General features: G+C 38.1%; 56 protein-coding genes and 5 pseudogenes. 14 read left to right on the top strand and 47 right to left on the bottom strand.

Going from position 1 to position 57,671, the window contains the following annotated elements; all coding sequences use genetic code 11:
* Positions 1 to 148: 148 nt before the first annotated feature.
* The 6 genes and pseudogenes from A2U94_RS11165 to A2U94_RS11140 form a co-directional block, all read right to left on the bottom strand.
* A pseudogene (locus tag A2U94_RS11165) lies at positions 149 to 613 on the bottom strand (DinB family protein).
* 190 nt (positions 614 to 803) lie between these two features.
* Positions 804 to 1,118, bottom strand: a complete 315-nt coding sequence (locus tag A2U94_RS11160; protein WP_025907697.1) for a thioredoxin family protein — start codon at positions 1,116 to 1,118, stop codon at positions 804 to 806.
* A gap of 120 nt (positions 1,119 to 1,238) precedes the next feature.
* The gene (locus tag A2U94_RS11155; RefSeq protein WP_025907696.1) at positions 1,239 to 1,955 is read right to left on the bottom strand and encodes an anthrax toxin lethal factor-related metalloendopeptidase; all 717 of its coding nucleotides are present in this window, start codon (positions 1,953 to 1,955) and stop codon (positions 1,239 to 1,241) included.
* A 150-nt stretch (positions 1,956 to 2,105) separates the two neighbouring features.
* Positions 2,106 to 2,708, bottom strand: coding sequence for a YpjP family protein (locus A2U94_RS11150; protein ID WP_025907695.1), 603 nt, complete (start codon positions 2,706 to 2,708; stop codon positions 2,106 to 2,108).
* 192 nt (positions 2,709 to 2,900) lie between these two features.
* The gene (locus A2U94_RS11145; RefSeq protein ID WP_025907694.1) at positions 2,901 to 3,686 is read right to left on the bottom strand and encodes a class I SAM-dependent methyltransferase; all 786 of its coding nucleotides are present in this window, start codon (positions 3,684 to 3,686) and stop codon (positions 2,901 to 2,903) included.
* A 112-nt stretch (positions 3,687 to 3,798) separates the two neighbouring features.
* Entirely contained in the window at positions 3,799 to 4,233 is a 435-nt protein-coding gene (locus A2U94_RS11140; protein WP_025907693.1) for a BrxA/BrxB family bacilliredoxin, read from the bottom strand.
* A gap of 210 nt (positions 4,234 to 4,443) precedes the next feature.
* On the opposite strand from A2U94_RS11140, the gene A2U94_RS11135 reads away from it, so the two are divergent.
* A complete protein-coding gene (locus tag A2U94_RS11135) occupies positions 4,444 to 5,301 on the top strand; it encodes a polysaccharide deacetylase family protein (RefSeq protein ID WP_035319866.1) in 858 nt (285 codons plus the stop codon).
* 330 nt (positions 5,302 to 5,631) lie between these two features.
* Here A2U94_RS11135 and A2U94_RS11130 read toward each other — a convergent pair whose 3' ends face one another.
* The 6 genes from A2U94_RS11130 to A2U94_RS11105 all read right to left on the bottom strand — a co-directional run bounded on the left by A2U94_RS11130 (position 5,632) and on the right by A2U94_RS11105 (position 12,369).
* Positions 5,632 to 6,756: a conserved virulence factor C family protein gene (locus A2U94_RS11130; protein ID WP_025907692.1), complete on the bottom strand. Its 1,125-nt coding sequence runs from the start codon at positions 6,754 to 6,756 to the stop codon at positions 5,632 to 5,634.
* A gap of 74 nt (positions 6,757 to 6,830) precedes the next feature.
* On the bottom strand, positions 6,831 to 8,729 hold the full coding sequence (locus A2U94_RS11125; protein ID WP_025907691.1) for an ABC-F family ATP-binding cassette domain-containing protein: 1,899 nt from the start codon (positions 8,727 to 8,729) through the stop codon (positions 6,831 to 6,833).
* A complete protein-coding gene (locus A2U94_RS11120; protein ID WP_025907690.1) occupies positions 8,710 to 9,366 on the bottom strand; it encodes an HD domain-containing protein in 657 nt (218 codons plus the stop codon). Before A2U94_RS11120 ends, A2U94_RS11125 begins: the two co-directional genes overlap by 20 nt.
* A 107-nt stretch (positions 9,367 to 9,473) precedes the next feature.
* A complete protein-coding gene (locus A2U94_RS11115; protein ID WP_025907689.1) occupies positions 9,474 to 9,950 on the bottom strand; it encodes a glutathione peroxidase in 477 nt (158 codons plus the stop codon).
* A 71-nt stretch (positions 9,951 to 10,021) separates the two neighbouring features.
* Complete coding sequence (locus tag A2U94_RS11110) at positions 10,022 to 10,558, bottom strand: hypothetical protein (protein ID WP_025907688.1); 537 nt, start codon at positions 10,556 to 10,558, stop codon at positions 10,022 to 10,024.
* A gap of 122 nt (positions 10,559 to 10,680) precedes the next feature.
* Complete coding sequence (locus A2U94_RS11105) at positions 10,681 to 12,369, bottom strand: formate--tetrahydrofolate ligase (RefSeq protein WP_025907687.1); 1,689 nt, start codon at positions 12,367 to 12,369, stop codon at positions 10,681 to 10,683.
* Between the two features lie 325 nt (positions 12,370 to 12,694).
* Here A2U94_RS11105 and metA point away from each other — a divergent pair, with 325 nt between their 5' ends.
* Positions 12,695 to 13,603, top strand: coding sequence for a homoserine O-acetyltransferase MetA (metA, locus tag A2U94_RS11100; protein ID WP_025907686.1), 909 nt, complete (start codon positions 12,695 to 12,697; stop codon positions 13,601 to 13,603).
* A gap of 51 nt (positions 13,604 to 13,654) precedes the next feature.
* On the opposite strand, the gene A2U94_RS21155 is transcribed toward metA, so the two are convergent.
* Positions 13,655 to 14,698: an N-acetylmuramoyl-L-alanine amidase gene (locus A2U94_RS21155; RefSeq protein WP_025907685.1), complete on the bottom strand. Its 1,044-nt coding sequence runs from the start codon at positions 14,696 to 14,698 to the stop codon at positions 13,655 to 13,657.
* A 258-nt stretch (positions 14,699 to 14,956) separates the two neighbouring features.
* Between A2U94_RS21155 and A2U94_RS21540 the strand changes: the two genes are divergently transcribed.
* On the top strand, positions 14,957 to 15,118 hold the full coding sequence (locus A2U94_RS21540; protein WP_167556147.1) for a hypothetical protein: 162 nt from the start codon (positions 14,957 to 14,959) through the stop codon (positions 15,116 to 15,118).
* A gap of 92 nt (positions 15,119 to 15,210) precedes the next feature.
* Here the strand turns inward: A2U94_RS21540 and A2U94_RS11090 are convergent, their stop codons facing one another.
* The 3 genes from A2U94_RS11090 to A2U94_RS11080 form a co-directional block, all read right to left on the bottom strand.
* Entirely contained in the window at positions 15,211 to 15,624 is a 414-nt protein-coding gene (locus A2U94_RS11090) for a DUF4183 domain-containing protein (protein WP_025907684.1), read from the bottom strand.
* A gap of 18 nt (positions 15,625 to 15,642) precedes the next feature.
* Positions 15,643 to 15,996 carry a DUF4183 domain-containing protein gene (locus tag A2U94_RS11085; protein ID WP_025907683.1) on the bottom strand — a complete coding sequence of 118 codons (354 nt, stop codon included), beginning with the start codon at positions 15,994 to 15,996 and terminating at the stop codon, positions 15,643 to 15,645.
* A 72-nt stretch (positions 15,997 to 16,068) separates the two neighbouring features.
* On the bottom strand, positions 16,069 to 16,746 hold the full coding sequence (locus A2U94_RS11080) for a class I SAM-dependent methyltransferase (RefSeq protein ID WP_025907682.1): 678 nt from the start codon (positions 16,744 to 16,746) through the stop codon (positions 16,069 to 16,071).
* A gap of 146 nt (positions 16,747 to 16,892) precedes the next feature.
* Between A2U94_RS11080 and A2U94_RS11075 the strand changes: the two genes are divergently transcribed.
* Positions 16,893 to 17,114 (top strand): DUF3892 domain-containing protein, encoded by a 222-nt coding sequence (locus A2U94_RS11075; RefSeq protein WP_035319860.1) that lies wholly within the window; start codon positions 16,893 to 16,895, stop codon positions 17,112 to 17,114.
* Positions 17,115 to 17,130: 16 nt separating this feature from the next.
* Positions 17,131 to 17,277, top strand: a complete 147-nt coding sequence (locus A2U94_RS21535) for a hypothetical protein (protein ID WP_197473397.1) — start codon at positions 17,131 to 17,133, stop codon at positions 17,275 to 17,277.
* 122 nt (positions 17,278 to 17,399) lie between these two features.
* On the opposite strand, the gene A2U94_RS11070 is transcribed toward A2U94_RS21535, so the two are convergent.
* The 3 genes from A2U94_RS11070 to A2U94_RS11060 all read right to left on the bottom strand — a co-directional run bounded on the left by A2U94_RS11070 (position 17,400) and on the right by A2U94_RS11060 (position 19,879).
* A complete protein-coding gene (locus A2U94_RS11070) occupies positions 17,400 to 18,053 on the bottom strand; it encodes an alpha/beta hydrolase-fold protein (protein ID WP_025907680.1) in 654 nt (217 codons plus the stop codon).
* A 73-nt stretch (positions 18,054 to 18,126) separates the two neighbouring features.
* Positions 18,127 to 19,281, bottom strand: coding sequence for an ROK family transcriptional regulator (locus A2U94_RS11065; protein ID WP_025907679.1), 1,155 nt, complete (start codon positions 19,279 to 19,281; stop codon positions 18,127 to 18,129).
* Between the two features lie 46 nt (positions 19,282 to 19,327).
* Positions 19,328 to 19,879, bottom strand: a complete 552-nt coding sequence (locus A2U94_RS11060) for an extracellular solute-binding protein (RefSeq protein ID WP_025907678.1) — start codon at positions 19,877 to 19,879, stop codon at positions 19,328 to 19,330.
* A gap of 233 nt (positions 19,880 to 20,112) precedes the next feature.
* Here A2U94_RS11060 and A2U94_RS11055 point away from each other — a divergent pair, with 233 nt between their 5' ends.
* Positions 20,113 to 21,843: a glycoside hydrolase family 13 protein gene (locus tag A2U94_RS11055; RefSeq protein WP_025907677.1), complete on the top strand. Its 1,731-nt coding sequence runs from the start codon at positions 20,113 to 20,115 to the stop codon at positions 21,841 to 21,843.
* A gap of 483 nt (positions 21,844 to 22,326) precedes the next feature.
* Here A2U94_RS11055 and A2U94_RS11050 read toward each other — a convergent pair whose 3' ends face one another.
* The 8 genes and pseudogenes from A2U94_RS11050 to A2U94_RS11015 form a co-directional block, all read right to left on the bottom strand.
* A complete protein-coding gene (locus tag A2U94_RS11050) occupies positions 22,327 to 23,202 on the bottom strand; it encodes a helix-turn-helix domain-containing protein (RefSeq protein WP_025907676.1) in 876 nt (291 codons plus the stop codon).
* A gap of 261 nt (positions 23,203 to 23,463) precedes the next feature.
* Positions 23,464 to 24,555, bottom strand: coding sequence for a bifunctional diaminohydroxyphosphoribosylaminopyrimidine deaminase/5-amino-6-(5-phosphoribosylamino)uracil reductase RibD (ribD, locus tag A2U94_RS11045; protein WP_025907675.1), 1,092 nt, complete (start codon positions 24,553 to 24,555; stop codon positions 23,464 to 23,466).
* Complete coding sequence (locus A2U94_RS11040) at positions 24,552 to 25,295, bottom strand: GTP cyclohydrolase II (RefSeq protein ID WP_025907674.1); 744 nt, start codon at positions 25,293 to 25,295, stop codon at positions 24,552 to 24,554. The genes ribD and A2U94_RS11040 overlap by 4 nt, the downstream gene beginning before the upstream one ends.
* A gap of 283 nt (positions 25,296 to 25,578) precedes the next feature.
* Positions 25,579 to 26,787, bottom strand: a complete 1,209-nt coding sequence (locus tag A2U94_RS11035; RefSeq protein WP_025907673.1) for an MFS transporter — start codon at positions 26,785 to 26,787, stop codon at positions 25,579 to 25,581.
* A gap of 200 nt (positions 26,788 to 26,987) precedes the next feature.
* The gene (locus A2U94_RS11030) at positions 26,988 to 27,353 is read right to left on the bottom strand and encodes a DUF3221 domain-containing protein (protein WP_025907672.1); all 366 of its coding nucleotides are present in this window, start codon (positions 27,351 to 27,353) and stop codon (positions 26,988 to 26,990) included.
* 405 nt (positions 27,354 to 27,758) lie between these two features.
* A complete protein-coding gene (locus tag A2U94_RS11025; protein WP_025907671.1) occupies positions 27,759 to 28,550 on the bottom strand; it encodes a SurA N-terminal domain-containing protein in 792 nt (263 codons plus the stop codon).
* 226 nt (positions 28,551 to 28,776) lie between these two features.
* Positions 28,777 to 28,980: pseudogene (locus A2U94_RS11020) on the bottom strand (staphylopine family metallophore export MFS transporter CntE); the annotation flags it as partial.
* 415 nt (positions 28,981 to 29,395) lie between these two features.
* Positions 29,396 to 30,844, bottom strand: coding sequence for a DHA2 family efflux MFS transporter permease subunit (locus A2U94_RS11015; protein ID WP_025907669.1), 1,449 nt, complete (start codon positions 30,842 to 30,844; stop codon positions 29,396 to 29,398).
* A gap of 376 nt (positions 30,845 to 31,220) precedes the next feature.
* Between A2U94_RS11015 and A2U94_RS11010 the strand changes: the two genes are divergently transcribed.
* Complete coding sequence (locus A2U94_RS11010) at positions 31,221 to 32,390, top strand: macrolide family glycosyltransferase (RefSeq protein WP_025907668.1); 1,170 nt, start codon at positions 31,221 to 31,223, stop codon at positions 32,388 to 32,390.
* 234 nt (positions 32,391 to 32,624) lie between these two features.
* Positions 32,625 to 33,008, top strand: a complete 384-nt coding sequence (locus A2U94_RS11005; RefSeq protein WP_025907667.1) for a hypothetical protein — start codon at positions 32,625 to 32,627, stop codon at positions 33,006 to 33,008.
* Between the two features lie 176 nt (positions 33,009 to 33,184).
* Here A2U94_RS11005 and A2U94_RS11000 read toward each other — a convergent pair whose 3' ends face one another.
* The 12 genes and pseudogenes from A2U94_RS11000 to A2U94_RS10945 form a co-directional block, all read right to left on the bottom strand.
* Positions 33,185 to 35,359 (bottom strand): DNA topoisomerase III, encoded by a 2,175-nt coding sequence (locus A2U94_RS11000; protein ID WP_025907666.1) that lies wholly within the window; start codon positions 35,357 to 35,359, stop codon positions 33,185 to 33,187.
* A 159-nt stretch (positions 35,360 to 35,518) separates the two neighbouring features.
* Positions 35,519 to 36,528 (bottom strand): annotated as a pseudogene (locus tag A2U94_RS10995) (aldo/keto reductase).
* Between the two features lie 217 nt (positions 36,529 to 36,745).
* The gene (locus A2U94_RS10990; protein ID WP_025907665.1) at positions 36,746 to 37,168 is read right to left on the bottom strand and encodes a cytidine deaminase; all 423 of its coding nucleotides are present in this window, start codon (positions 37,166 to 37,168) and stop codon (positions 36,746 to 36,748) included.
* Complete coding sequence (locus A2U94_RS10985) at positions 37,165 to 38,019, bottom strand: MBL fold metallo-hydrolase (protein ID WP_025907664.1); 855 nt, start codon at positions 38,017 to 38,019, stop codon at positions 37,165 to 37,167. The genes A2U94_RS10990 and A2U94_RS10985 overlap by 4 nt, the downstream gene beginning before the upstream one ends.
* Before the next feature lie 111 nt (positions 38,020 to 38,130).
* Positions 38,131 to 38,602: pseudogene (locus A2U94_RS10980) on the bottom strand (nucleoside deaminase).
* 85 nt (positions 38,603 to 38,687) lie between these two features.
* Entirely contained in the window at positions 38,688 to 40,004 is a 1,317-nt protein-coding gene (locus A2U94_RS10975; protein WP_025907663.1) for an MATE family efflux transporter, read from the bottom strand.
* Positions 40,005 to 40,060: 56 nt separating this feature from the next.
* Positions 40,061 to 40,891 carry a nickel import ATP-binding protein NikE gene (gene nikE / locus A2U94_RS10970; protein WP_025907662.1) on the bottom strand — a complete coding sequence of 277 codons (831 nt, stop codon included), beginning with the start codon at positions 40,889 to 40,891 and terminating at the stop codon, positions 40,061 to 40,063.
* Positions 40,892 to 40,917: 26 nt separating this feature from the next.
* Entirely contained in the window at positions 40,918 to 41,721 is an 804-nt protein-coding gene (nikD, locus tag A2U94_RS10965) for a nickel import ATP-binding protein NikD (protein WP_035319858.1), read from the bottom strand.
* Positions 41,722 to 41,726: 5 nt separating this feature from the next.
* Entirely contained in the window at positions 41,727 to 42,560 is an 834-nt protein-coding gene (nikC, locus tag A2U94_RS10960) for a nickel ABC transporter permease subunit NikC (RefSeq protein WP_025907661.1), read from the bottom strand.
* 5 nt (positions 42,561 to 42,565) lie between these two features.
* Complete coding sequence (gene nikB / locus A2U94_RS10955) at positions 42,566 to 43,501, bottom strand: nickel ABC transporter permease subunit NikB (RefSeq protein ID WP_025907660.1); 936 nt, start codon at positions 43,499 to 43,501, stop codon at positions 42,566 to 42,568.
* Positions 43,502 to 43,521: 20 nt separating this feature from the next.
* Complete coding sequence (nikA, locus tag A2U94_RS10950) at positions 43,522 to 45,087, bottom strand: nickel ABC transporter substrate-binding protein (protein WP_051567049.1); 1,566 nt, start codon at positions 45,085 to 45,087, stop codon at positions 43,522 to 43,524.
* 204 nt (positions 45,088 to 45,291) lie between these two features.
* Positions 45,292 to 45,786: a GNAT family N-acetyltransferase gene (locus A2U94_RS10945; RefSeq protein WP_025907658.1), complete on the bottom strand. Its 495-nt coding sequence runs from the start codon at positions 45,784 to 45,786 to the stop codon at positions 45,292 to 45,294.
* Positions 45,787 to 45,981: 195 nt separating this feature from the next.
* Here A2U94_RS10945 and A2U94_RS10940 point away from each other — a divergent pair, with 195 nt between their 5' ends.
* The 5 genes from A2U94_RS10940 to A2U94_RS21530 all read left to right on the top strand — a co-directional run bounded on the left by A2U94_RS10940 (position 45,982) and on the right by A2U94_RS21530 (position 50,968).
* The gene (locus A2U94_RS10940; RefSeq protein WP_025907657.1) at positions 45,982 to 46,485 is read left to right on the top strand and encodes a peroxiredoxin family protein; all 504 of its coding nucleotides are present in this window, start codon (positions 45,982 to 45,984) and stop codon (positions 46,483 to 46,485) included.
* Between the two features lie 320 nt (positions 46,486 to 46,805).
* Complete coding sequence (locus A2U94_RS10935) at positions 46,806 to 47,165, top strand: ArsR/SmtB family transcription factor (RefSeq protein WP_025907656.1); 360 nt, start codon at positions 46,806 to 46,808, stop codon at positions 47,163 to 47,165.
* A 31-nt stretch (positions 47,166 to 47,196) separates the two neighbouring features.
* The gene (locus tag A2U94_RS10930) at positions 47,197 to 49,665 is read left to right on the top strand and encodes a heavy metal translocating P-type ATPase (RefSeq protein ID WP_025907655.1); all 2,469 of its coding nucleotides are present in this window, start codon (positions 47,197 to 47,199) and stop codon (positions 49,663 to 49,665) included.
* Between the two features lie 142 nt (positions 49,666 to 49,807).
* Positions 49,808 to 50,785, top strand: a complete 978-nt coding sequence (locus A2U94_RS10925) for an SDR family oxidoreductase (RefSeq protein ID WP_025907654.1) — start codon at positions 49,808 to 49,810, stop codon at positions 50,783 to 50,785.
* 18 nt (positions 50,786 to 50,803) lie between these two features.
* The gene (locus A2U94_RS21530) at positions 50,804 to 50,968 is read left to right on the top strand and encodes a hypothetical protein (RefSeq protein WP_175384198.1); all 165 of its coding nucleotides are present in this window, start codon (positions 50,804 to 50,806) and stop codon (positions 50,966 to 50,968) included.
* A 39-nt stretch (positions 50,969 to 51,007) separates the two neighbouring features.
* Here A2U94_RS21530 and A2U94_RS21525 read toward each other — a convergent pair.
* The 8 genes and pseudogenes from A2U94_RS21525 to A2U94_RS10890 all read right to left on the bottom strand — a co-directional run.
* A pseudogene (locus A2U94_RS21525) lies at positions 51,008 to 51,202 on the bottom strand (aspartate:proton symporter); the annotation flags it as partial.
* A gap of 78 nt (positions 51,203 to 51,280) precedes the next feature.
* Positions 51,281 to 52,162: a Cof-type HAD-IIB family hydrolase gene (locus tag A2U94_RS10920; RefSeq protein WP_025907653.1), complete on the bottom strand. Its 882-nt coding sequence runs from the start codon at positions 52,160 to 52,162 to the stop codon at positions 51,281 to 51,283.
* A gap of 135 nt (positions 52,163 to 52,297) precedes the next feature.
* Positions 52,298 to 52,732 (bottom strand): protein-tyrosine phosphatase family protein, encoded by a 435-nt coding sequence (locus tag A2U94_RS10915; protein WP_025907652.1) that lies wholly within the window; start codon positions 52,730 to 52,732, stop codon positions 52,298 to 52,300.
* Positions 52,733 to 52,856: 124 nt separating this feature from the next.
* Positions 52,857 to 53,276, bottom strand: a complete 420-nt coding sequence (arsC, locus tag A2U94_RS10910; protein ID WP_025907651.1) for an arsenate reductase (thioredoxin) — start codon at positions 53,274 to 53,276, stop codon at positions 52,857 to 52,859.
* 24 nt (positions 53,277 to 53,300) lie between these two features.
* Complete coding sequence (locus A2U94_RS10905; RefSeq protein WP_025907650.1) at positions 53,301 to 54,599, bottom strand: arsenical efflux pump membrane protein ArsB; 1,299 nt, start codon at positions 54,597 to 54,599, stop codon at positions 53,301 to 53,303.
* Positions 54,600 to 54,761: 162 nt separating this feature from the next.
* Entirely contained in the window at positions 54,762 to 55,883 is a 1,122-nt protein-coding gene (locus tag A2U94_RS10900) for an RNA-guided endonuclease InsQ/TnpB family protein (RefSeq protein WP_025907649.1), read from the bottom strand.
* Positions 55,855 to 56,487: an IS607 family transposase gene (locus tag A2U94_RS10895; protein WP_025907648.1), complete on the bottom strand. Its 633-nt coding sequence runs from the start codon at positions 56,485 to 56,487 to the stop codon at positions 55,855 to 55,857. Before A2U94_RS10895 ends, A2U94_RS10900 begins: the two co-directional genes overlap by 29 nt.
* 115 nt (positions 56,488 to 56,602) lie before the next feature.
* The gene (locus A2U94_RS10890) at positions 56,603 to 56,953 is read right to left on the bottom strand and encodes an ArsR/SmtB family transcription factor (protein ID WP_025907647.1); all 351 of its coding nucleotides are present in this window, start codon (positions 56,951 to 56,953) and stop codon (positions 56,603 to 56,605) included.
* Positions 56,954 to 57,209: 256 nt separating this feature from the next.
* Here A2U94_RS10890 and A2U94_RS10885 point away from each other — a divergent pair, with 256 nt between their 5' ends.
* On the top strand, positions 57,210 to 57,407 hold the full coding sequence (locus A2U94_RS10885; RefSeq protein ID WP_025907646.1) for a hypothetical protein: 198 nt from the start codon (positions 57,210 to 57,212) through the stop codon (positions 57,405 to 57,407).
* Positions 57,408 to 57,671 lie beyond the last annotated feature (264 nt).

The raw sequence follows: 57,671 nt of genomic DNA, 5'->3' as shown, positions 1-57,671 counted from the left end.
AACTTTCATACATTTTAGGTCAGAAGTTCTAGCAAAGTAATAGTAAGATATAAACATTTTTGCTATTGTATCATTATGATAGGCTGAAAATTTAGGGGTAAGTCTTTGGAGTCTGTGAAAAGACTCTTTTTTTATAGCCTAATTACTTTTAAACAGGAGGGTTTTCCACGCCTACACCAACCCATCCTTCTTTGGTGGGACCGTATACACCAAAAGGTTCAATTCCAGCTTGACGCATAAGTACCGTAACTTGTCCACGGTGATGAATAATATGTTTGATTAATCCCATTAAAATTTGAGCATTCGTCTCTTGTCGACCAAAGGCTGTTTGAACTTCTTTTAACGCTTCATCTATCCACTGCTGGTTAATAGCTTTCGCTGCTTGTAAGCTAATTCTATTGAAAACTCCAGCAATCTCTTTAGCGGAAGAGGGTACATGTTCAGCATTTGCTAGCTAATCTATCTCCAACCCAAAATGAGCCAAATAGTCTGGAATATTTGTTGTAAAGTGCCACACAATTCTTCCTAGAGTACGACCTTCTGTATAAACTTTTTGAGTTAGCATGGCTTCGCGGTTCCACTCTTTAATAAAATCTTCTCCTGTTATGTACATTCAAAACCCCTCCATATTACCATGTATTCCCACATTTAAATTACAAAACGTACGTTCGTGTTCTACAAGCTTGTTTTTATCTAATAAAGTGTTTAAAGACAAGAAAGACTCTTAAAAAATAAGAGCGGGACGTTTAGCAAAACTCTATACAAAAAAGCTACTTGCTTATGTAAACAAGTAGCTAATCAACTTAGATTGAACTTAAAAACTCACGCACTGCTTCAGGTGTTTTTGCATTTGCACTATGAAGATGTGCAATTTTCTCACCATTTTTATAAACAAGAAGAGACGGAATTCCCATTACATTGTTTGCTGCAGAAAGTTCTTCAAACTCATCTTTATCCACTTCAAACCAAGCTTTATCTTGGTTTTCTTCAATAATTTCACCAATAAACATATCAAGGCGTTTACAGTCTGGACACCATGTTGTTGTGAAGATACCAACGCTTAGCTCTTCTCTTTTGATTTGTTCATGAAACTGCTTTTCCTCTGTAATCTTTTTCATTACTAAATCCTCCAATACCAAACTTCATACAATTATGTTCGTGTTTAACAATCTTTGTCAAATCACTCATTTCTATTATAACGAATTCATTTCGATTTATCATATTACTTGCTTGGCACCTTAAAAGTTCCGTCCACCAATCACTTCTTCTAAGTAACGAGCTGTTTTCGGAGCATTTTCTTTCAAATAAGTACGCGTAAACGAATTTGCATAATACATTGCAAATACTTCAGCAAAGTATTCTTCTGGGTAGTTTAAAAAGTAATGTTGATTTGGAAATAATATTTGTTTCTCTTCGTTCCAAACCGTTAAAAATTTCTCTTTATGACGGAGGTTGTGTAAAATATGACGATCAACCGTGTGAGCAATCTCGTGAAGCTCTAGATTGACCGAACCGTGCCCTTGCCCTTTTTTGCTGTGACCAATTTTTACGTAAACCGTTTTTGAACCTCCCGCCCCAGGGACGTCGTCCCACACTTTACTCGAAAGCTCATAGCCTCTTGGTACTTTTCCTTTTAAAAATAAAAAACCTGGCTCATCGGTTAGCTGGCCATTAAACAACTTTATATTAATTTCTTTTTGAGCCATTTCTTTTAAGAGCGGGGACGGTATGCGACTAATATAGTGCAAGCTAGTCATTACTTCTTGTTCGTTATAGTTGTCTTTTGGGATGTAAACTATTTCATTTAGATAGCGAGAAATGTATGATTGGTTGCTTGTTTCCATTCCAATATCCACATTTTTTAATAGCGTATAATTTCTTTCAAACGAAGAATACGTTATTGCTGGACCCATGCCAAGCAATAACATGCAAACAAATAAGATTCTCTTTTTCACCTGCTGTTCCTCCCCTAGCTTTATGCTATCACATAAAGCTAGGGAGACTCCCAAGCAAATCTTGGCATCTACTCTTCTCATACAACCTATCAGCAGAGATAAATAAAAAAACTAGATTTATCAAAATCTAGTTTTAGTCACTGAACCTGATTACGACATCCATTTTGGAGGCATATTACGGTTCCAATAAATTTTCCCTAACGTATAGTGTTTTTGAAAATTATCTTCTGCTTTATGATAATGGAAGTTAAACCAATACCCATCTTTTGGAGGGTTCTCTCGCCGCACATGAAAGCGAATTAAATCTTGCCCAGACTGCAGATCATAAACGTGAAAAATTTTCTCTCCGTAACCCGAAGCTGGATGCTCACTTATCTCTAGGTTTGTAATATCTTGTTCTCTTTCTGTGCCAATATCAGTAAGGACTTTTTCAATCTCTGGTAGGACAGCCCCTCGAAACTCCTCTTCAATAACAGGGCCAATTTTCGTTCCAAACTTTTCAACGGACTGTTTCTCTGCTTGGTCCATTGCATATGCAACAAATGAATCAACATCTTCAAACTTAAAGTGGATAGAGGGAAGCTCAGCATCTTCAAACGTGGTTGTGGAAGGCACAACATCACGTATATAGCCTGATTTATGCTGCTTGTCGGCTTTCGCGTCATCAACGTATAAATACTCAGGTGGCGTGACAAGCCCAAATGTAAATACCGTAATTAATACAACGAGCATTCTTTTCAACCATCTAGGCATCTTTATCGATCCTTTCAATTCTTCTTTCATTCAACTATTTTTAATATAGTGTGTATTGTATCATATTTCAATTTTTTTCACCTTTTTTTAAAAACTTTTTTCTTACTTAAAAAATATAGTTTAAAAATTTTTTTATACTGCTTTTAGTTTCCCTCTACCTCTTTTATAGTGAATACAAACCATATTTTTATTTTATCTACCTTCCTTTATCTCAATAACACCGTAATGAAAAGCGGCGGTTTTACGCTTATACACATGAAATTGATGCTCATGAAAACGCGTGCTTTTGTAATGATCTTTAAGCACAACACGCTTCCTTGCAACTCGCTTTGCCTGCGTCATAACTTGCTCCGTTAGCGGTGTGTATAAAGCAAGTTGCTTTAACCCTTGAATTCCGTTAGAGTCAGCAAGGTTTGCTTCAAACATGGGATCAAAATAGACAATATCAAATGAATTATCTTCACAGCAATGAAGATATGTTTCGAATGTTTGGTGCACGACAGAGATTCTGTTCATCGCTTCATCTATTTCACGAATACCACTTTTCCACGTTTTTAAGCCTTGCTTTAATAAATACGCCATAAAACGATTTCCTTCTAATCCCTTTACTAGCCCGCTTTCTCCGACGGCAAGGCTGGCAATAATACTATCGGAAGCAAGTCCTAGCGTGCAGTCTAATACGCTCATACCAGTTGTTAATTTTGCGGCTTGAATAAACGGGTCTTGTTCACCTTTTAATAACCGCTTTGCCCGAAACATCGCTGAGTTTGGATGGAAGAAAAATGGTTCTTCTGCTTCTTGGATATGTAGTTCCATTCTCTCTTTTCCAACAACTAAAAGATCTGATTTTTCTTTTTTCTGCAACGTTTTCACAGATGTTTTTGCTCGAGCAACGTATGGAATGTGCAAATCATTTGCTACGCTTTTAGCAAATCTAATCATCTCTTCATCCGTTCTCCCAGCTGTCGTTACAATCATTGATTTTACTCCTTTCCACCTAAGCTACATTATTTACGCAGAAGAAAAAGGATGCCTGAAGACATCCTTTTCGCGTCTTACATTATTCACCTACTTCGTAGCACGCTATAAATTAGCAGTGCTTGTTAAAACCGTCTAAAATATTTTCAAAAATGGCTTCTAATGATTGACCTTCAATTTCGTGACGTGGAATGAAGTGAACAACTTCTTTTCCTTTTAATAGAGCCATTGATGGAGAAGATGGTTCAATATCACCAAAATATTCTCTCATCTTTGCTGTTGCTTCTTTGTCTTGGCCAGCAAATACAGTAACCGCTTGATTCGGTTTATTTTCAGCATGTAAAAATGCTTGTGTTGCCGCAGGGCGAGCTAACCCAGCAGCGCATCCGCATACGGAATTCACAACAACAAACGTTGTACCCTCTGCATTTTCCATAAATTCTGTTACCGCTTCTTCTGTTGTAAGCTCTTTATACCCAGCACGAGTTAACTCTTCACGCATCGGCTTAACAAGCTGACGCATATATTCTTCATATGCCATTGACATCGTAATCTTCCTCCTTACAATAATTCATCCACACATCATACTACAAATGCCAGGAAAAATCTAGCTAGAGCTCGGTTCAGTACCACATAAATTGAGAAGAAACAGCAATTACTAAAATTCGTTCAATTTTTGCCGTATTTTACTATTATTCTTCCATTTTTTATACTATAGTTATAGGTAGAAGTTTATACATAGAAAGGATTTTTTCAATTGAAACCGGCTTTACAGAAATCAAAACAATTTTACATTGGAATTAGCTTAGTACTACTCATTTTTCTTTTATTGGTGGCAATTGGCAAGTATACGAATGCACAAACAATGAGTGCAGCAGCAAAAGAACCCTTGGCTTACACACCAATGCCACAAAAAGAAAACGGTGTAAACTATGCAGGCAAGACGTTAAACACATTACATCACAGCGCGTATTTAGCAAATACGCTAAACGATCGCAACGAACCGCTTACTAAACCAATTTTTATTACGTTTGATGACGGACCTAACAATGATACTCCAAAAATCTTAGATACTCTAAGAGACTACAACGTCAAAGCAACGTTCTTTTTATTAAAGAATCAAATTGACCGATATCCTGACATCGCTAAGCGCATTGTTGCTGAAGGGCATAGCGTCGGATGTCATGGAGTTTCACATGATATTCATCAGATGTACGGGCAAGATGGCGCTGCTTTAAACGAAATGACAACGTGCTTAAAAGCTCTTAAGGACGTGACTGGCGTTGATAGCAAGCTCATCCGCGTACCTTTTGGTAGCGTGCCGTACTTAAAGGAACCGCATAGAACACAGCTGACTTCTCGTTACCAGCTGTGGGACTGGAATATTGACAGTGAGGATTGGGCGCTACGCTCTGCGCCAAAAATCATTCAATCCATTGAGCCACACATTGAACATGTGAATGCAAGCGAACAAACACCGGTTATCTTATTTCACGATAAGCCTTTTACGGCACAGTCTTTGCCAACTATATTAACCTATTTACATTCTAATCATTATCAATCTATGACGATTAATAATACAATGAAACCATTGCAGTTTCCTTTTCACACATAAAAAAAGAGTTTGGGACATAACAAAATGATTGCTTCTAAGAGACGAACAATAGCTGTTCCAATCTTTTTGGTTTGTCTGAACACGTTCGTTCCATTGCGCTACGGCCACTCGCTTTCCGCGGGGAGGAACCTGAGCTTCCTCGCTGCGCTGCGGGATCTCAGTTTTCCCTCTCTTTCCCGCAGGAGTCGAGTGTCCTACGCTCCATTCCACCCTGTTTCCAACATTGTTTTCACAATCAACAAAAAACCTGAACGATTAAAAGTGAGAAACTCTCAATCGTTCAGGTTTATCATTGGTTGAATTACTTATGTCCCAGCCTCTTTTTTTCTCTTACCCTTTACGACTTTCCGTCATTTGTTTCCAAACGGATCCTTTTGCTTCTTCTCCGCCTGCAATTCGTTCAATTGCTAGTTTAATTTGTAAATCAACCTCAAACTCTGGATCGTTTTCCGCTGCTTTTAAGGCTGACAAAGCTGTTTCGTCTCCTACTTCGTATAAAAACATTGCTGCTCTCCAGCGCACAAGCTTACTTTTATCTTGTAGCGCTTCACACATCGCCGCAATCCCTTCTTCAAACCCTAAATCTGACATACAGTCTCCTGCAGTACGACGAACCGTTACAGATTTATCTTTTAAAGCTTTATATAAGAATGGAAGGACTTCTTTCGATTCAATCATTCCAAGATAGACCGTTGCTAAGCGGCGGATGGATGCTTTTTCATCATCAAGCGCTTTGTTCAAAACGGGTAAATCCTCTTCTGTTGGATTCATTTGCTCTAAATGAGCATAACGAACTGTCCAATCTTCCTCATCTAACATTTCTTCTGTTACTTTATATGCTTCGCGTGGCTTTACAACTTGCTCTCCACTTTCCTCTTGCTTTGCAAGTTGGACAAGTCGATTCAAACGCTCCTCAGGATAAGCTGCTGATAATTCCTCTACAACATCTTCTCCAATTGCTTCTAGTTCACCGTAGCGAACTCCTTGCTCTTTCCATTTACGCTCCAATACAACGTTTGATGCAAATTGCTGAACTTCAGCAACCGCTTTTGCAAAACGATCTGGAAGCCCAAATCGCTTCTCTTCTGTTCCATCCGTTAACTTTACTTGCATAGGGACATTTTTAAACAGTTGAACAGCTACGCTCACTTCCCCGTAGTGCTCATTAATCTGCTGGTTTTCAGTCTCATCCTGTATGTCTTCTCCAAAAGCTGCGCGAACCTGAGGTAAAATTTGTTTCCAATCATATTTTGCATTACGCTCAACTGCCAAAAAATCAGCGACGTGATATACGCCTTTTACGCCTTCAACCTTCATGATTTCTTGAATAACCGCTGGGGCTTCATGACTATTATCTTTATGGTAGTTGTTGCTTTTTCCTCCAGGCAACACTTCATTTAAATTGATCTTCATTGTATTCGGACTTGGTGTGGGTTCAATAGATTTAATCTTCATACACTCATACTCCTCAATTTCATTTTTTTACATTGTAACATGCTCAAAAACAGAGGGTCTAATCACCTGCTTTTTTACGCATTTTCAATTTCTTCAATTAGTTCCGAAAGCTCCGTCCAGCGTTCTAGCAGCTCATTTAAATCATCGTTTGCTTGCTCTTGTTCCATCGATAAGGTATGGGCTTTGGAGTAATCACTTCCAGCTCGTTCAATTTCAGCTGTTAAGCGTTCAATCTCCTCTTCTTTGGCTGCAATTTTATCTTCAATTTCATCCCATTCTTTTTGCTCTTTATATGATAAGCGACGCTTTTTCTGCTTTTCTTGTACTCTAGGCTTTTCTTCTTTCACTTTGGTCTCTTGCACTTGTTTTTGCTTTTGACGTCTTGCTTCTTCCAGCTGATCCGTATAAGCACCGTAATAGGTTGAAATGACGCCGTCTCCTTCAAAGACCAACAAGTAGTCAGCGACTTTATCTAAGAAATAGCGATCATGTGAAACAGTAATAACAACGCCTGGAAATTCCTCTAGATAGTCTTCTAGAACCGTTAACGTTTGTGTATCTAAATCATTGGTTGGCTCATCTAACAGCAACACGTTCGGTGAGGTCATTAAAAGCTTCAATAAATAAAGGCGACGACGTTCTCCACCTGAAAGCTTTCGAATAGGCGTTCCGTGTGTATGAGAAGGAAATAAAAAACGTTCAAGCATTTGCGAAGCTGAAATTACTTTTCCATCCGTCGTTTGGACGATTTCAGCTGACTCTTTGATATAATCTAGCATTCGTTTATTTAAGTCCATATCGTCACTTTCTTGCGTATAGTACGCAATTTTAACAGTTTGCCCACGATCAACCTCTCCGCTATCAGGTCCAATACGACCAGCAAGCATGTTTAAAAGCGTTGACTTCCCGCTTCCATTTTTACCGACAATCCCAATCCGATCTCCTTTTTTCACAATGTGAGTGAAATCGTTCAAGAGCATCTTACCTTCAAATGCTTTTGACACTTCTTTTAGTTCAACAACTTTTTTTCCTAAACGACTGCCTGCTAAACTTATATCCAGTCCCTCTTTTTCAGTACTTCCTACTTTTCCTTCAAGTTCTTCAAATCGTTGAATGCGCGCCTTTTGCTTCGTTGTTCGCGCCTTGGCACCACGTCGAATCCAAGCTAATTCATTACGGTATAAATTACTTAACTTGGATTGCGTTGCTTTTTCTTGCTCTTCACGAAGTGCTTTCCCTTCCAAAAACGCTCCATAATTTCCTTTGTAACTGTATAAATTACCACCATCTAATTCAAAGATGCGATTCGTAACGGCGTCTAAGAAGTAACGATCATGCGTTACGAGTAAAACGGCACCTTGATACTTCGCTAAATATTCTTCTAGCCATTTTACCGTTTCATAGTCCAAGTGGTTTGTCGGTTCATCTAAAATTAAAAGATCCGGCGTTTGAATTAAGCTTTGAGCAATGGAAACACGTTTTTTCTGACCACCAGATAATGCCCCAATTTTCTCTTGCATATTGGTAATACCAAGCTTCGTTAGAACGGCTTGGGCACTAGAGTTCGCTTCCCATGCGTTCATTGCATCCATCTTTTGCTGAAGATCATATAAATTCTGCTGCGCTTTTTCACTCGAAGCATCTTGCTGGAGCTCGTACAGCGCAAGCTCATATTGCTTTAATAACTGAAGAAGCGGCGTATCACCGCTGAAGACTTGCTCTAGCACCGTAAGTTCAGGATTAAAATCCGGGTGTTGAGGCATATACGTAATGCGGTAATCCTTCGCGTGCATGACTTCGCCACCATCGGCTATTTCCAGTCCTGCAATAATTTTTAGCAACGTTGACTTTCCTGTACCGTTGACACCAATTAAGCCAATTCGTTCATTTTCAGTAATGGTAAAGGTTAAATGATTAAATAAGTTCTTTTCCCCATACGTTTTTGTTAATTCTTCAATCGTAATCATTTTCATTGTTATAATTCCACTCTTTCTTAAATTGTGCTAAAAAGCCAAGCATATAGTCATGACGTTCCTTTGCAATTGCTTTAGCTGTGTATGTATTCATTCCTTCGTACAACTTCAGTAGCTTTTCATAAAAATGGGCAACAGCCGTTGACTTTCCATTTCGATATTCTTGTTCCGACATCACGTCCCGAATCTCAATTGAAGGATTGTATAAAGGTGTTCCTTTAGCTCCTGCATACATAAATGTTCGCGCGATACCCACTGCTCCAATTGCATCCAAGCGATCCGCATCTTGCACAACTTCTCCTTCTAACGTCGTCATGTCCGGACGGTTTCCACCTTTAAAAGACACTGTTTTTAAAATATGTATAATATGATGACAATCCTTTTCGCTAATCCTGTGAACAATCAGCCACTCTTCTACTTCTTTGTAAGCTTTATTAACATCAACCACTAGTTTATCATCTACAACATCATGAAATAAAGCAGCCAGTTCGACTACCTGTTTATTTCCACCTTCTTTTTCACATAGAATCATAGCTAAATTGCGCACGCGATTAATATGCTGCCAGTCGTGGCCCGTAGTGTCATGTGCGAGCTTCTCTTTCACAAATGCTTCTGCTTCTTTTATCGTTCGCTTCATCTTAGCCTCCTTATGAAACGCATTTATTCAATTCATTTTACCACAAAGAAGCTCAGGGTGTTTGAGTAACAAAAAAGCAGATGAACACTACGCTCACCTGCTTTGCCTTATATTAATTCTTCAATGTCTTTCTTTATATCTTTTGGTGAAGTTTGTGGCGCATAGCGCTTAATTACTTCTCCTTGACGGTTCACAAGAAATTTAGTGAAGTTCCATTTAATTGTTTTAGATCCAAACACACCGGGCGCCTCTTCAGCTAAGTATGTAAATAGAGGGTGTGCATGTTCGCCTTTCACGTCCACTTTATCAAACATCGGAAAAGATACTCCGTAATTAAGTTCACAAAACTGTTCAATATCACCTGCGCTACCCGGCTCTTGACCACCAAACTGGTTACAAGGGAATCCAAGAATCTCTACACCTTGGTCCTTCATCTCTTCATAAAGTGCTTGAAGCTCTTTATATTGCGGAGTAAATCCACACTTACTTGCTGTATTAACAATGACCAAAACTTTATCTTCGTATTGGGAAAGCGACACTTGTTCACCTTTAATCGTTTTTGCAGAATACTTATAAACTGACATACATTCGACCTCCATTTAGTAAAGTATCGTTCATACCTTTATTGTAATGTATGAGATGTCGTTTCAACAATTTATAAGCGCTTATCATGTGCTTGCTGGTCATAATAATTTTTCAACTGGTCCATTGTTTGGAGCATATAGTCAATCATCTCAATTAAATCGGCCACTTGGTCTTCATAAACAAAGCGGTTAAACATCACTTTTACTTCATTTTCATATTCGTCAGTGTCAACTTCATGAATCACTCGTTGTTCAATTACTCGATTCTCTCCCCAAACTCTTTTACACAGCGTGCGAATTTCATTGCAGTCTTCAATCGTATAAGCAACGGCTTGCTTAATATAAAAAGCAATAAATACCGTACAGCCTGGCTTTTCCTGACGAGACGGAGTTAACTCAGCATGGATGCTATCTAAATCCGTTGAAAGAGCCAAGGTTGCCGTACAGCACGAATGCTGCTGAAATGAAATACGATACGTCCTCGTAAACCGAGCTAAGTCCATTAAGTCTTCACGATTTACAACCGATACTTGCCCCGATAAATCTAAATCGTATATTTCCCCTTCCACAACCACTTTTAAATTATCAAATACAATTGGATCAAACATCGTTCCACTACTTTCTTTACAATAAAATAATTTATCCTTTACTTGTTCTAACCATTTCCTATGATAACATACGCTCTTTGGAAAAAATAAGAAAAAGACGATGCACCCATCGCCTTTTCCTATTAAAAGATTCCTACTGCTTGTCCGTTCTCGTCGACGTCCATATTTAGCGCTGCTGGTCTTTTCGGGAGGCCAGGCATCGTCATAATTGAACCTGTTAAAGCAACTAGAAAACCCGCACCGATCGATGGCTTAAACTCACGAATTGTGATGCGGAAGTTTTCAGGTCTTCCTAATAGTTCTTGATCATCACTTAGTGAATACTGTGTTTTCGCCATACAAATCGGTAAGTACGACCATCCGTATTGTTCAAACTGGGCGATTTGCTTGTGGGCTTTTGGAGAGAAATCTACGCCACTCGCTCCGTACACTACTTTTGCAATCGTTTCTACTTTTTCTTCAACTGTCGCTGATAAATCATAAATCGGTGCAAAGTTTGACTCTTCTGTTTTCATGATTTGGAGAAGTTCTTTTGCTAAATCAATACCGCCAGCTCCACCTTTTTCCCACACTTCTGTGAGGGCTACTTTTACGCTGTTTTCTTCACACCAGCTCATAATCGTTTCAATTTCTCCTGTACTATCCGTAACGAAACGATTCACTGCCACGACGCACGGAACTCCAAATGCGCGAATTGTTTCAATATGCTTTTCTAAATTCTTCATGCCTTCTTGTAGCGCTTCAATATTTTCCTTACTTAACTCAGTTTTTGGAACGCCTCCGTGCATTTTCAATGCGCGGACGGTTGCAACAAGCACAACGGCTTCAGGCTTAATATCTGCCATTCGTGCTTTAATATTTAAGAACTTTTCTGCTCCTAAATCAGCTCCAAATCCTGCTTCTGTCACAACATAGTCACCTAATTTAGCCGCCATCTTCGTTGCAATCACGCTGTTGCACCCATGGGCAATATTAGCAAATGGACCGCCATGAATAAGAGCTGGCGTATGCTCTAACGTCTGGACGAGATTAGGCTTAATCGCATCTTTTAACAGAAGGGTCAGTGCTCCTTCCGAGTTTAAATCAGCGACCGTTACTGGCTCATTTTGATATGTATAACCAACTACAATGCGAGCCAATCGTTTTTTCAAATCTTGAACGCTTGTTGCCAAACAAAAAATGGCCATAATTTCTGATGCTACTGTAATATCGAAGCCATCTTCTCTTGGTACACCTTGAACTGGACCACCAAGCCCGACTACTACTTGACGAAGTGCACGATCATTTAAATCAACGACGCGCTTCCATGTTACTTTACGCGTATCAATTCCTAGCTCGTTACCTTGGTGAATATGATTGTCAATAATAGCTGATAGCGCATTGTTTGCTGTTGTAATGGCATGAAGGTCTCCCGTAAAATGAAGGTTGATGTCCTCCATCGGCACAACCTGAGCATAGCCACCTCCAGCTGCTCCTCCTTTAATTCCCATGACTGGACCTAAAGAAGGCTCACGCATGGCGATAATTGCTTTTTCATTCAGCTGTTGAAGGGCTTGTGCCAGTCCTACAGTTACCGTAGACTTCCCTTCACCTGCAGGGGTCGGATTAATGGCCGTCACCAAAATAACCTTGCCATCCTTTTGGTCTTTTAAGCGTTCCATAATGTCCAATGAAAGCTTTCCTTTATAATGGCCGTATGGCTCGAGCTCCTCTTCTAAAACACTTAGCTGAGCTGCAATATCCTTAATCGGTTTCATCTTTGCTTCTTGAGCGATTTGTAAATCACTTTTCACTTGTTTCTTGGTTGTCATGTTATCCTTCTCCTTTTTCATACAAATGAATGCACGCTCTTTTTACCATTAAAAGAACCTTATTTATGTATATTAGTCTTATCTAAGTATTACCTAGCACTTACCGTTGATATTGTATCATTTTTGGCTTAAATTACGAATAAGAAACTCTACTTTTTCGAAAATTCAGTTGATTAATATTCTGTATATTCATATAATAGTGTATTGTATATAGAAATGAAAATCGTCTTTGAAAAAACCATTCAAGAGATAAAAAAATCTGTGTGCTCACTATATATAGTGATTGATTGCACGTTATATTACGAAAAAACAGGAGGAAGTTTTATTGCCTATTAACATCCCGCGTGATCTACCAGCAAAAGAAATTTTAGAAAAAGAACGTATTTTTATCATGGATGATGTACGGGCATTTAATCAAGAAATTCGCCCTTTAAATATTGCGATTTTAAATTTAATGCCTGAAAAAGAAAAAACTGAAACACAGCTGCTTCGTCTGCTGGGTAACTCACCGTTACAGGTACATATTACGCTTCTGCACCCAGCAACCCATGAAGCGAAGACAACGAGTAAAAATCATTTGGATCAGTTTTACAAAACCTTTAAGCAAATTAAACACCAAAAGTTTGATGGCATGATCATCACCGGTGCACCAATTGAACATATTCCATTTGAAGATGTGAATTACTGGTCGGAGCTCACTGAGATTATGGATTGGTGTAAGACAAACGTTACGTCAACGATGCATATCTGTTGGGGAGCTCAAGCTGGGTTATATCATCATTTTAACATTGATAAAAGACCGCTTGACGAAAAATGTACAGGTGTGTTCACACACACTTCTCTTCAAGAGCCTATTAAGCTTCTGCGAGGGTTTGATGATCTCTTTTTCTCCCCTCATTCACGCAATACAGATGTGGACTTAAATGAAGTGAAAACTCACCCCGATCTAACGTTGCTATCACACTCAGAAGAAGCAGGTGTCTACTTAGTCATGTCAAAGGATGAAAAGTTCATTTTCGTAACAGGTCATCCTGAATATGATGTTCAGACGCTACAAGATGAGTTTATGCGGGACAAAACAAAAGGAATGGATGCAAAGTTGCCTGAGCACTATTTTCCAAATGATGATCCAACCCGTGCTCCGCTCAAAACGTGGCGCTCGCACGCAAATCTATTATTCATGAACTGGTTAAACTATTATGTTTACCAAGAAACGCCTTATGAGTGGAAATGAAAGAACCTGGTCACAAACAAAGCGGACTCTCTCTAGAGTCCGCTTATTTCTTTAAAATAATGCACGCCACGTATTTATACCAATGATTCCATCTACGGAAAGGCCTTTGCTACGCTGAAATGCTTTTACTGCACTTAACGTGTTGGTGCCAAAAATGCCATCAATAGTGCCTGGATTATGGCCAGAAATATAAAGAGCGGCTTGTGCAATCCATGTTAAATTTCCACGAGCCCCTTGTACAATATTTACAACGGCATTCCTTGTATTACTCCCATAAATACCATCTACGGCTAAGCGAGCATTAAACTGCGTGTTCAGCTCAGACTGTAGACCTTTAATAAGCGCTGCTTTTGTATTAGGTCCATAAATGCCGTCTACAGCAATGCCTGTTTTATAGCGAGAATTTAACGTTTGTTGAATGGTACGAATAACAGTATCTCCCGAAGTTGAAGCTGGCGGAGCTGAAGGCTTTGGTGGTGTTGGCTGTGGTTTTGCAGGTGCTTTTGGCGGCGTTGAAACTGGTGTTGGCGTAGGTGTAGCCCCTGATTTTGCAGGCAACCTTAAAAAAGTTGCCATTCCTTTTGCATAGGCATAGGCTATATTCTGTAAAAACGATTCGTTTTTAAGCAAAGTCGCATCTGCAGCTCGATCAATAAAAGCAATTTCAGTTAGAACAGCCGGCATATTTGTACGACGAAGCACGGCATAAGAGGCTGTTTTTTTCCCTCGGTTTGGATGGTTGTAACCGCCTATTACTTTCTTTACTTCATCATGTACTGCATTTCGCAACGAAACAGAGCTAACTCTTCGACCCGTATAAATATAATCTTCGTATCCTGTTCCACCTCCAGCGTTCACGTGAATAGACATAAATGCGTCTGCTCCCCATGCGTTTGCCCGACTTGCTCTTTCACTTAGTGACAAAAACACATCCGTTGTACGCGTAGTGCGAATGGTAAACCCCGTATATTGATCATTAAAAAATTGAATCATGTATTGCTGAAGTTTTAATACTAAATTTTTTTCAAGCAGCCCACTTGACACGGCCCCTGAATCGTGACCACCATGTCCTGCATCAAGATAAATTTTTTTCATATCGCTTGTCTCCTCCCTATATTTAAATTATGCTGCATTCGCTTATAGCGACACGTACAGAAACCCACTTCAACTATTTTCTAAAAAAAGGAACGTAACCCGAGGTTTAATTTATGTAAATACAGAGTAAATACTATATAAAGAGACTTTTAACAGAATGATGTTAAATGAATCTGTTAATGATAAGCTGTATAGCTGTTTTATCAGCTCCTCATTCTACCTCAGAAGTCTTTACTGAAACGTTAGGGAGTTTTTAAAATGATTACAAAAAAAGAAGCGTTTCTATTTCATCATGAGTTAAATCGGTTGCTGGCAGATTATCGTAATTGTTCAAATTCAAACATTCGAGATGAGATTTACAAAGATATTCTGTTAATAACGAACGTCATCCACGAGTTTAAAGAAAAAAGCTTGCATTAGATACAGAGATTCCTTTCCTTTTATATAGGTTCACACACGTAGAAAAGGGAGTAACATCGGTTACTCCCTTTTTTTGCATATACGAAGTATGCTTACGTATTAATGATTGTATCAACGTCCAAGTTCGTAGTAGAAGTAGACGTTGAAGTTACATCTGCAAAATCATCAAGCTCTAATACTCCAGGAACACCAACCGGTACATCTGCACTGATTGTTACCTGCGCAGGAGTAATAACGCTTAGCCCGGCTTGTTGGAGTACTCCGTTGATATAAACGTTATACACATTATCTGCTGCCGGTGTAGGCAGTGCTGCAACGGGGTCTCCATTATCGTCTAAAAAGGAAGTAGCGGGAATGGTCGTTGTATCCCCCACTACCATTCCTGCGGTAACAATTGCCACAAATTTTAAAGAATCCGGACTTACCTCTGTGGTAGTCGTCGTATCAACTGTCCCCGTAACGTTGCTAGAAGCTGTAATAAAAAGCTTAATTAATTCAGCTGGCATATGTTCCTCACACCTTTCCTAAGGTTCAATTTTAATAAATTGTAGAATGAGGGGAACATGCTTTGCTGGAACGTCTGCAGATTTTAAAATAAGTACGCCTCTTTTTACTTCATATAAGGTAGCAGGCTGTAAAACTCCATTAACGAATAGATTAATGTATGACACATAACAAGGGTCCAAAATCATAGAGGTTGAGTGATCGATTACCGCATCCTTGTTGTTATATACGCGCTTTTCCCCATCAGATTGTGTACAAAATTGAGTCACGTTCACTTTTTGAGATAATTTAAACCATTTTTCAACTCGCCCTATTTCAGGAAGCATTAAACGAGGTCGACTTTCCTTTGTTATGTCATGTTTTTTTCGCTCCACGTTCATCCCTCTTTAATCTGACAATCTTACTTCATTGGTATGTTGAATTACATTTGTCTTATGTTATCTTTTTTACATTTTCTTCAATATAAATAACCACAAAAAGGTTAAAGACTGCTTCAGTTTAGGGGACAATGATACAATTGTTTCTTGATTAACTCCTTTTTTATATACACCTTCACCACCTATAACCTCCCAACCATTTTCAGAGGCAAGCTGTTCAAACTCCCACGGCATCATGGTGTTACAGATGACGTTCTCTCCGTATAAGCGTCGGTAGCTATTTGTTCTTGGTTGTGCTGTCGGCCCTAAGATACCTACACATGCGTGTCCTTGTGGTTTCACTATTCGTTTAATTTCATTTAATGCTTCTAATGGCTGTTCTGTCCATTCAAGTACATTAATGACGACTACACCATCTGCTAAATCATCATCAAAAGGTAAATCCATCACATCTGCTGCTTCAAACGTAGCAACATCCTGATGTAATTCTTTTGCCTTTTCAATCATCTCTGTTGATAAATCAACTCCAAATGCTTTGTACCCTGCTTCTGCTAACAGCCTCGTTCCGTATCCGTCACCACACCCAATATCTATGACGATACCATCTTTCTTAATGTGCTGTTGAACTAAAGGGATAACTCCTTTTCTACTGCCGCTTTTCCACATATTTTCACTCTTTTGATTCCAAAACGAAACCTTTTCATTCCACTGTGAATGCGCTTCTTTATGCCAGTTAAATGTTGTCATCTATGTACCTCCTACTATAAATATTTCATTGTTATGTTATTCGTGATGAAAGCCTCTTTACCTTTTAAAACGAATAAAAGTCTTTATGTTAGCCATGCTAAAACTGTGTAGGTTTCTTCATAATCATAACTAAGAGGGTGAAAAGCATGGATCGATTTATTGCGGTTCGTAAAAATGATAAGGGAAACTTAACCGAATTTAAAACACAGACTGGTCAAGTATTAAGCTACGATGAAGCAATGAAACGCGTAACAGCAGGTGAAATCGAACACGTTACAACGTTTATTGGAAAAGATGGCGATACATATATTCGCAGCGTTCCAGACCGGGATGAAACAAACAACTTAGATTCATTACCAACTTTTTAAAAGGAGAATGATGATTATGACAAAGAAAAACAATAAGGGTAGTGCAAATCAAAGCAATCCGAAAATTCAGCATCAAATGGTTGAAATGGGCGAAGAAATTACAAGCGGAGATAATTCAAAAGGAAATAAGCGTAACAAAGATCAAAATAGCAAAACAAATTAATAGGACATAAAAAGCAAGGATCCAAACGGACCCTTGCTTTTTACAACCACCTTTTTACCTTGAACTTTTTATGAAGTGGATGTGTAATTATTATACGATGATGAATCGGAGCACCATAATCGTCAACTTTCTCCTTTGCCATCATCTAAGTAAAGACGAAAACCCAATCCAGTATCAATAGGTAGTATAAACCGATTATAGAAATGGTGAGAATCCACCTTCTTAAGAGGTAAATCGGCGTAAACCCTTAATGCATCTAACAATGCATCTTTGCTGTTCACTTGAATGGAAACGGGCACTCTATCAGATAGGTAATCTACGATTTCAATTTCTTTTGAGCTTACTATTCCTTCACTCTGAAACTGAACAACGGTTTTGCCCACAGACTTAGGGATAATCGTTCCATCTTTCGCAATTGAAACGATGCGTTCATTCTCAACTTGATATTCTCCTTTCGGTTGAATGCAAGCAAGAGCTGGAGGGACTTGCACACTATATTCATTCGCTCGCTCTTCTTTCATATTTTCAATTCCAACAATAATAATTTCTTGCATTTTCCCCTGCTCAACAAGTCTATTTACCACATGATGAACGTTCCATAATTGGCCGTTGAAGGCTGGATGAAAAATATTTTGACCATCGTGCATATAGAGAACGGGATACTTGGTGTCTTGTGCTTGTTCATAACTAGGTGGTAAATAAACATACAAATTACGTTCGTTCTGCAAATGAATAGATTTAAAATTTGAAATTTCAACAATTGAATGCTCACTCAAACTAATTCCCTTTTTATATTAATTCATTAAATTAAATAATATATTTAAAAGAAAAGAGCGCTTTTCACACCCTTTATACTTGTTTTTGATACACGCTATACCATAACGCTAAGCTACCGGCACCAATAATCTCGACATATTCTCCAAGTTCGGATGAAATAACTTCCACTTCCTCCTTACGAGCTAAGAAAGATCGCTCATTCACTTCCTGTTTAATAATTGACGTTAGATCAACGCCAGCAAGGGTTAATGGACCAGACACAACAATTTTTTTAAGGTGAACCATATTCACAAACGAAGCCAGAACGACCGCTATTCGCTCAGCTGCTTTTTCAACAACGCGCCTAGCTTTACCCTCTTGATTGGCTACTCGCTGTAGCACTTCTTGGATATCTTGTGCCTGTAGTTCTTCTACAATGGCTTGCTCTGATGCATATTGATTGAGACAGCCGCTGCTTCCGCACCAACATGGCTTTCCATCTGGCAGGTATGTCATATGGCCGAACTCACCTGCTCCTGTTAACCCACTGCGATATAATTCGCTTTTCAACACTAAGCTTGCTCCGATACGATATCCAAGGTACAAACACATAAAATCAGCAACTTGCTTTCCTTGTCCAAACATCTTTTCTGCTAAAGTTAAGGCACTTACGTTATTATCAAAATAAATAGGAAGCTTTAACTTCTGCTTTAGATATTGCACAATGGGCACATCAGGCCAACCAATTATATCGTTTCCTAAAAGCTTACCTTCTTTCAAATCAACTGCTCCCAATGAGCCGATCCCGATGCTCGCTACGTCTACTTCTTGCGCATTAATATACTCACTAATTCTACGTGCCACAAACTCTAAATACTCTTCCAGGTTAAAATCTGCTGGAACAGGAACCACTTGAATATTACGCGTCTCTCCTTTTAGGTTTACCAACCCCACTCGGATTGTCTCCATACTAATGTGAACTCCAACTGCCCAATAAGCATCGCCTTGTAAATCCAACGCGATGGATTTTCGCCCTACTCGCTTTGTTCCTTCTTGAACATCTCCGCGCTCAATGATAAAGCCTTCCTGGATCAATTCAGCTGTAATATAAGTAATTGTTGCTGGTGTTAGCTGTGTAATCTCAGCAATTTTCTGTCTCGACATCGGTCCGTTTTGCAGCAAAACTCTGAGTACCAATGACTGATTTAACTGTTTTGTTCGCGCTGTATTTTGACCTTTTAATACCATATCTCTCTATCTCCTATTACATCTTTGTATTTACTGGTATTTTTTATTATACCATGCACGCATTGAAATAATAGCGCCACTTTCCCTTCTGAAAAAGCGCTTCTAAGGTAGAGCCACCATTTTCACCAATAATAGCTTTTGGAAACAAGTTTTCGTTGTACCATTTTGAGATATAGCTGACCCCATCTATCGCCCCATCACTATGTAGTCCAATATCAGTTGGATCTAGCGATTGCTTCTCTTGTTTAAACACATAGCTTCCCATACCGCTCAATACAGCATTGGCAAAATAAAAATTATCCCATGGAGCCAAGAAACCGTATTGCCCTGCGTTTTGATTAGATTTTGAAATTTCGTAAAGTTCATTCATCGTTTTGGGCGCCTTCTTCATAAGGTCTTTATTATATAGAAAAATAGGCGTTTCAATAGCTTTTGGTAGTCCGTAAAGTTTCCCAGCATAAGATTCTGCTTGGATTGATTGTTCTGTAAATGCCGATACAATTGATGACTCTACTTTCACGGGTGCAATGACACCTTCTAGTGCTAGCTGACCAATTTGATCATGAGGTAAAGCTGCAATGATTTTCTTTATCTTCATAATAAAACCCCCTACTCAACAATTAATTAATTGTTTTAATTAATAAGTTTATGGTTCATCATTATAATTCGGTTTTTTCATTCTCGCAAGCACTTACACCATCTTTTTTTATGATATTTTAAATCGAATACCCTTTCATTTCTATTGACACATCCTAAAATTACTCATAATATAAAGTTGTTATTAATATTAATTAAACAAATTAATAAATTAAATTTGAAAGGATGTTTTTAATGCTTCGTTCTTCTATTTATCATCGTCCGAAAAATAATTTCGCGTACGCATACGATGAAGAAACTCTACATATCCGATTGCAGGCTCAAAAAGGAGATCTCCAAGATGTGACTCTTATTCATGGTGACCCTTACATATGGGAAAACGGTGAATGGATTTATTCAACAAGTTCTATGAAGCTTGTAGGTTCTGATGACTTGTTCGATTATTGGCAGGCTATCATTCGTCCTCCACATGCTCGCTTACGATACGGATTTATTTGCAACGATGGAAAAGAATCTTTAACGTATACGGAAAGAGGATTTTTTGAAGATGTTCCTACCCATTGTCACTACTATTTTGCTTTTCCATTTTTAAATAAAATAGATGTTTTTTCCTCTCCTTCATGGGTAAAAGACACGGTTTGGTATCAAATTTTTCCTGAGCGTTTTGGGAATGGAAATCCAAAGTTAAACCCAACGAACACCTTATCATGGGGAGAAACACCTACTCAAAGCAGCTTTTTTGGTGGCGATTTTGAAGGGGTCATTAATCATCTCGATCACCTTATTGAACTAGGAATTAACGGCATTTATTTCACACCTATTTTTAAAGCAATGACCAACCATAAATACGATACAATTGATTATTTTGAAATTGATCCACATTTTGGAGATAAAGAGACATTTAAGCGACTTGTAGACGAATGTCACAAACGCGATATTAAAATCATGCTTGACGCCGTCTTCAATCATAGCGGCTACTATTTTGAACCGTTTCAAGACGTTATTAAATACGGTGAAAGCTCGAAATACAAGGATTGGTTTCACATTGCCAAATTCCCGCTTAATCCAGGAAACCAGCTATCTTATCGTACGTTTTCCTTTGAGCCAACCATGCCAAAGTTAAATACAGAAAATAAAGATGTGCAAAATTATTTACTAGAAGTAGCAGAGTATTGGATTCGAGAATTTGATATTGACGGATGGAGATTAGATGTAGCGAATGAAGTAGATCACCATTTTTGGCGATTGTTCCGCAACCGAGTAAAAGCAATTAAACCGGACGCATATATCCTAGGTGAAATTTGGCATGATGCAATGCCTTGGCTGCAGGGAGATCAATTTGATGCTGTGATGAATTACCGCTTTACAAACGCAGCGATTGACTTTTTTGCAAAAAAACAAACTACCGTAGAGCAATTCCAAAACGAACTGGTTCACGTGTTGCAATCTTATCCGCAGCACGTAAACGAGGTTGCTTTTAACCTGTTAGGTAGCCACGATACAGCGCGAATTTTAACCGTATGTGAAGAAGATACAAATCGTTTAAAGCTGCTTTATTTGTTCCAACTTTCCTTCACTGGAACACCTTGTATTTATTACGGTGACGAAATTGGCATGACAGGTGGAGATGACCCCTTATGCCGTAAGTGTATGGAATGGGATGAAAACAAACAGGACCTTGAATTATTTCATTTTGTTCAAAAACTTATTTCACTTCGTCAACAAAGCCCAGCTTTCTCCAAGGGAGAATTCTCGTTCCATGCTATAAATGAGTCTCTTGTAAGCTATCGCAAAACGCTTGGTGATGAAGAGCTACTCATTATCATTAATCCAACAAACCGTTCATTAAAGGTTAAATTTCCTACTTCATTTGCTGACAGCATTGATTTATGGACAAATAAGCACGTATCAAACGATTTGATGTTAAACGAAAATGAATTTGTGATTATGCGTAAAATGAAATAACCGAAATGGCCATGATGATAGTCATGGCTTTTCGGTTATTTCATTTTAACTTTTATAGACTTCACCTTAATTAACGAGAACAACAAAAAACAAGCCCAACCAAGAACAGGTTGGGCTTAATTCATACATTTATTTCATAGAGGGGGTCTACTGAAAAAAGCTCTACAGCGGACTTATTATTGTGATATTGAGAAAATCGTTATAATCAATGTTGGTTCGGTAACCCTAAAGTTGTTACTTGACTTTCCTGAGTTACTGCACCAACTGATGCTACACCTGCCACCAATGTAAATGCTAATGTTAATCCTACTAATAATTTTTTCATAGATATTTCCTCCCCTTATTGTGATTAATGTTAGTGTAGCATAAGATTTTTTTTCGTGAATTTGATGATATGGGCGAATATACCTGTTTAAACGGGCTTATTCTTCTAATTCGCCTTATTTTCTCAATAATTATAATAATAGGAATATTTTTGTTTTTTCATACGAAAAGTTCATTAATTTCACTTTTCACTAACTCCGTGAACTTTTCATTCCTTTGTAACTGGAAGATATGGACGGATTTCTCTAAGTATTCTTTCCCTTGCTTAACTCTTCCAAGCTTTATTAAGTTTTCACCAGTTTGGTAGTGAAGTTCACCAAATAAATACATGGACTCATTGGTTATGCAAAGATCGATCCCTCTACTGCTGTAGGTAATCGACTCTTCGTACTGTTTCATATCAGCTAATGTTTTCGATAATCCATATAAAATACGAACCTTCAGCATCTCTTGACGAATTTGTGGAAGTGCCGTTATATGCTTTAGCGCTTGTCTATATAGTTCTTCTGCATTTTCATATTCTTTTTCTTCATGATAAATGATAGCTACGCTGTTTAAAATCTCAATTTCTTTTTCTTTATAAAACGTCTTCGACTGCTTGGTATAGTCAATCGCTTCGTATAAAAGATTGAATGCTTTCTCTTTTTGCTTATGCAAGTAATACGTACAAATTCCTTCATGCCACGTTAAAAACTGCTTATTTAGCGTTGGTTGAAACAATGGACTTTCTTTTTCCTTCTTTATAATATGGTCAATCGCCTCATAGTCTCTTTGGCGAATATATTGACGGATAAGTGATTTTACTGCATCCACATAATCTAATCGGGGAGATTCAACTGTATCAAAAAAATAGTTTACATCTACGCCCAAACGCTTTGATAGCTTATACAGCGTAATGCTAGAAGGATACTCTTCACCATTTTCAATTTTGCTAATCTGCGCTTGGGTACAAATATCTTTTGCTAATTCTTGTTGAGTTAGCTCCGCCATTTTTCGAAGTTCTCTCATGACACGCCCAATTCTGTACTCTCTCATCTCATTCCTCACCCTTATATAAAATTTCAACCAATAGTATGTGTTTCTCTTTTTCTTAAGCAAATTCCTTTATCTAAAGACATAAAATCCGCTTTCCAAGACGTTTATAGGTCCTTGTATCAAAATAAACGATAAAACACAATATAAGTTTCGCAAATTTCACAAAATAAGCTACTGACTGTCGAAACCATATATAAAAAACCTGCATCTTGCTGTTAGAATACGCCTAACAGCTAAGATGCAGGTTATAAGAGCCAGCTTTTATTCATAGATTGGATACGCGCTAAATTTATAATCTCTGCCCAGTTGTGTTACGGTAACATGCTCAAACTCTAGTGCGTCTGACATTTTCTCAGCACCCTTTCCTTCCACAAAAGTAGGAGCATCTTCACCTCCAGCAATCTTTGGTGCCACGTAAAGCTCGAGCTTATTAATTAGCTGTTGTTCAATAAAGGATGCGTTCACTTGTCCTCCACCTTCAATTAAAAGAGAAGAAACCGAATGCTCACCCACTATTTCAAGCATTTGAGATAAGTTCACATGCTTTTCACCGCTTGTGACAAAGACTTTTACACCTTGTTCTTCAAGAGATTTTCTTTTTCTATCATCATAATTACTCGTTGTAAAAATCCACGTTGGCGCTTGTTTATCCGTCACTACTTTTGCGTCCAGCGGCGTTCTTAGCTTTGAATCCAACACGATGCGAATTGGATTGCGACCACCTTCAAGACGAGTTGTTAATGATGGATTATCTTCAATAACTGTTTGAACCCCGACTAGAATTGCACCTGTTTCGTGACGAAGTTGATGAACATCTTTTCTAGCATCTTCTGACGTAATCCATTTGCTGTGAGAAGACGCCGTTGCAATTTTGCCATCTAGCGTAATGGCAGATTTTAAAATAACAAACGGCTTTTTTACCGTAATGAAGTGATTAAACACCTCGTTCATTTGACGAGATGCTTCTTCACATATCCCCACTTCAACTTCAATGCCCGCATTCTTTAAAATACTTACTCCTCGTCCTGCCACAAGTGGGTTTGGGTCAAGCGTAGCAATGACGACTTTTGACACTTCTGCTCGAACAAGCGCTTCTGCGCAAGGACCGGTGCGACCATGGTGGGAACACGGTTCTAACGTAACATATGCCGTGCTTCCCTTTGCTAACTCACCGGCCATATTTAAAGCATGAATTTCAGCATGAGGACCCCCCGCTTTTAAATGCGTACCAATTCCTACAATGCGGTTATCATTTACAATCACGCATCCAACAAGTGGATTAGGGTCCGTTTGCCCTTTTGTAGCCTTTGCATTTTGAATTGCAATGTTCATGTAAAATTCGTGACTAATCAAACCAGTACCTCCTCACCTAAGTGACCGGAGCGCTGCACTTTTGTTTGAAGATATTTTTCATTAAACTCTGATACGTCTCCCCAAAGTGGAATACGGCCAGATAATGAAGCACCGTTCTCTTCTAATGCCGTAAGCTTTTTTGGGTTATTTGTAATTAAAATAACCGGCTTTCTACGAATCTGCTTTAGCACGCTGATTGCTTCTTTATATTGACGAGTATCATCAGCGAACCCTAACTCTTCGTTCGCTTCAACCGTATCAAACCCATTTTCTTGAAGCACGTAAGCCATCGCTTTACTAAATAAGCCAATTCCTCTTCCTTCATGATTTGCTAAATAAAATAAGGCACCCGCTCCGTTTTCTGTAATCATCTTCATGGATTGTTTCAACTGGAATCCGCAGTCGCAACGCTTGCTTCCAAAAATATCACCTGTATGACAAATACTGTGCATGCGAATTAATGCTTGATCCGCTTCTTTAAAGTCTCCATATACAAGTACGCTAGACTGCTGTAAATCAGCTAAATTAGCAGAATTCACCTGTTCAACTAGCTCTTCTAAGCTAAGTTCTCCTTGTTCCACATCATCCGAACGTAACCAAGAATACCATTGAAAGATTTTAGTTTCTCCTTCTAAGTTAACCGGTAAACGAATTGGTCCTACAACGTATATATAATGATCTTGATTATTAATGACATTTACTTTATCTTTTAGTGCATCTATCACTTTTTCATTTAACATATTGGTTCCTCCTGACAATCACATTACATTCTTATTTTAAACTAATTAATGTCATCCTTCCAATTTAGATGCTTTACATTCCATTTAGTTACTTTTTGTAAGTTAATTTAATTATAAAAGTTACATTTATATTTGTAAATCATTTTATCTCAAAGTAAATAATTTGAACACTATTTATTACGCGTCAATGTGCTATATATAATTTTACAAGGGTAAGGAAACGAAAGAAAAGCACAGCGAATAATTTCTTCACTGTGCTTTTTTAAGCTTTTTCACCAATTTTTTATTTATTTACTATCTGTTTTTCCAACGCTACCCTAGAGGTAACTTTCGAATAGCGACCGTGCAGAGCATAATAAACTACAAGTGCCATCACACCAATAATAGCACACACACCGTACATTCCTTGATAACCAATTGAACCAGAGACAACCGCTAATACAGAGGATCCCACTCCCAATCCTGAATCAAATAAAACAAAGAACGTAGCTGTGGCAACTCCACGACGCTGCGGTGGTGATACTTTTATTGCAATAGATTGTAAGCTTGATGTTAACGTTCCAAACCCAATTCCAATCAAGCCACCAGCTAGTAGGAAAGTCGTCCCTGAAGACGCTTGACTGATAAGAAATACACCGATTGTAAACAGTAGAATGGCTGGATAAACAACGAAGTTCTCACCATAGCGGTCAAACCATTTTCCTGTAAATGGACGAGACAATAATAAACAAACCGCATACACAACAAAGAAATAGCTTGCTACGCTTGTGAAGTTCATCTCTTTAGCAAAGACAGACACAAACGAAATAATGCTTGCGTACGCAAATGAAAGCACAAAGCCAGCTAATGCAATTGGAAGTGCTTTGAATTCAAATAGGCTTGCTAGGAAAGATGCCTTCACTTTTGTAGAGCTTTTCACCATTTTTAGCGTTGGAACTTTTAGCACCAAGCTACATAATAACCCTAACACTGATGCTACAATTGCTACTGTAAAAACAGCTGAATGCCCAGATGCTTCGATTAGTGTTAATCCCATAAACGGTCCAATTACCATCGCTAGGTTCATAAATGTAGCAAAGTAGCCCATTCCTTCTCCACGACGATCATCAGGAATAACGTTTGCTACAATTCCCCCAGTAGCTGTTGTTGCCATTCCAAACCCAATTCCGTGCAATACGCGAAGCAGCAGCAAACTTGAAAGTGAATTGATTTGACTATATAAAACCGAACCAATTAAAAAAAGCACCGCTCCAATGACTAGAATTCTCTTTTGACCAAAGGTAATCATCCATTTTCCAGAGAGCGGGCGAAAAATAATAGCTGAAATTAAAAACACTGTAACAATAAGTCCTAAACTCCCTTTATCTGCTTGTAAAATGTCTGTAGCATATAAAGGAAGCGTAACTGTCATCATATAAAAAACAACAAAAATAAAAAAGCTCGTCATCGAGACGGCTACAAAATCTTTCGTCCATAGCTTTGACTTACTCATTTCATTCCTTCCTTTCCTTTAAACAATTATCATGTTAATTTCCATAAAAATAATTAGTGTACAAATTATATGAACTAAAACTATTATAGTGATAATTTCCTTTTATGTCAATTCACTTTTTGGTATCCTCACTTCTGTTTCCAGCTTCTCACAAAACAGCCAGGCAAAGCGGATCACGTGCTTTCCACTTTACCTGGCTGTTAATTACCTTCTTTAATCACTTGAATTTCTTCCGCATTCCCTTTTGCTGGGACTGTGTACTTGACGCTTTCACCTTTCTTTAACCATGCTTTCACTAGTTGACCTTTTTTGTAGGTAACAGATGAATCAGGCACCTTTAAGTAAATAGGCTGAATGGTATCATCACCTAATACTTCGTTTGTCGTATAATTAAGCGCTACGTCCCTAGGAATGACGTTCGCAACTAAAATTTCATCCTCTTTCACTTCCATGATGCGACCTTGGATTACGTACCCTTTGTTATCTTCACTTTGCTGACTTGAGCACCCTATTAAAATCATAATAAAGCTTATTAACCCTATGAATGCAAGAACCTGTTTTTTCATCGTTTTTATCTACTCCTATTTTAAGGCTCTTTTTATTATAACGTGTTTTTTACCCTTTTTTCCAATTAATCAAAGAGTTTAGGCCATAACAAAATGATTGCTTCTAAAAGACGAACAATAGCTGTTCCCATCTCTTTAGTTTGTCTCAACACGTTCGTTCCATTGCGCTACGGCCACTCGCTTTCCGCGGGGAGGAACCTGAGCTTCCTCGCTGCGCTGCGGGATCTCCGTTTTCCCTCGCTTTCCCGCAGGAGTCGAGTGTCCTACGCTCCATTCCACCCTGTTTCCAACATTGTTTTCACAATTAACAAAAAACCTGAACGATTAAAAGTTATGAACTCTCAATCGTTCAGGTATAGTAGAGGCTGAACTACTTATGTCTCAGTCTCTTTGCATTACTTTAGGTTAAATTTTCACATCAACTTTTGCTTCTTTTTTCAGCTTTTCAACTTGTTCGCCTACTTTTTCTTGCTTCTTCTGTTGTTCAAGCTGGCCTTTGATTTGATCTTTTATTTCTTCATATTTTGGAAGTTGCTGCTGTTGCTCTGACCCTGCACTTTCTGCTTGCTTCGCATATTGGTCATAGTACTCTTTCACTTCTTTATCTGTTACTTCTTCAGCCTTAATTTCTTTTTCTACATATTTATTGTACTGAATGCTTTCACCCAACTGTTCTTTTAATTGATCCATATTAAGACCTGCTTGCTTTAATACATTGTTAAATTCTTTTTCAGAATCATACTGCTTCTTAGCATCTTCAATTTGCTTATTAATTTCGTCTTCTGATGCTTTATAACCCTTTTCCGTTGCATCTTGAATGAGCAGCGTTTGTCCTACTAAGCTATCGATTGTTTGATTTTTAACCTGCTTAGCTGCATCTTTTGTTGTTGGGTCTTGCCCCATTTGCTGCATTTGCATTTGAGATGTTTGAAGCACTTGGTTATATTCAGATCCTAAAATCTTTTCGTCATTTACAAGCGCTACGGTTTTCTTTTCATCTACCTGCTGCTTTTCTAATTTCTCCTGCATTTCTTTCATTTGCTTTTCTTGTTCTTTTGTTTGTTCCTGCTGCTCTTCCGTTTGAGCTGTTTTCGAATCTTCTTTTTTATCAGCACTGTCGCTAGCATCGTTTGAGCCACATGCTGCAAGGGCTACGGAAAGTAGTCCAATGATGAAAGGGTATTTCAATTTCTTCATAGCTAATAGAGCTCCTTTCGTCTTTTCAAAGAATTGCTTTCGTTTAGAAAACATCTTGAGGGCATTGTATCGAACATGCTTCTAAAAAGAAAGTAATTCGATCAATTTTACATATCTGTAACAGTATTGAAAAGATTCGTCATTTTATACACCTTAGCTGAAAAAGATGGTAAAAACTTACCAAATCAATATGTATAACATATCACACTCTATGGAATAAGCGTATTTAATTAACAAATTGGTTACGCTTGTCATAAGAAAATAGAATCATTAAAGCACCTAATCCTGCACAAACCGTGTACATGACCGGATAGGATAAAGCATCCGCAACGGGTCCCATAACCACACTGCCCAATGAAACACCTAAATCTGCTGTAGCGATAAATAATCCAAGAAGAACGTTTCGATTAGTAGCTGGCAATACAAAACTTCATTTTCTTTTCACAAATAAAGGAAGCTAGGCCATTAAACCCAGCTTCCTTTTCATTTCTTATCTAAATTCTCTTGTTCTTGCCTCTTTCAAACCTTCTTGTAAATAATAAAAAAATCTTAATTTCATTTTGTTTTCTATTTTCAAACCTTTAACTCTTCCTTGACTTTTTCTTCTTTCGAAACAATTGTAGTGACTTTTACCTCTTCTTCAGCTTTACCTGTTTCGTTCACTGGACTTTCTCTTGGAGAATTAGATGTAGTAGTGAGTAAGCTGATATGGAAACCAGCAGTATTATATTGATTATTTTTTGGACATGTAACCCCGCCTTTACATATACTTGAATTTTATTTATTTTTTACTTTTATACAAATAAAAAAGAGCAGTTCGATTTTGAACTACTCTTTTCATCATGTTAATGTGCTTGCTCTTGATTATCTACAATAATTCGCTTAATAAAGAACGAAATAATCAAGCCAACAACAGCGACGATCGCACCAAAGATAAAAGCGTTTTGAACACCATTGGTAAACGCAAGCACTGCATTTAATGGATCTGTTGGGTCTGATACAGATTCCATAAAACTTCTAGAACCTGACGATAAAATTGAAATTGCAACCGCTGTTCCTACTGCACCTGCTACTTGCTGCAGCGTATTCATAATTGCTGTACCGTGTGGATAAAGCTCTGGTGGCAGCTCGTTTAAACCATTTGTTTGAGCCGGCATCATAATCATGGAAACGCCAATCATAAGGGCAATATGCAAAGCAACAATAAGCGCTGTTGACGTTTCAAGTGAAATCGTTGAAAAGCCAAACATTGTCGCTACTACAATAATAAGACCAGGAATAACTAACCACTTAGGGCCAAAACGGTCGAATAGTCCACCCATTACAGGTGAAAGAAGTCCGTTCACAATTCCTCCTGGAAGAAGCATTAATCCGGCTGCAAATGTTGATAGAGCTAATGATGTTTGTAAGTATAACGGTAAAATCATCATGGATGACAAAATAACCATCATCGAAACTAAAATTAAGAGAAGCCCAATAACAAACATTGGGTACTTAAATGCTGTTAAATCAAGCATTGGTTCTTTCATTTTCACTTGACGAATTGAAAAGACTATCAAACCTAAAATCCCAACTACAAGGGCAATAATCACTTCGGTACTTCCCCAGCCACCGCCTTCTCCAGCGCTGCTAAAGCCGTACACAATGCCACCAAAGCCAATTGTTGAAAGAATAATGGACAAGATATCAATTTTTGGCTTTGTTGGTGTTGTAATGTTTTGCATAAAAAATGATCCAAACACCAAAGCCACAAGTAGTAATGGCAGCGAAATCCAGAAAATCCAGTGCCACGTAAGTGTTTTTAAAATCAGACCTGATACTGTTGGACCAACCGCTGGTGCAAACATAATCACAAGACCGATAATCCCCATCGCTCTTCCGCGTTTATGAGGCGAAATAATGACCAAAATGGTATTAAACATTAGGGGTAAAAGAAGAGCTGTTCCAATGGCTTGCACCACGCGAGCAATCATTAATACACTAAATGTTGGTGCGATTGCGGCGATAAACGTTCCAATAATGGAAAAGATAAGCGACGCAGTAAATAGCTGTCTTGTTGTAAACCATTGAAGAATGAAGCCTGAAATTGGTACTAAAATACCAAGCGTTAATAAGTATCCTGTTGTAAGCCACTGTGCTGTTGTCTCATGAATACCAAAGCCAATAATTAAGTCACGAAGAGCCATGTTTAAAGCTGTTTCACTGAATAGTCCGATGAACCCAGCGATTAGAAACGAAGCAATAATCGGCAAAGCTTTTACGTTAGGAGTTTGTGCAGCCTGCTGGTTACTCATAGTTAATTCCTCCCTCTTACTATCTTTTTATAAGTACATAACAGTATATAAGTAATGTCCTCAGCCTAAAGAAATATACCATTTATAGGATTATCATACAAGTTTAATGTTTGTAATTTCTTAAACTTTACTTTTTCTTTATTATACCCACTTCTTTCACTTAAACTATTACTATTGACTCATTTTTCCTATGCCAAACAAATCATTTATACTGGATACCGTTACCATAACAACCATATTTATTGCACCCTTTCAAAAAGTATGATAAAAATGTTTCCATTGCCTACCATTTATTTATGAATGGGGAGCTTATTACATTTGCTTAAAATCATCATCTAATAGATTTTAAGTATATAGATAAGGAGCCGTGGTTTAAGTGGCAAACATTTTAATGGTTAATTTCCCTGCAGAAGGACATGTCAATCCTACTATTGGTATTGTAAAAGCTTTTACAGAAAGAGGTGATAGCGTCCACTATATTACAGCTGGAAAATTCAAGGAACGCTTAGAAGGTGCAGGAGCAACCGTCCACCTTCAGCCTGATTTATTAAGCAAACTGCAAATTGATACGTATTCAACACAAGGGTTACATACCTTTTTAAACGTGAATATTCAAAACTCCATGGATACGTTAGAAGTGACAAAGAAGTTATCTGAGACATTTATATTTGATTTTGTATTTTACGAAAAATTTGGTGCTGGCCAGCTTGTAAGAGACTACTTACAAATTCCTGGCGTGTGCTCATCAGCCTCCTTTTTATTTCCAGAGGAATTTCACAAAAACATGCCTCTATCTCACTTACAACCAAATGAAGAAGCGCTAAATCTTCTTGAAAAAATGAAGACGCAGTACGGTGTGGAACCAGAAAATATCCAGCAGTTTATGAACAATTCTGCTGATTTAACATTTGTGTTTACGAGCTCATATTTCCAGCCTAACAATGAGCAATTTGATGAATCGAAGGTCTTCATCGGTCCGACTTTTCCTAATCGTGCTGATAAGGATAACTTTCCTATTGACATGTTAAAGAACGAACAAGTTCTGTTTATCTCAATGGGAACCGTACTTGATCACACTGAAGAGTTTTTTAACATGTGCATTGATGCCTTTGCAAACTTCGATGGTAAAGTTGTCATCGCTGCAGGTGAACGAGCTGACATGAATCAAATTAAAGAAGCACCTGAAAACTTTATCATTTCCGCTTACGTGCCTCAGCTCAAGGTCCTTGAGCACGCAGATGTGTTTATTACGCACGGAGGCATGAACAGCGTAAATGAAGCTATTCATTTTAACGTTCCGATGGTGGTCATCCCGCATGATAAAGACCAGCCGATGGTCGCCCAGCGCTTAACAGAACTAGAAGCGGGATACAGATTGCAAAAAGAGCACGTCAATTCAAACACGCTCAAAAAAGCGGTAAACGAAGTGCTTGCTAATGAGCAATACAAAGAAGGTATTCAAACCATTAACCGAAGCTTTCAAGAGTGTGGCGGTGCTAGAGAAGCGGTCCATATCATTGATCGATTTATTGCGCGTGAATTGTAATGAAAGCCTGCACCCTTAGCGTTGGATGCAGGCTTTTTTGAGTAATTCATTCATCTTTCCATACATGTTTTATCTGTTGAGAATCATGTTTTGCTAAGCTAACTACTTAAGTAGATTCGTAGTACTGCTTCCAATGAAGCAATCTATAAATAAATAATTTATTCCTGTACACCAATATACCTTTTTTATACAATTAAGTAAATAACAACAAACTATATTAAAGGTGATTAAAGAATGAAGAAATTAATCAGCTCGGTAGTTGTAGTAGGTTTATCTATTTTAGGGATTATTCTTACCTTAGGTGCAATTGGTACTACTCTGCTCGTTATTAGTGCTGCTGTTGGCTTAGGAAGAGATGATGTCGTAGGTTTTGCTGATAATAAATACATAATTGGAAGGCCTCCAACCTCTTATAATCTTTATGAAAAGAACAGCGGTACAACCATTTTAGATAATATAATAGGCTACAAGACAGAAAACGGTAAAACGTATGTGTTTAGTACAGACTCGAGCTATATTGTAATTGATGAAGAAAAGGAATCTTATCTGAAGAAAGAAGTGGAAGAAAGAGATGCCCGGTATGACAGACTTCTAAAAGAAATGGAAAGATTAGAATAAACGTCATAAAAAGGAGAACTTAAAATGGAGCTAGAAACTAGCAGGTTAAAACTCATACATGTACTTCAGAAACAGTTAAGGTTGCAGTTGAGCAAGGCTATGAGAATGGATCTCAAATCTTATATTAATTAAAGTAGCTACACAACAAGTCTAGTGACTGATTGTGTAGCTACTCTTTATTTTTCAAACAAAAACTGAGTCTTATCTCCTTTTAACTCAAGCTTCGCGTCAAAGATCTTGTCTCCTTTTTTAAAGCCTTTTATGAGGTTCGTTTGCCCGTCTTTTAACAGCTTTTTCGCATTGGCTTGCGAGATCGTTTTCCCAAGAATTTTTTTTGAAAATGTAAAATTGCACTGATTACTTTGGTAATTAGAACAGCCATAAAACGTTCCTTTGTCAACGATGTCACCATCACATTTTTTGCAGCTTCCTACTTTTGTTCCAGTCGTCTTACCTTTTCCACCTTTTTTACCTCTTGTTTGCTTGAACTCACTGAGATCAAATCCGTCAAATGACCAATGGTTGCTTTGTTCCTTTGCATCTTCAATTAACTTAAGAGAAAGCTTCTTCGCTTGTTCCATAAACTCTTGAGAAGATGCTTTTCCTTGACCAATTTCATGAAGACGCTGCTCCCACTTGGCCGTCATTTCAGGTGATGCAAGAATACTTGGTCCAATTGATTGAATTAGTACTTTTCCTTTATTCGTGGCAAACACCTGATTCTTCTTCACTTCGATATACTTGCGATCGCGAAGAACGCTAATAATTCCTGCACGTGTGGCTTCTGTCCCTAGCCCCTGCGTTTTGGTTAACACCTTCACAAGCTCGTTGTCATCTAAATGCTTTCCAGCTGTTTTCATTAGCGTGATAAGCTGACCTTCCGTGTAGCGCTTTGGAGGCTGTGTTTTTCCGTTTTTCACCTTTACATCCTGAACAATTCCTTCTTCTTTTTCCTCTAGTGAAGGAAGGTCCTGCTCATCCTCATCTGCGTCTTTTTCTTTTTGCTTCCCATAAATAACTTTGCGCCAGCCTTCTTGGATTTGCTCTTTTCCTTTTGAAATAAACGTTGCCCGTCCTTCGACGAGCGTGTGAATGGTCGTATAGTCGAAAATGGATTGCTTATAGTGTGCTGCAATTAATCTTTTGACAATGAGCGTATAAATGTTGGATTCTTCCCCTGACATTTTAGCTGGATCTGTCACCTGCTCTGTCGGAATAATGGCATAGTGATCCGTTACTTTCTTTTCGTTTACATACCGTTTATTATTCATAATGGACTCAATAGGAAGAGGGAAAAATTCCTTAAATGCACCAAGCTCACTAATCTTTGCAAGCGTATCTGGAAACATTCCCGCTTCTTCTTTTGTCACATAGCTCGAATCAGATCTTGGATAAGAGATAATCCCTTTCACATAAAGCTTTTGCGCAATTTCAAGCGTTTTTTGCGGTGAGTATTTGAACATTTTATTAGCTGTTGCTTGTAATGAGGAAAGGTTGAATAAAAACGGTGCTTGAAACTCTTTGCGCTCCTTTTCAATGGAATCAATAACCGCATTTTTCCCTTTACAAAACTGCATAATTTTATGGGCCATCTGCTCATCAGTTAAGCGAGAATCACCGTCTTTATGCCACTTACCGTGATATATTTTGTTGTCCATATTAAACGTAGCCAGCACTTCCCAAAACGGTTCAGACTTAAAATTTTCAATTTCATGCTCGCGCTTAACGATCAAAGCAAGCGTGGGCGTCTGCACTCGTCCTGTCGAAAAAACGTCTGAAATTCCTTTTTTCTGAAGCAAGAGCGTGTATGCTCTAGAAGCGTTCATTCCGATTAACCAATCCGCACACGCTCGGCTTAACGCTTCGTAATAAATATCTCTTGTTTCTTGTTCTTCTAACAGGTTTTCAAAACCGTTTATCACTGCTTTTGGCGTTAGCGAAGAAATCCAAAGGCGCTTCATCGGCTTGCTGTTTTTACAAAGCGTTAGGATGATTCGAATGATTGCCTCCCCTTCACGCTCAGCATCACCTGCGATAATAACTTCATTCACTTCTTGTCTATGTAGTAAATCTTTAATAATTGAAAACTGCTTCCACTTTGACTTCGTTACGCGATGTTGAAACTGCGTGGGCACAATCGGGAGCGTATCAAGCGACCATTTTTTCCACTTTTGATCGTACTCTTCGGGTGGTACAAGCTCACATAAATGTCCAATTGCCCACGTTAAATATGCTCCTTCTGGAAACAACTGATTCGGGGCAATCTCCACATAGCCGTCCCGCTTTTTAAACGAAAAAGGCGACGCTAGCTTTAGCCCTTGATCTGGTTTTTCTGCAATAATTACCTTCATTTAGTTAATCACCTTATATCTTTAATTCATTAAAATAGCGTTGCTCAATTGTATTATTTTATCATATAAATGCTTTTAAGAGTATGTTGGAGTGATTAGCACCCTATCAAATAAAAAAACCTCATCTCTACACAAGTAGAAAAATGAGGTTTTTTTCACTTAGTTAGCCGGTAGTGGTACATGTGGTGCCACAAGATTTTCTTTACGCATTTCTTCCCAGAAAGCGGCTGGAATTGCTGTATTTAATGCTTCTTTATCTTCTAAAATACGCTCAGGTCGGCTAGCTCCTGGGATAACAGCCGACACTGCAGGGTTTGCAAGTGCAAACTGTAAAGCAGCAGACTTAATGGTAATATGATGACGCTCAGCAATTGCTTTCATCTTTTCAACTTTGGCTATAATCTCCGGTGATGCTGGTTGGTATTCAAAATGTGTGCCACCTGCAAGAACTCCGGAACTATATGGCCCCCCTACTACAATAGCCATGTTGTGTTTTACTGCTGATGGCATTACCCGTTCTAGTGCACGTTCGTGGTCTAAAAGCGTGTAGCGCCCAGCTAAAAGCGATACGTCTGGTTTTGCTTCTTCTAATTCAAGCATTATTTCAATCGGCTCGACACGGTTGACACCAAGCCCCCAACCTTTAATAACCCCTTCTTCACGAAGCTGAGTCAGCACTCGAAAAGCCCCTGTTCTTGCTGATTCAAATTGAGCTAGCCATTCGTCTCCGTAAAAATCTTGCGCTACGTCGTGAATATAAACAAAGTCGATACGATCAGTCTTTAAACGTTCTAGACTTTGTTCAATGGAACGGAGCGTTGCATCTGCACTATAGTCGTTAATAATTTTATTTTTCCTTCCAAATTCAAACAGGCCACCCTTTTCACCAAAATCACGAGCTGAAGGATCTTCTAACTCGTCTAAGATGACTCGTCCAACTTTTGTACTTAAGACATACTCATCTCGATTTCGATGTGATAGTGCTTTTCCCAGTAGAATTTCTGCTAATCCTGCTCCGTAAAAAGGTGCTGAATCAAAATAGCGAATTCCATTTTCCCATGCAGCATCTACTGTAGCTATGGCTTCTTCTTCTGGAATGGAATGTTTCTGTACATGTTCCCAAGTGGAGCTGTACCGAATCCAAGCTTACCTTTTAGTATTTCTTTCATTGTTTGCATCTCCTTTTACGATTATATTCTGTAAATTAACCATTTATAAGCTTTTATAAACAATCACATTCATTAGATATGTATTCATTATGACGCGTATAAAGAGATAAAAAAAAGTACGTACTTCCAAGTAATATAGTCACTAAAAAGTAACCTCTTCATTAAAAAAAGCCTACTTTTCCTTAGCAGACTTTCCGAGCATTAATCATTACTTCTTTTATCTTCTTGTATACTTAAGAGGAAGTAACTCTCCAATTGTCGTTTTCACTAATTTACCGTCTACTTCCAATATCACGTAGCAGTTTGGTGCATAGTCTGAAATAAGCTCGCGACACATTCCACATGGGCTCACCACTCGAATGGTTCGATCTTCTTCATCACTATAAGGGTGCCTTACAGCTACAATCGTATCAAAGCTTTTATACCCATTTGAAACGGCACTTCCAATAGCGATGGCCTCTGCACAAACGGTCACTCTGCCAATGTACGCTTCAATATGAACAGTAGAGATAATCTCACCTGTTGCTAAGCGAATAGCTGCTCCTACATGATGCTTATCATCTTCATACAGTGCCGTAATCTTTTGCTTAGCCGCTTCAATTAATTCCAAATCATGTTGATTAAGTTCTAATACTTTCATTGCTTTTCCTTCTTTCGGTTACCTTGTAGAAAATAGTCCAGTAGCTCTTTTTCTTCTTCATTAGGACTTCTATGTACCTCTTCCTTAAACTTAGTAAGCATTTCTTGTTCAGACAGATAATCTTCAGCAATTTTGGATAGCTGCTGTAGCTGGTCGAGATATTTAAAGAGCTCAGCTTTTGTTTCTACATGATCATGAGATGTTGCATACCAGTTTGCATTGTAAGAGCGTACTTGTTCGATAACCTTTTCTAACTTACTAGAATCATAGCTCCAGCTTCCGCTATAAAAGTCAGGGCTTAAACAATCGCCTAAAAACACCATTTTTTCTTCTGGAATGTAGATGACTGAGGAGTCTTCTGCATGGTCGCCTCCAATATGCTCGATTCGGCAGCTTATGCCCCCTAAATCAACTTCTAAGCTTTTATCAAATGTAATAACAGGTGTTTGAATATGTAAATTAGAGCGGTCAGGAAGCTCTTTTTTTATCATCTCCTGACAAAATTCAATTTCAATTCCATCTCTCACTCGTTGATCTAGCGCCTCGTTATCCCATGCAAACGACTGATATTCTTTTAATCTAGCTTTTGTTAAATCATGTGCAACGCTTACAGCATCAATAGCTTGTAGTCCAAACGTATGGTCCCAGTGCCAATGAGTAAGCGCGACAATATCAATCTTTTTTTCCGTAACGTTTTGAAGCTCCACTTGGAACAGTTCAGCATGAGCAGGTGAATTACCGCTATCAATCATTAGACAGTGCTTCTCCCCAACAACAGCTGCTAGCAAAGGTCGGTCCGTTTCAGGCTGATGATCTAAATAATAAATGTGTTTACCAATAGGTTTTAACATAACCTTCTCCTTTTTTATCTTACTATTTTTTATTGTACGAAAATTTAAGATTAATTGAAACAGCATATACAATAAAAAACCTGCTGATCATCTTCAGCAGGTTTACTCTCATTATTTCTTATGAAGCCTCACATGCAACTTCCGAACTTCCTCAGCTAATTCAGGGACAGGTCCATCTACTTCAATACCCTTCACCACTTCTTCAATCGATAGGTTACGCACAGGTGACGGAGCAACGTTTAGCTCGTGCAGCCACTGGGCTAGCTGGTTCGATGAACTTGCATAGATAATTTTCCCTAACCCAACCGTGCGCAGCTGAGCACATGGGACAGTGTTCACCTGATGTATAAACAATTGCACGCGCTCGCTCTTCTTTTGATAAGTGCTCGGCTGCATAGCGCGCGATTGAGAATTCAGGGTGCTGCGTATCGTCACCGCTTGAAATACGGTTATAGTCTTCAAAAAGCACGTTGCCATCTTCTGAAACTAGAATAGAACCAAATGGCTGGTTTCCTTCTTCAAGCGCGCTTTCAGCCAATTCCACACAGCGCTTAAGGTGCTTTATATCCTGTTCTGTAATCATCTATATTGCCTCCTATCAGTTATTCTATTTACAGAATAACTGATGCACGTATTTCTTTCCAATTTTCTACCCTTTGAAACATTTATTAAGCTGCGTTCTGTTGACTTAAAAATCGTCTATTTAAGCTAGGAAGATACATAACTAAAAATACCGACCTTCCAACCGTATATAAAGTAAATGCTAGCCAAAGCCCGTGATTATGCCATATCGGCGTCGCTACTACCTGTGCAACGATGTATAAAAGCATCGCATAAAGCATTGAGTTTCGAATCGGTGCAATATAGGTTGCTCCGGTGAATGCGCCGTACATGACAAGCCCTAAACAAGCTACAAACGGATATAAAATGAGCCACACTCCATACTCAGTAGCAAGCGTAATAACGCTAGGTAACGTTGTAAAAAGCTTAATGATTGGTTCTAAGAAAGCTGTGTATACCCCGGCTATTACAAAAGCTACAATGACGGCCCACTTCCTCGATAGAGATAAAGTTTGGATATACAAACTTCGATCCTGAGACCCCACTGCTTTTCCAACAAGAATACTTGAAGCATTCGCAAAGCCATCAAAGAAGTAAGCCATAATATAGTGAATTTGAAATAGCACCGCGTTAGCTGCTAAAAATTCTGTGCCGAACGAAGCTCCTTTAGCTGTAAATAAGTTAATAACAACTAACAAGCAAATCGTACGTATGAATAAATCTTTATTCACGTTAAACATTTTTTTAACGGATGCTGTATCGAATAGAACACCTATTGAAGGTGTTTTCCACTTAAACGGAGATGCTTTAGAAACAATGAATAATCCTAAAATAAATGCTGTGACTTCCGCTATTAATGTAGAAGCTGCGACGCCTTTTACTCCAAAAGAAAAGACCTCTACGAATAGAATGGCAAGCGTCATGTTTAATACGTTCGTTATAATTTGCAATGAGAGAGATTGCTTAATCTTAGCCATTCCCATCAGCCAGCCTAAAATCACATAATTCATTAATGTAAAGGGTGCTCCCCATATGCGAATTGTAAAATATTCAACAGCCAATCGACTTACGGCTGCATCTGGAGACACAATTGCCAAAGCTGCACGCTGAATCGGTACCTGTAGCAGAATAAAAATAAGTCCAACCGCTAGAGCGATTAAAAATGGACGGGACAACGCAAGGATTCCTTGCTCAGAACTGTTGGCTCCATTAGCTTGTGCTGCAAAAGCAGATGTGCTAACGCGCAAAAAACCAAACAGCCAATATAATGTATTAAAAATAAGTGCTCCAACTGCTACACCACCAATATACGCAGGGTCTGAAAGTCGCCCAACCACAGCCGTATCGACAGCTCCTAATAAAGGCGTCGTCATCGTTGAAATCGTTAGTGGAATTGCGAGAGCAAGATATGTACGATAATTCAATAGGTCACGCTCCTTTTTCAAAGATAATAGCCTTGATTATAAAAACCAAGGCTTTTTTACGCATGGGCATACGCTTTTTCTTTTGTTCCAATCGAACGAAAGCGCGGATGCTCTGCAAGAATCGAGCTTCTCATTTCTTTCACTGCTGAATGTTCCGAAGTGAAAAACTCATGTTTTGAATCATACTGTTGTACTAGTTTTCCTTTTTCTAATACTCCAATTCTATCGCTGATTGTATACGCAGCTTTAATATCATGCGTAATGAAAAGATAAGATAGCTGGAAGTCTTCTTTTAATCCTTGCAATAGCTCTAGTATTAATGTTTGGGTCACCATATCCAGGCTACTAACCGCTTCATCTAATACAATTAATTTTGGCTTTAATGCAATTGCCCTTGCAATATTAATTCGCTGCAACTGTCCACCGCTAAACTGATGAGGATATTTCTTCAAATCATTTTCACTAAGTCCTACTCTTTCCAACAGTTCGATAACAGCTTTCTTTTGCTGTGCTATCGTTAAGCTTTCGTAGTTTTCTAGCGGTTCAGCAATAATGCGTTCTGCTGTTAAACGGGGGTTAACCGAAGAATATGAATCTTGAAACACCACTTGAAGATCACGGCGAATTTGCTGATGAATTTTCTTATCTGCTTTGTAAAGATTCTGACCTTGAAATAAGACTTCACCATGCTCAGGCTGTTCTAAGCCAAGGATTACTTTCCCTAACGTACTTTTACCGGCTCCACTTGTCCCAAGCAGTCCTAGACATGTTCCTTTTTCTATAGAAAATGAGATATCAGAAAGCACTTCTCTTGAATGGCTTTCTTTTTTAAAAAAACTCCTGCTTTTATAGCGATGGCTAACGTTATTCACTTGTAATAAAGTCATTTCTTCACCTCTTTACGAATTAATGATTAATCTAGATTTAACATGGGTCTAGATTGTAAAACCTTCTTCGTATACTCATGCTTTGGATAATCAAATAATTTAAATACATCTGTTTGTTCTACGATTTCACCTTTTCTCATAACTGCTACTTGATCAGCCATTTCAGCAATCACGCCTAAATCATGCGAAATTAATAAAATAGCTGACCCATAATCAGCGCGAATATTATTTAAATGAAGTAATACTTTCTTTTGATTATAAACATCAAGAGCAGTTGTCGGTTCATCTGCAATAATAACAGCTGGATTTAAACAAGCCGCAAAAGCAATCATCACGCGCTGAAGCATGCCCCCACTTAGCTGAAAAGGATACTGCTTTAAAATGCTGGCTGGATCAGGTAAATTGACGGCTTTCATCGCTTCCACAGCCATCTCTCTAGCTTGTTTCTTATTCCATTTTGTATGAGAGCGAATCGTTTCAACAAATTGATGCCCAATTGTAAAAACCGGTGTGAAAGCATTCATTGGGTTTTGCATGATAAAGGCAATTTCTTTACCACGAACGGTACGCATTTCTTTTTCATCCAGTCCGTTAAGCTCTTTACCGTTTAGAAGAATACTCCCATCGACATGTACGTTTTTTTGCTGAAACAGCTGTAGGATTGCTGTGCTGGTGACAGTTTTTCCTGAGCCACTTTCTCCTATTAATCCTAGCACTTCGCCACGCTTTAGATTTAAATTAATATTTTGAACCAAAGAAGTGTGGCCACTCGCTGCTTTTTTGTATACGTGTAAATTCTTCACTTGTAAAATATGTTCCAACTTCTTCATTCCTTTTAGAACTGACGTTTGCTTCCATATCGCTCTGATAAAGCTTCACCTAATAAATTAAACGTAACCACGACAAGCATGATGGCTAAGCCTGGATACAGCATTAGTTCAGGGTTTGTTCGAATATAGGATTTCCCTTCATGAATCATTGCGCCCCACTCTGGTGTTGGAGGCTGGACTCCTAGTCCAAGAAAAGACATTGCAGATATATCCATGATGGCCCATCCCATTTCGAGTGTACCCATGACAGCAAGTGGAGGCAGTACGTTTGGGATGATATGCTTTCGAATAATCTTCCATTGTGATGAACCGCTAACTTTCGCAGCAGCAATAAAATTTTGTTCTTTTAAGCTCAGTACCATTCCTCTAAACATCCGCGCGTAATAAGCCCACTGCACAAGGATTAAGGCAAAAACAACCTGTGAAAGTCCTGGTCCAAGTATACCAACAAGTCCAAGAACAAGAATTAGACTTGGAAACGCCATAATACCGTCGCATAGCCTCATTAAAAACTGATCAATCCAACCACCTTTATATCCTGAAAAGGCTCCCACCAATAACCCTATTACCAGTGATGAAACGAAAATAAGCGTCGCAAACCCCAATGAAATGCGCGCTCCATATAAAAGACGTGAAAACGTACAGCGACCTAGATGGTCCGTTCCAAGCGGATATTCAAAAGACGGTGACTGAAGCTTATGAGCTAGATTAACAGCAATTGGATCATTAGGCGCAATGAAAGGAGCGAATATAGCAGTGATAAAAAGAATCCCTAATATAATCGAACAAATTGCAATTACCTTTTGAGATTTAAATAGTTTATAAATGCCTAACTTCATCACTACTATCCTTCTTTCCTTGAAATCCGAGGATCAATGTACATTTGAATTAAATCCACAATCAAACTACTAACAATAAATAAAACAGCCGCAATTAACACATAGCATTGAATGACAGGAATATCTCGATTAAAAATTGCTTCAATAAAATAGCGGCCAAACCCAGGCCACGAAAAGACCGATTCAACGATGATTGTTCCTGTAAGCAACTTACCAAGGTTCATTCCAAGTCCCGTAATCATTGGAGAAATAGCAATCCGTAAGACGTGCTTTGTCATAATTACCCTCTCACTAATTCCTCGTGTTCTAGCAAATAACACATAGGGTTCTTCTAAGTTCTCTAGAACACTCGTACGCAGTAGCCTTGTATACATAGCAATTAGCGGAATAGCAAGGGTAATCGCTGGCAACACAAGATGCTTCCAAGTCCCAACCCCTTCCACCGGAAACAGATCAAGCTTAACAGAAAAGAAAAAGATTAAAATATATCCTAACCAAAATGTAGGAATAGATGCTCCGAAAAAAGAGATGACTCGGCTGATATGGTCAACAGCACTATTCTTCTTTATTCCAGCGATAAACCCTAAAGGGACGCTGACAATGATCGCAATTACAAAGCTTCCAAAAGCTAGCTGCAGCGTAGCTGGCAAGCGGACCATTACTTCATCTAAAACCGGCTGATTTGAAAGATAGGATATGCCGAAGTCGAGCTGGCATATCCTGATAATTGCATGTACATATTGAAGAAAAAATGGATGATCTAATCCAAATTCTTGTCTTTTTTGCTCTAAAATCTCATCTGTTGGCTGGATATGGGCTGCTGCCAAATATGCTTCAGCTGGATCAACAGACGAAAGATGAATCATTCCAGTTGTAATAAGCATTACAAAAAGAAATACAGGAACAATTGACATCATTCGTTTTAGTATAAAATAGCCCATAACGCACACCTCTTAACTACTTACTGTTTAATGTTAATACCTGCAAATGGATGTTCATCTCGATTAGCAGGGAAAGTAAAGTCTTTTACTTGTTTTTGATAGACTGCTGTTTTCTTAATATAAGAGATAGGTACAATCGCCCCTTGCTCTTGTAAAGATGTTAGAATTGATGTATATAACTCTTGTCGTTCTTTTTCATCCGTTGTTTTTGGAACTTCTACCATTTGTTTAATCAGCTCATCTTTGTTAGGGTAAGCTGAAATAGCTTCCTTAAAGCCGTAACCGTCTGAAGCCACAACGTTTACAAATGTGTGAGGATCATAGGGAGCCCCATAGTTACTAAAGAAGTTAATATCAAACTCATTACCTTTAAATCGCTGAACTTGCTCAGCTAACTCCACGCCAACAATGTTTAGCTTTACACCAAGAGCTGCCCATTCAGCCTGCAGCGTTTCAGCCATTGTTTTTTGAATGTTCTCTGCTGAGTCATACATTAATTCCACTTCTAGTGGCTGTCCGTCTTTTTCTCGCACTTCTTTTCCTTTTGGTAACTTCCATCCAGCTTCATCTAACAACGCTTCAGCCTTTTTCACATCATAATCTACTGGTTTGGCGTCAAGATTTTTTGTATATGGAAAATTCGTCGGTAAAATATTATCCGCTTTCTCCTCTACGCCTGACGTCACGCCTTCAACCATTGCTGCTTTATTAAAACCATACTGTAGTGCTTGACGAACGCGCTCATCTGCAAGCTGTTCCTTTTTCGTGTTCATGACAAGCTGTCTTGTTGCAACAGGTTCTGAAATGCTTGTTTCATAGGTATCATTCGCTTCTAATTGTTTAAACGTATCCAAGCTAATTGAGCCTTCACCGTAGAGCAAGTCTACTTCACCTTTTTCAAAAGCAAGCACTCTCGTTTCTGCATCAGGAATTACTTTCACTTTAATTTTCTCAACTTTTGGAAGCTCTCCCCAATAGTTCTCATTTCGCTTATAAATTACATATTCATCTTTTTTGTATTCATCTAAAATCCAAGGCCCTGTTCCCACTTCTTTTTCAACACCTTTTGACGTATCTCCGTCTTTAGGGAAACCTGCTTCTCCTAAGAAGCGAACTGGTCGAACAACTGCTAGCTCTTGAATTGTTGGATAGTAAGGTTCGGTTAAAGATAGTTGAAACGTGTTGTCATCAATTACATTAACCTGGTCAATTTTGTTCATAAAGCCTAACCAGCTATGTAAATCTTTATTTTTAAGAATTGCGTCAAAATTCTTTTTCACAATCTCTGCATTAAAATCAGTGCCATCAGAGAATTTCACGCCTTTACGTAAGTGAAACGTATAATTCTTGCCATCTTCAGATATTTCCCAAGATTCAGCAAGCTCAGGCTGTAATTTCCCGCCTTCTTGATAACTTACTAATGGTTCATATACCATCGATTGTGCAAATAATTGGGACGGATTGTATACGTGTGGATTCATTTCTCCCACATCTCTCGGCCAAGCCATCGTTAACATATTATCGTCTTTTTTTACCTCGCTGGCACTATTAGTACAAGCTGTTAAAAAAACTGATAATAAAAGCATACTTATAAAAATACTGTAATAAAATTTCTTCTTAAACACCGTGTTGTCCCCTCTCGAATGACTATGATAATCATTTTCAATTGTATGAAGAAAAAACTGTATTGTCAATACTTCCTAAGCATATTTGTGAATATTTCTGCATATTCATAAATCATTTGTACTACTAGTATAGAAAACAACCCACACTTCGAACCTACTCTATTTTCACAACATTTCTTTTACGAGATTAAACCAAACCTCACCTGCATGTGTTGAGTTTGATTTCCCTTCATTACGATAACCGTTTTCTTCATAAAAAGAAACGAGTTCTTCTAAGCAAGTAAGCGTAATCCCTTCTCTTTTCCGGTTCACGCACACAGCTTCTAACTCATTTAATAGTTTACGAGCAATACCTTGCCCTCGATAATCCGGATGAACAACTAAGCTAAGTACGCTTTGGAAGCCTCCCTCCTTTGGATTTAGATTCGTTTTTTCAAACAAATCATCCGTTAAATAACGTGTAGGAATGACTGGGCCTACGACGTATCCAGTAATTTTCCCTTCTTTATCTTTCGCAATGATAAACGAATCAGCTATAACTTGGATTCTTTCTTTCATTGCGCTTTCAGTTGCCGCTTCTTCAGGAGTGAAGCCCAGTCTTTCAATGACCATTAACTCGCTTAAATCTTGTTCTTCTGGTGTATGATACGTTATGTACATCGTGGGTTCTCCTTTCACTATTAGTTTGAATTCTATGTATTCCTCCGTTTATATCCTAACTCAACCTTACTAAAGTTTCATCTCTTTCTATAAAAAGGAATATCTATTTTTTAGATTACAATCTTAGGATTCCGGGTACTATACATATAGCTTACAAAGTAGTTACTCAAATTTGTATTAAAGGAGAGATTCATAATGGCAAAGTTTCAATTAGGAGATACAATTCCTACCTTCACACTACCAACAATTACAGGTGAAACATTTTCGTTTGATCAGCATCAACAGGAACATAAAAGCTGGCATTTAATCGTATTTTTCCGCGGAGCATGGTGTCCAGTTTGTGAAAGTGAATTAAAAGATTTTCAAGAGCATAAAGGTTTCTTTGATGAACAAAACGTGCATTTATTAGCAATTTCAACCGACCAACAAGAAAGCTTGCAAGAACTAGCAGAAAAAAATGATTTGGCGTTTCCGATATTACAAGACAAGGATTTAACAGCATTAAAAGCGTTCGACGTATACTATCATAGTGAGGATTCTCCATACGAAGATCACGGAACGCACGGTGAACCTGCTTATTTCCTTGTTGACGAAAATGGCAAGCTTTTATACCAACAGCAGCAAACCAGCCCATTTGGCCGCCCGGCAGTAACAGAGCTTCACAAGATTGTAAAGTACATTAAAAAGAACCTAAAATGATAAGAGTGAAAGAGACTGAGACATAAGTAGTTCAGTCCTTACTATACCTGAACGATTGAGAGTTCATAACTTTTAATCATTCAGGTTTTTTGTTGATTGTGAAAACAATGTTGGAAACAGGGTGGAATGGAACGAACGTGTTGAGACAAACTAAAGAGATGGGAACAGCTAGTGTTCGTCTTTTAGAAGCAATCATTTTGTTATGTCCCAAACTCTTTTTTGTGTACTTATCTTATTTACATTCAAATATTTGTTTGAACGTTTTATTATCTTTGTAATATACTATATTCAAACGATTATTTGAATGAAGGGAGATTTCTATGGCAAAGGATCGCTGTGATATTTATTGTTTTAACGAAGAAAAAGTCAATCGAATTAAGCCATCGATTCATACTGAAAGCATTCAAGCAGTCACAAAAACACTCAAGGCATTAGCTGATGAAACACGATTAAAAATTGTACTTGCTCTTTGTCAAAGTGATGAACTATGCGTATGTGACGTGGCAAATATTGTGGAATGTACGGTTGCTACTGCTTCTCATCACCTAAGACTATTACGCAATTTAGATATTGCGAGCTATCGAAAAGATGGTAAGCTTGCTTTTTATTCGTTAACTGATGAGCACATTAAGCAATTGGTTGTAACGATGTTTAAGAACGATTCATCCGTAACGAGCTAAGCTTTTTGTATACTATGAGGAGTTGAAAGAAATGGCACATTCCGATCGAGAAAGTTATAAAGGAGAAAAAAGCTGTTGCCAAGAACAGCATGAAACACAAACAGCATCCTGCTGCGGTTCAAGCAGCGCCAGTTTACAAAAGCATCATACGCATTCATCTTGTTGTACTAGTGAGCCCTCTGAGTCTATTAATCTAGAAAACCCTGGACAAATTGAAACGTATCGCGTCTATGGAATGGACTGTCCATCGTGTGCTGCTACCATTGAAAAGAGCTTGCGAAATCTACATGACATTCATGAAATAAACCTAAATTACAGCACAGGAAAATTACAGGTTTCCGCTGCTCATTCATCTGCATTCTCTCCAATTATACGTCAGGTAGAAAAGCTTGGTTTTGACATTGAACCTCTTCATCACCAAAACTCAAAGACATACCTAATTGAAGGAATGGACTGTGCAGCATGCGCAAATACCATTGTGAATCACTTAAAAAATATATCTGGCGTTCAAGATGTTCGCGTCAACTTTTCAACTGGAAAAGCGCAGGTAGAGCACGACACCCCTACAGAAGAGATTATTCGTGAAATATCAAAAGCCGGCTATACGGCTACCTTGATTACGAGTAGCAGAACAGTTTCTTCTTCTCAAAAAACAAATACGCTTCCGGTAATTACTTCTGGTGTACTTATTGCATTGGGATTCACCAGCTCTCTCTTTGGAATTCCATTATTAATAAGTAACGTTTTATATGCCATCGCGATGATTATTAGCGGCTACAAGCCCGCAAAAAGTGCATACTACGGGATTAAAAGCCGTTCACTCGATATGAATGTCTTAATGACCGTTGCTGCACTCGGAGCAGCAATTATTGGAGAATGGCTAGAAGGTGCTACTGTTGTTTGGCTCTTTGCTTTAGGCGTCATGCTTCAAACAAGATCAATTGAACAAACAAGAAACTCCATTCGTAACTTGATGAATTTAGCCCCTCCTGATGCTTGGGTAAAAACCGGCAATACCTTAATCAAAAAAGCGGTTGAAGACGTCGCCCTTGGTGATGTTCTAGTCGTAAAACCAGGAGACCGTATTCCTTTAGATGGAGAGATTATCCAAGGTGATTCTAGCATTAATCAAGCTCCTATTACAGGAGAGTCTATTCCCGTTGATAAAGCGGTTGGTGATACCGTATATGCTGGCACAATTAATGAAAACGGCTCTCTTGAAATTAAAGTAACAAAGCTAGTGAAAGATACAACGATTTCAAAAATCATTCATCTAGTTGAGGAAGCTCAGGAGAAAAAAGCCCCTACTCAGGCGTTTATTGATAAGTTTGCCGCTATTTATACACCTATTGTCTTTATTTTAGCGCTATTCGTTATGGTTCTCCCTCCCGTTTTTGACGGACTATGGAGTGAGTGGTTTTATAAAGGACTTGAGCTTTTAGTCGTAGCGTGCCCTTGTGCTTTAGTTATTTCCATACCAGTCGCGATTGTATCAGCTATTGGCAACGCCGCAAAAAATGGTGTGTTAATTAAAGGCGGAACCTTTCTAGAAAAAGCTGGCGCTATAAACGCTATTGCGTTTGATAAAACCGGCACACTAACAGAAGGAAAACCAGCTGTTTCAGATGTAATTGCATTGAAATCTGAACAAGACTTACTTGCTGTTATAAAAACCCTTGAAGCTTATTCTAATCACCCCATTGCAAAAGCTATTGTGACATACGCGGATGAAAGAAACGTTGATACGTTAGACGGAGTTAACTTTAGAAGCATTACCGGAAAAGGTGTTCAGGCAACCATCAACGGAACTAATTATTACGCTGGAAATAAAAAGCTGTTCATTGAACTAGGAACTACTTTTGAGAATTTGCAGACTCACGTTGAGCGTTTTGAAGAAAGCGGGAAAACGATTATTATTGTAGGAACAGAAAAAGAGCTTTTAGGTGTGATTAGCGTAGCAGATACCATTCGTAGCACAACTGTATCCGCTTTACAAAACTTAAAAAACACAAGTATTAAACAAACTGTCATGCTAACAGGTGATCATGAAGGAACTGCTAAAACTATTGCTAAAGAAGCTGGCGTAGAGAGATATTTTGCTAACCTCTTGCCAGAAGACAAAGTCAAAGCAATTCAAAAGCTGCAGGCTGAAGGTTATAAAACCGCAATGGTGGGTGATGGAATTAATGATGCTCCTGCTCTTGCTACCGCTGACCTCGGCATCGCAATGGGTGGAGCTGGCACCGATACAGCAATGGAAACAGCAGATATCGTTCTCATGGCTGATAATCTAGAGAAGCTTCCGCACACCATAAAACTTAGCCGCAAAGCTTTAAAGATTATCAAGCAAAACATTTGGTTTTCTATTATCATTAAAGCTATTGCGTTAATCTTTATCTTCCCTGGTTGGCTGACGCTTTGGATTGCCGTATTAAGTGATACAGGCGCAGCCTTACTCGTTATTTTAAATAGTTTACGGTTATTAAAAATGAAAGAATAACTTTATCACGTAGGAACATAACACGCGTTATGTTCCTACTTTTTTTATGAATACTCCCCTTTTACAAAATATTCTCTTCATTTGTTTATCAAAGTGAGCATAGAGATGCTATAGAAGTAAATTTGTTCTATAGGAGGTTTATATGAACGAGAGAGATCAAGAACAGCTGCGTCAAATTAAAGAATTGCAAGAAAAATTCAAGAGCGAAATGCAAAATGATCCTTATCCCCTTTACCCAAACTATGGGAACATTACCCAGTTTAAAGAAATTCCCATCAATGTTCCCGAACAGCGTCAGCTTAGTCAACCGGGTGTAGAAAAATTAATGGTTCCCCTTCCTATTATTGAAAACCCAAACTATCAAGGAAGCGGGAAACTTAAAGGAAAAGTTGCGCTAATTACGGGAGGCGATAGCGGAATTGGTGCAGCCGCTGCCATTGCATTTGCAAAGGAAGGCGCTGATGTCGCCATTGCCTATCTAAACGAACACGAAGATGCAAATCGAACGAAATCTCGAGTTGAAGAACTCGGTCAGCGCTGTTTGTTGTTGCCTGGTGATTTGAGAGAAAAAAAGCAGTGCGTTGCCATTGTTGACCAAACAATTGAAACGTTTGGTGAGCTTGATATCCTTTGCAATAATGTGGGCATTCAATTTCAGCAGCTAGACCTTGTAGATATTACGGATGAACAGTTTGATGAAACGTTTAAAGTCAACATCTATTCTCATTTCTATACGACGCGAGCAGCTCTTCCACATCTAAAAGAAGGAAGCTCAATTATTAATACAGCTTCGGTTGTTGCTTATGTAGGTGAAAAACAGCTTATTGACTACACTGCAACGAAAGCTGCAAACGTTGGCTTTACGCGCGCTTTAGCTAAAAGCGTAGCAAAAAAAGGAATTCGCGTGAACGCCGTAGCTCCTGGTCGAACGTGGACACCTCTTATTCCAGCTAGCTTTTCTTCAGACCAAGTGGCCGTATTTGGTTCTTTTAATCCACTCGAACGTGCAGCCCAACCGTTTGAACTTGCTCCAACATATGTATATTTAGCATCTGATGATTCGAGATTCGTTACAGGGCAAGTTTTGCACGTAGACGGAGGGGAATCAACAAGTTCTTAGTACGAGGAGATGAACAGAGTGAAATATGAGTTTAATAAAGAAGTACAGCTGCTTTTAGTAAATCAATCAGATGATAAAGTAAAAATGGTGTACATTAATAATTCGTGGTCCATGCCAAAAATTGGTCCTAGACCGCCTTATTACTGCTATCCAACTTATAAAATGAACAAACCAATTATTTAAATAAGCACCCTGATACGTAACGTATCAGGGTGCTTATTGTTAATCATCTTCATCAATAATGGCTTTTGGCAAGCCAGAATGTTTTGCCCAGTAGTAAATTATTAAGGAAATAACAGCAATTAAAAATAGATTTAAAGGGTTTCCTAACACTCCAAGCTCTCCGCCAAATGAACCTAAATAAGAAATAATAATCATAACTACATAGTAAACGACTAGCCACCACGTTGACTTTATTAATATTAGGTTTCGATTTTATAACTTTTTTCATACATAAAAAAGCTAACGAGCAAAGAATCTCGTTAACTTCTTAGATTATGCGTTTGGCATAATCGAATTGGTTTTTTCCACTTTAAATCTAGAAAGATAATGATAAACGCCGTTTTCATCACAGCTATACTCTGTCACGTCATCTACAATATCTTTAATATGGTCACCGGCATTTTTCATGGCTACTGCATATCCAACGTACTTAAACATTGGCAGGTCATTATTACTGTCTCCGATACCTAAAATATCTTCATGCGGTAAGTTAAAGTGTTTGAGCATCTGTTGAATTCCAGTTGCTTTATTAACATTCGCAACCATCACCTCTACGTTATGAGGCGATGAAATGGACATTGTAAAATCCATCTCTTGCTTTAACTCTTCAAGCTCCGCTTTCCATTTATTAATATGCTCATAGGTTCTAGCAAAGAAATAAAACTTGGAGAATTCACTGCCTTCAATTTTCTCTTGCCACTGAATCTCTTCTCCGATAGCTTTTTTTCTTGAAAGCCATTCATTAATTTCAACGCTTTCTGGCTTTGGCTCACGAACTTCATGTTCAACATATTCTCTGTCTTGTTGAAGCGTCATTCGCGGTGCTCCATATGGGAATAATTCGTAATAAACTTGGTTTTCCCGTGCTTTTTCAATGACTCTTTCAACCAATTCGCGTGACAGTGAATGCTTAAAGACCATTTCGCCTCCCACATGTCCTGCCATACCATTGGATGTAATGAATCCATCTACTTCAAAGCCTTCAGGCACTAGCTCTGCTATTTCATCAAAAGCTCTTCCTGTTGCAATAAAGACGAAGATTCCTTGTGCACGTAGGTCATCAATAATTTCTTTTGTCTCAATTGTTACTCGATTCGAGCGGTTTAAAATCGTACCGTCCATATCTAAGAAAATAGCTTTAGGCATAAAACTCATAACAATGATTCCCCCTGACTTAAAAATCTTCACTTCGTCAAGTATATCGTTTTCTGCTATTAAACTCAAAGAATGTAGCTTTCAACACTTTATACACGTAAAAACGACGTCTGACCTAACATTTTATCAACGCCTTTAAGCATTAGGAAATAAGCGTTGAAGAGAAGCTTTCATTTCAGGTTTTATATTAATTTTTGATCTAGTAGCTTTCGCTTTTTTCTCTGCTTCTTCTATGCTACCTGCTTCTGCTTCTCCAAGGGCCAGTAATACACCCATCGCTACTGTACCTGTACGATTACTCCCACCTGCACAGTGGAAATAGGTTTTCTTACCTTCTTTATATGATGAAACAACTGCACGGATAGCTCTTTCAATTGATTCGTCTTGTCGCTCTTTATCATCTACTATAGGCATGGGTACACGCAGTGTTGGTTCATCATGTTCGAGAGCCTCTGCTCCCAAATCATAGATTATATCTACTGGATTTGCCAGTATCATTTCTTTTACATCTAACGTACCACCAATTAAAATGCGATTATAAATAAGGGATTGATAGTTTTCACTGTTCATCCTCTACACCTTAAAAATATATGATTTGTATCACTATTTATATGAATCTTGGACCAAAAACTTAGTTTCCTCCTGTCCAATAAATATAAAAAGTCGAGAGGCTAGCTCTCGACTTATCTATTTTTCACTCACCAGTTTCAGCAAAACGTTGGATGCGAGCTCCAATTTCATCACGTACTCGTTGGAAAAACGCCCATTTTTCGTCTTCTGTTCCTTCTGCTTTTGCTGGATCATCAAAGCCCCAGTGCACGCGCTTTACGTGTGGTGGCGTCACTGGACAGTGATCAGCTGCGTGACCACATAACGTCACTACTAAATCTGCAGAGTTTAAAATCTCAGGGTCAATTACATCAGATGTTTGATTTGTAATATCAATACCTGCTTCTTTCATTGCTTTTACAGCATTTGGATTTAACCCATGTGCTTCAAGACCTGCACTGTATACATTCCATTCATCACTTAAATACTTTTTTGCCCAACCTTCTGCCATTTGGCTACGGCAAGAGTTACCTGTGCATAGGAAGTAAATTGTTTTTTTTGTCATGTGTAGCATCTCCTTTTTTGTCTGTTATGAAAGTATGAGTAACCAAATATATAAACCAACAAGCGTAATAAACAATGTTGGGATGGTTAAGATAATACCTGTTTTAAAATACGTGCCCCACGAAATTTTCACTCCTTTTGTTGAAAGAACGTGAAGCCATAATAAAGTAGCTAAAGAACCAATTGGGGTAATCTTTGGACCTAAATCAGATCCAATAACATTGGCATAAATAAGTGCTTCTCGAATGGTTACAGATGTCGCAGTGGCATCAATAGCTAATGCGTCAATCATGACAGTCGGCATATTATTCATAATGGATGATAGAATCGCTGCAATAAAGCCCATACCGATTGTTGCCGCGAACAATCCTTGGTCGGCAACTGCTTGAATAACGTTTGCTAACACTTCAGTAAGCCCTGCATTACGAAGACCGTACACAACTACGTACATACCAATTGAGAAAAAGACAACTGCCCAAGGTGCACCTTTTAATACAGTTTTTGTTTGAACTGCAGGACTTGTTCTTGCCATAAGCAAGAAGAATACGGCAATGATACCTGCAATAATAGAAACAGGCATGCCTATAAACTCTCCTACAAAGTAACCGACTAGAAGCAGAGCTAAGACAAACCAAGATAAACGAAACATTTTTTGGTCTTTAATCGCTGCTACTGGCTCCTGTAAATGGGTTACATCATAGCGCTTTGGAATGCTTTTTCGGAAATATAAATACAGTACTAAAATACTCGCAAACAGTGCAAAGAAATTTGGAATAATCATGCGAGACGCATATTCTGAGAACGTAATACCAAAAAAGTCAGCAGACACGATGTTTACTAAGTTACTTACCACAAGCGGTAACGATGTTGTGTCAGCTATAAATCCACTTGCAATAATAAACGGAAATACCATCTTTTCATCGAGCTTCAATGCTCGAACCATTGCAAGTACAATCGGCGTTAAAATAAGGGCCGCACCGTCATTTGCAAAAAATGCAGCAACTAACGCTCCAAGTAAGGAAACGTACACAAACATACGAATACCATTTCCACCAGCAGCACGCGCCATGTGAAGCGCTGCCCATTCAAAAAAGCCAATTTCATCTAAAATTAATGAGATAATAATAATAGCAATAAACGTTAACGTAGCGTTCCAAACAATTTGCGTTACGTCCCAAACGTCACCGAAGTTAACAACGCCAACTAGAAGAGCAATAACTGCTCCCCCTATCGCCGACCAGCCAATCGATAAATTCTTTGGCTGCCAGATAACAAACACTAAAGTCACCAAAAAGATCAGTGATGCTAAAACAACTGATGTCAAATTTTAACCCGTTGCCAAAAACCTATAAAAATCTATAAGCAATGTTTATTTCCTGTTTCTTTGTATCTGCTTTTGCCGAAGCTACTCACATTTGATATGATACTCCACAGGCGTTAATTCGGGTACAACGAACCCTACACATTAGTAGTGTCTTGTAAGTGACTAAGCTACTAATTCTCCATATTTAGCTAAGTTTAACGCAGCATTCATATCTCTATCTATCTCTAATCCGCAGTCACACTTGTAAACTCTATCAGATAATTTTAAATCTGATTTAATTTGTCCACAGCACGAACATGTTTTAGAAGATGGGAAGAAACGTCCAACTTGTATAAATTCAATTCCGTATTTTTCACATTTGTATTTCATTTGACGGAGAAATTCATACATCTTTTGTTTGGCTACTGCTTTAGCTAAATGACGATTTTTCATCATTCCAACTACATTCAAATCTTCCATCACAACTTTACAAGGTTTGGTTTTCACGATTGTATTTGTTGCTTGATGAATGTGGTTGTTTCTAATGTTAGCTAACCGTCTGTGTAGATTTCGTATTTGCTTTTCGATTTTTATAATGTTACATGTTTTGACAAATCGGTTTCCCTCCTTATTCATCTCATATTTTCGAGAAACGCTTCGCTGTAACCTACGTAAACGTTTCTCAATCTTTCTCACTTCTTTTGTTTTGTTAATGTTTTTGAACACCATTTCATTCGAGCAAATTGCTAATTCTTTAACTCCTAAATCTACTCCAATTACTTCATTCGTTAATTCTTGTTTTACTTGTTCTTGCTCTACTCCAACAGAGATATACCAATACTTTCCGTCAAAAGATACTCTAGGATTAGTATATTTCACTCCCATTGGGACTTGCTCAGAAGTTGCAACCCATCCTACTTTTTCAATTAACACCGTGTTCTTTTTTACTTTAAGTTTCACATTGTCATTATAGAAAGAAGGTTTAGATTTCTTCTTAGACTTGAATCTTGGACGTTTCGCCAAACCTTTAAAGAATCTCTTATATGCATCACAAGCATCTTTAACAGCTTGTTTAGCTACATTATTTGATACTTCACTCAACCATTGGAAGTCCTCTTGTTTTTTAATTTGTGTGATTTCTTTTCTTAAAACATTGTCAGATAAGAATTTCAACCCTCGTTGATAATTTTCTTGTTGTCTAGCTAATGTCCAATTGTATACCCATCTTGCCACACCAGTAGATTTCCATAGTTGAATTTCTTGTTCTTTAGTTGGTTTAATTCGTATCTTCTTTGCTAGTATCATTCTCTTTCAACTCCTTAATTAATTTCTTAGCCTTATTCGCCCGTCTCCCTTGTAATTTGCAACTAAATACAGTAACAATTTGAATTAAATCTTCGACCAACTCTTGATCATCTGTCTTTGGAGTATTGTCGATAACCTCAATCTTTGTTCCGTATTTAGCAAATAAATTTTCCAAGAGTTCAAATCCGAATCGTAATAACCTATCTTTGTATAAAACTACAACTCTATCTACTTTGTAATTTAGGACTAAATCAATAACATCATTTAACCCTTTTTTGTTGTAGTTTATGCCACTACCTATATCTTTCACAATCTTAAATGGATTACCTTGAGACAGTAAGTATGATTCCATGTTTTCCACTTGTCTCTGCAAATCATCCTTTTGCTTATGAGAAGATACTCGACAGTAGCCGATAGTTATTCTCGATTCTGATTCAGGAGAATGTAAACCAAGAAAATATTCAAGTTGTTGTTGAGAGTAATAACGGTGTCCAGAAGGTGCAGTATATTGTGGATTTAATTTATTTGTCTTATCCCAATTTCTCAAAGTCTGAACTGTTACTCCGATTTCTTTTGCGAATTGACCAATACTGTATTTTTTCATACATTTCATTCTCCTTTGAATTAGTGGATAATTCTATTATATTATGAAATGTATGAAAAATCAATAGTTTTTTATAGATATTTATAGATTTATTCTAACTGTTTATTACCTCCAATTACTCACAACAATTAATACGAAGCCCTTTTTCTTCTAACTCTTTTAAGCGTTGATCTTGGCTTGGTATCGACGCGAGTATACTAAGTATAAAATGATAATTCTCGCTTTCTTTATTAAGCGAATAGAAAATCCATTGTCCTTTTCGTCTTTCTCTTACTAGCCCTACATCTCTTAGCTTGCGGAGATGCTGGCTGATTGCTGGCTGACTTGCACCATAAATATCAACGAATTCACATACACAGCACTCACTATGTTCCATCAGCTTCATCATAGATAATCTCGTTTTATCACCGAGCAGCTTTAAAATTTGAGCCGCTTTTTCGATTTCAACGACCGTTTTAGTTTCCATTATGACACCTCCCCTTCACAACTGAATCAATATATAATAATTTGCTTATATGTTTATGTGAACTATAATATTGTTTGAAATAATTTTCAAGACTTTTTTAGTATCAGCGGTAAATAAAAAAGTATGAACGTCTTGAGGCATAAGCCAATTTTAATAAATCAAAAAAATTTGATTAAATAACTTGATTTATCTGAAATTTCCATCTATGCTTAATTCATCAAGAAAATTTGATGAAGAAAGTAAAGGTGATGAACAAGTGAGAGTAAACAATTCTGGAAACCTTTCAGTAGAGTACTTTATTTCTTATTTTCAACTAGTTATGAACACTCAAACGATGAAAGCACATGAAGCTAAAGAGCTTATATTTAAACGATTCTTCAACTATGATCCACTTCTTAGAGGCAAAACAACTTATTCTAACTTTGAAAAAGCCTACCTTGCATTTACACAATAAATCAAAAAAATTTGATTAAGGAGCATTCCTGTTAGAAGGATTTTCGGGGACTTGAACAAAAAAGAGCCCTCTTGGTATGATACGGGGTGTCAAATCATAGCGCGAATTGACCCCTAACTTAGTTAACCAAGGAGGCCTCCAAAGTGGATTTTAAACAAAATCAGAAAATAAATCAAGTCACCGAGAATACACTCGTAGTAGGAATTGACATTGCCAAGCGAAAACATTTTGCTTGCTTTGTAGATGATCGTGGTCGGGTGCTCC

Origin of the sequence: Bacillus sp. VT 712, from assembly GCF_001614195.1 — a bacterium.
GTDB lineage: Bacteria > Bacillota > Bacilli > Bacillales > Bacillaceae_H > Priestia > Priestia flexa.
The sequence above is the reverse complement of the archived record's forward strand: the minus strand, read 5'-3'. Positions and strand labels throughout refer to the sequence as shown.

What these genes read in the sequence shown, in the direction of transcription:
- A2U94_RS11160 (WP_025907697.1), bottom strand. Translation starts at nt 1,118, where the DNA reads ATGAAAAAGATTACAGAGGAAAAGCAGTTTCATGAACAAATCAAAAGA.
- A2U94_RS11150 (WP_025907695.1), bottom strand. Translation starts at nt 2,708, where the DNA reads ATGCCTAGATGGTTGAAAAGAATGCTCGTTGTATTAATTACGGTATTT.
- A2U94_RS11145 (WP_025907694.1), bottom strand. Translation starts at nt 3,686, where the DNA reads ATGATTGTAACGACAGCTGGGAGAACGGATGAAGAGATGATTAGATTT.
- A2U94_RS11140 (WP_025907693.1), bottom strand. Translation starts at nt 4,233, where the DNA reads ATGTCAATGGCATATGAAGAATATATGCGTCAGCTTGTTAAGCCGATG.
- A2U94_RS11130 (WP_025907692.1), bottom strand. Translation starts at nt 6,756, where the DNA reads ATGAAGATTAAATCTATTGAACCCACACCAAGTCCGAATACAATGAAG.
- A2U94_RS11125 (WP_025907691.1), bottom strand. Translation starts at nt 8,729, where the DNA reads ATGAAAATGATTACGATTGAAGAATTAACAAAAACGTATGGGGAAAAG.
- A2U94_RS11120 (WP_025907690.1), bottom strand. Translation starts at nt 9,366, where the DNA reads ATGAAGCGAACGATAAAAGAAGCAGAAGCATTTGTGAAAGAGAAGCTC.
- A2U94_RS11115 (WP_025907689.1), bottom strand. Translation starts at nt 9,950, where the DNA reads ATGTCAGTTTATAAGTATTCTGCAAAAACGATTAAAGGTGAACAAGTG.
- A2U94_RS11110 (WP_025907688.1), bottom strand. Translation starts at nt 10,558, where the DNA reads ATGTTTGATCCAATTGTATTTGATAATTTAAAAGTGGTTGTGGAAGGG.
- A2U94_RS11105 (WP_025907687.1), bottom strand. Translation starts at nt 12,369, where the DNA reads ATGACAACCAAGAAACAAGTGAAAAGTGATTTACAAATCGCTCAAGAA.
- A2U94_RS21155 (WP_025907685.1), bottom strand. Translation starts at nt 14,698, where the DNA reads ATGAAAAAAATTTATCTTGATGCAGGACATGGTGGTCACGATTCAGGG.
- A2U94_RS21540 (WP_167556147.1), top strand. Translation starts at nt 14,957, where the DNA reads ATGATTACAAAAAAAGAAGCGTTTCTATTTCATCATGAGTTAAATCGG.
- A2U94_RS11090 (WP_025907684.1), bottom strand. Translation starts at nt 15,624, where the DNA reads ATGCCAGCTGAATTAATTAAGCTTTTTATTACAGCTTCTAGCAACGTT.
- A2U94_RS11080 (WP_025907682.1), bottom strand. Translation starts at nt 16,746, where the DNA reads ATGACAACATTTAACTGGCATAAAGAAGCGCATTCACAGTGGAATGAA.
- A2U94_RS11075 (WP_035319860.1), top strand. Translation starts at nt 16,893, where the DNA reads ATGGATCGATTTATTGCGGTTCGTAAAAATGATAAGGGAAACTTAACC.
- A2U94_RS21535 (WP_197473397.1), top strand. Translation starts at nt 17,131, where the DNA reads ATGACAAAGAAAAACAATAAGGGTAGTGCAAATCAAAGCAATCCGAAA.
- A2U94_RS11065 (WP_025907679.1), bottom strand. Translation starts at nt 19,281, where the DNA reads ATGGTATTAAAAGGTCAAAATACAGCGCGAACAAAACAGTTAAATCAG.
- A2U94_RS11060 (WP_025907678.1), bottom strand. Translation starts at nt 19,879, where the DNA reads ATGAAGATAAAGAAAATCATTGCAGCTTTACCTCATGATCAAATTGGT.
- A2U94_RS11055 (WP_025907677.1), top strand. Translation starts at nt 20,113, where the DNA reads ATGCTTCGTTCTTCTATTTATCATCGTCCGAAAAATAATTTCGCGTAC.
- A2U94_RS11050 (WP_025907676.1), bottom strand. Translation starts at nt 23,202, where the DNA reads ATGAGAGAGTACAGAATTGGGCGTGTCATGAGAGAACTTCGAAAAATG.
- A2U94_RS11040 (WP_025907674.1), bottom strand. Translation starts at nt 25,295, where the DNA reads ATGTTAAATGAAAAAGTGATAGATGCACTAAAAGATAAAGTAAATGTC.
- A2U94_RS11035 (WP_025907673.1), bottom strand. Translation starts at nt 26,787, where the DNA reads ATGAGTAAGTCAAAGCTATGGACGAAAGATTTTGTAGCCGTCTCGATG.
- A2U94_RS11030 (WP_025907672.1), bottom strand. Translation starts at nt 27,353, where the DNA reads ATGAAAAAACAGGTTCTTGCATTCATAGGGTTAATAAGCTTTATTATG.
- A2U94_RS11025 (WP_025907671.1), bottom strand. Translation starts at nt 28,550, where the DNA reads ATGAAGAAATTGAAATACCCTTTCATCATTGGACTACTTTCCGTAGCC.
- A2U94_RS11015 (WP_025907669.1), bottom strand. Translation starts at nt 30,844, where the DNA reads ATGAGTAACCAGCAGGCTGCACAAACTCCTAACGTAAAAGCTTTGCCG.
- A2U94_RS11005 (WP_025907667.1), top strand. Translation starts at nt 32,625, where the DNA reads ATGAAGAAATTAATCAGCTCGGTAGTTGTAGTAGGTTTATCTATTTTA.
- A2U94_RS11000 (WP_025907666.1), bottom strand. Translation starts at nt 35,359, where the DNA reads ATGAAGGTAATTATTGCAGAAAAACCAGATCAAGGGCTAAAGCTAGCG.
- A2U94_RS10990 (WP_025907665.1), bottom strand. Translation starts at nt 37,168, where the DNA reads ATGAAAGTATTAGAACTTAATCAACATGATTTGGAATTAATTGAAGCG.
- A2U94_RS10985 (WP_025907664.1), bottom strand. Translation starts at nt 38,019, where the DNA reads ATGTTAAAACCTATTGGTAAACACATTTATTATTTAGATCATCAGCCT.
- nikE (WP_025907662.1), bottom strand. Translation starts at nt 40,891, where the DNA reads ATGACTTTATTACAAGTGAATAACGTTAGCCATCGCTATAAAAGCAGG.
- nikD (WP_035319858.1), bottom strand. Translation starts at nt 41,721, where the DNA reads ATGAAGAAGTTGGAACATATTTTACAAGTGAAGAATTTACACGTATAC.
- nikC (WP_025907661.1), bottom strand. Translation starts at nt 42,560, where the DNA reads ATGAAGTTAGGCATTTATAAACTATTTAAATCTCAAAAGGTAATTGCA.
- nikB (WP_025907660.1), bottom strand. Translation starts at nt 43,501, where the DNA reads ATGGGCTATTTTATACTAAAACGAATGATGTCAATTGTTCCTGTATTT.
- nikA (WP_051567049.1), bottom strand. Translation starts at nt 45,087, where the DNA reads ATGCTTTTATTATCAGTTTTTTTAACAGCTTGTACTAATAGTGCCAGC.
- A2U94_RS10945 (WP_025907658.1), bottom strand. Translation starts at nt 45,786, where the DNA reads ATGTACATAACGTATCATACACCAGAAGAACAAGATTTAAGCGAGTTA.
- A2U94_RS10940 (WP_025907657.1), top strand. Translation starts at nt 45,982, where the DNA reads ATGGCAAAGTTTCAATTAGGAGATACAATTCCTACCTTCACACTACCA.
- A2U94_RS10935 (WP_025907656.1), top strand. Translation starts at nt 46,806, where the DNA reads ATGGCAAAGGATCGCTGTGATATTTATTGTTTTAACGAAGAAAAAGTC.
- A2U94_RS10930 (WP_025907655.1), top strand. Translation starts at nt 47,197, where the DNA reads ATGGCACATTCCGATCGAGAAAGTTATAAAGGAGAAAAAAGCTGTTGC.
- A2U94_RS10925 (WP_025907654.1), top strand. Translation starts at nt 49,808, where the DNA reads ATGAACGAGAGAGATCAAGAACAGCTGCGTCAAATTAAAGAATTGCAA.
- A2U94_RS10920 (WP_025907653.1), bottom strand. Translation starts at nt 52,162, where the DNA reads ATGAGTTTTATGCCTAAAGCTATTTTCTTAGATATGGACGGTACGATT.
- A2U94_RS10915 (WP_025907652.1), bottom strand. Translation starts at nt 52,732, where the DNA reads ATGAACAGTGAAAACTATCAATCCCTTATTTATAATCGCATTTTAATT.
- arsC (WP_025907651.1), bottom strand. Translation starts at nt 53,276, where the DNA reads ATGACAAAAAAAACAATTTACTTCCTATGCACAGGTAACTCTTGCCGT.
- A2U94_RS10900 (WP_025907649.1), bottom strand. Translation starts at nt 55,883, where the DNA reads ATGATACTAGCAAAGAAGATACGAATTAAACCAACTAAAGAACAAGAA.
- A2U94_RS10895 (WP_025907648.1), bottom strand. Translation starts at nt 56,487, where the DNA reads ATGAAAAAATACAGTATTGGTCAATTCGCAAAAGAAATCGGAGTAACA.
- A2U94_RS10890 (WP_025907647.1), bottom strand. Translation starts at nt 56,953, where the DNA reads ATGGAAACTAAAACGGTCGTTGAAATCGAAAAAGCGGCTCAAATTTTA.